Origin of the sequence: Mesorhizobium sp. M7A.F.Ca.US.008.03.1.1, from assembly GCF_003997495.1 — a bacterium.
Taxonomy (GTDB): Bacteria; Pseudomonadota; Alphaproteobacteria; order Rhizobiales; family Rhizobiaceae; genus Mesorhizobium.
The window spans coordinates 135,896-183,795 of record NZ_RZRU01000006.1; the positions used below are offsets into that span (position 1 = coordinate 135,896).

Sequence of the window (47,900 nt, forward strand, 5' to 3'; positions counted from 1 at the left end):
TGGAAAATCGCCGATTCTTCCGGATTGTCGATATGCGCCTCGACCTCGCTGCGGGATTTCGAGCGCAGCTCGCGCATCAGCGAGTGCAGCACGCCGAGCGTTTCGAGATAGTCCTGTTCCTTCGGCACCGCCTGCTTGAAGGCTTCGAGAATGGCCTTGCCGGTGTCCTTGACCGTCTTCATCGGATTGGCGACGAGGAAGGTGCCAAAAGCCGCGCCACAGATGATCACGGCCTCCCATGGCTGAATCAGCACGTGAAGATGGCCGCCCATGGCCATGAAGCCGCCAAGGACGCAGCCGAGCGTTACCACCAGTCCAATCAGAATGCCCACGACAGGTCCTTCCGCATTTCACATCAGGAGCAAGGGATAGCCCCCGTGCCTTGTGTGAGGCTTGAATCGAGGGCGTGGAAGCGATTCAGTTTCGCGCAAGGAAGTGTGGGTATTGTGCCGGCATAGCTTCGGCCGGAGGCACGTCTTTGCTCAATACCTTTACCAGCTACCAGCTCATCACCAAGGACATTTCAAAATCGATCGACAGGATCGAGCAGCAGCCCGTGGTTGATCGCGACACCAAATATTATCTCGCCAACATCACCAAGGTGAAATCGATCGACGATTTCGTCAAAAACGACCGTTTGTTCAAATATGCCATGAAGGCCTACGGGCTGGAGGACATGGACTATGCCAAGGCCTTCATGGTCAAGGCACTCAAGGAAGGCGTCTCCGATCCCGACAGCTTCGCCAACAAGCTGACCGACAAGCGCTACGCCGAATTCGTCAGTGCCTTCAACTTCGCCGCCAACGGCGCCGATGCGACCATCTACAACAAGACGCAGCAGATGGTGACCAAGAACTACGCCACGCAGGCGAAAATCGCCGGCCTTGATCCGGATTCGGCCTATGTGAAGGGCGAGACGACATACTATCTTGCCAACATCACCAAGGTGAAGTCGATCGACGATCTGATGTCGAACAACCGGCTCTACACATACGCGCTGGCGTCATTCGGCCTCGATTCGGCGACGGAGGACAAGGATCTCATCAAGCGGGTGCTGCAGGGCGGCGTCCGCGATCCCGACAGCGTCGCCAACAAGATGACGGACAAGACCTATGCCGCGCTTGCCTCCGCCTTCAACTTCGAAGCCTATGGCGAAAACACCACCACCATCAATCCGGCGCAGCAGCCGACCGTCGACAAATACATGCGCCAGACCCTCGAAGAGAATGCCGGTCAGACCAACCAGGGTGTGCGGCTGGCGCTTTATTTCGATCGCAAGGCCCCAACCATCACCAGCTGGTACGACGTGCTGGCCGACACCGCGCTTGCCAGTGTCGTGCGCACCGTGCTCGGCCTGCCCGATTCCTTCGCCACCGCCGATGTCGACAAGCAGGCGCAGCTGTTCGAGCAAAAACTCGACATCTCGGATTTCTCCGACCCCGAGAAACTCGGCAAATTCCTGACGCGCTTCACCAGCATGTACGAGATCAACAACCCGACTTCATCGGCCCTCACCTCGGTCAGCGTGCTGTTTGCCCAGCCACTCACCGTCGGCATCTCCACCGACCTGATGATGGCCATGCAGAAATTGAGGTTCTGAGACCATCATGCGGGACAGCCTGTACGTCGCCCTTTCGTCGCAGATCGCGCTCGAGCGGCGCCTCGACACCATCGCCGATAACGTCGCCAACGCCTCGACGATCGGCTTCCGCGCCACCGGCGTGAAGTTCGAGGACGTCGTCTCCGGCACCGGGCAGAAATCGGTATCCTTCGCCTCCCCGGGCAAGACCTACCTTTCCGGCGCCCACGGTGCCTTGAGCGAGACCGGAAATCCCTTCGATTTCGCCATCCAGGGCGATGCCTGGTTCGCGATAGAGACGCCGGTCGGCACGGTCATGACCCGCGACGGCCGCTTTTCAATGAACGAGAACGGCGAGCTGATGTCGCTCGAGGGCCACCCGGTGCTCGATGCCGGCGGCTCGCCGATCCAGCTTGACCCCCGCAACGGTCCGCCCAAGGCCGGGGCCGACGGTTCGTTGCGCCAGAACGATCAGCTTGTCGGCTCGATCGGTCTCTACAATTTCGATCCAGGCGCGAACTTCGTCCGCTACGGCAATTCCGGCATCGTTCCGGCACGCACCCCGGAGCCTGTTACCGATCGCTCGGATATCGGCGTTGCCCAGGGCTTTCTCGAAGAGTCCAATGTCAATCCGGTCCTGGAGATCACCAGGCTGATCATGGTCCAGCGCGCCTTCGAGAACACCGCCGCCCTGATGCGGCAGACCGACTCGTCCACCGACGAGGCGATCAAGACGCTCGGCTCGAAATAATCCATGTCGCTCGACCAGCCATCCCTGCGCGCACCCGAAAGACAACTCCAGCCGGCGCCGGAAGACCGGCTTGCCGCGCTGGAACGGGTCTGGCGGCGTTTCGCCGACGCCGAGGCGCTGCTCAAGCGCGGCGGCCGCGTCATCGAAGTCACGCCCACGCACTACAAGGTGCACGGCCTTTCCGGTTTCGCCAGGCTGGGCGACATCGTCGAGCAGCGCGGCCATGCCGGTGCGCGCCGCGGCGAGATCGTCAAGATCGGCCGCGACGAGGCCGTCGTGGCGCCCTTCGAACGCAGCGCCGATTCCGGCATCGGTGATGCCGTGTTCCGCCGCGGTCCGCTCGTGGTGGCGCCGCATGCCTCGTGGCGCGGCCGCACCATCGACGCGCTCACCAGGGCCATCGATGGCGGCCCGCCGCTCGCCCGGGGAGACGACACGACGCGCGGCGCCCAGACGACGCCGGGAGCCATGGCGCGGCAACGCGTCGGCACTGCCTTCATGACCGGCGTCAAGGTCATCGATATCTTCACGCCGCTCTGCTTCGGCCAGCGCCTCGGCATCTTTGCCGGCTCCGGCGTCGGCAAGTCGACGCTGCTCGCCATGCTCGCCGGCGCCGACGCATTCGATACCGTCGTGGTGGCCCTCGTCGGCGAACGCGGCCGCGAAGTCCGTGAATTCCTTGAGGACACGATCGGCGACAGCATGGCCAAGACCGTCGCCGTCGTCGCCACCAGCGACGAAAGCGCCATGATGCGCCGGCGTGCGCCGGACACCGCCATGCGCGTCGCCGAGCATTTTCGCGACCAGGGGCATCGCGTTTTGCTGGTGCTGGATTCGATCACCCGCTTCGCTCACGCCCTGCGTGAGGTGGCGACGGGAACCGGCGAGCCGCCGGTCGCGCGCGGTTATCCAGCCTCGGTGTTCACCGAACTGCCCAAGCTGCTCGAACGCGCCGGGCCAGGCGGGGAAGGCAAAGGATCCATCACCGCCATCATTTCCGTGCTGGTCGACGGCGACGATCACAATGACCCGGTCGCCGATTCCGTGCGCGGCATCCTCGACGGCCATGTCGTGCTCGATCGCACGATCGCCGAACAGGGTCGCTATCCCCCCGTCAACCCGTTGTCGTCCATATCGCGGTTGGCCGGAAAGGCCTGGAGCGTCGAACAGCGCGCGCTGGTGACAAGGCTGAAGTCGATGATCTCGCGCTTCGAGGACACGCGCGATATCCGGTTGCTCGGGGCCTATCAGGGCGGCGTCGATGCCGAACTCGATATCGCCGTGCGCCAGGTGCCGCTGATCTATGAGGCGCTGACGCAAGCGCCGAAGGATCGCCCGTCGGCCGACCCGTTCTCCGATCTCGCCCGCCACCTCAGGAGCAAGCTGAACGCCGATGCCGGAGACTGAACGCGAATATACCGAGCGCATCCTGCGCGACATGATCGCCGAGGCCAATGCCGCGGAGCAAGCCGAGGCTGACGAAGCGAGAACTGCCAAGGCAAAGGCCGCCCGTGCCATCGCAGCCAAAGCCGAGGCTGTTCTGGCCAGAGCCGTCAAGCCAATCCTGCCACGGGCTGGCAAAGCCGATCCTGATCTGGCCAGGCCCGTCGAACCCGCTCTGCCCCGGGCTCCCCAGGCAGTGGCTGCCGAGATGACGCAGGCCAGCCGCGACTCGCTGATCGACGGCCTGTTCCCGCGCACCGAATGGCCGCAGCCACCAAAGGCACCGTTTCCCCGACTGAAGAAGAAGTCCGGCCGACGCAGCGATGTCGTCATTGCCGCGCTCGGCATCGCGCTCGGCCTGATCTGCGCCCTGTTCCCCTGGTACATCTTCTTCAACCAGGACCAGTTTGGCGTCCAGGCGATGAAGTTCGGCGGCACAGGCTCCAATTCCGGGCGAGCGGGCGGCGGCGTGGTCGCCGAACGCAGCGCGCCGCTGACGGCAAAGGACGTTCCCGCGGCCAATCTCGATCTTCTCGCCACGGGGACGGTGCGGGATGATGCCAATCCCGCAGCCGCATCCGACGAGCAACCGTTTCCGGCCGATGCGACGAAATTCCGCATGGTTCATGTCGCCAACGGCCGCGCCATGATCCAGGACGATGCTGGCCTCTGGATCGTCCAGCGCGGCTCGATACTGCCTGACTCCAGCCAGGTATCCTCCATCGAGCAGCGCAATGGCAAATGGGTCATGGTCACCAGTGCCGACCAGGTGATCGAACTCTCCAAATAAACGGTCTCAGGCTTCCGGCCATCCGCAAGGCCCGCGCAAGACTGGCGGCCTAGTCTCTGGGTACCTGCTCGGAGATTCCCATGGAGCCCGTTTCCCTTTTCGACCTCGCCGCCAAGCAAGCGCAATGGCTGGCAGTGCGCCAGTCGGCAGTCGCCGGCAACATCGCCAATGCCAACACGCCAGGCTATACGGCAAACGACGTCGAGCCATTCGAAAAGGTGCTCGACCGCGCCGCCGTATCGCTGCAGGCCACCCAGGCCGGCCATCTCGGCAATGCAGCGACCAATGCCGGCTTCACCATCAAGCCGCAGGAGGATGACGGCGTCGTCATGCCGTCCAAGAACTCCGTCGTGCTGGAAGACCAGTTGCTGAAAGCCGGCGAGGTGCGCCGCTCCTTCGAACTCAACACGGCGATCGTCAAGGCGTTTCATACGATGATGATGATGGCGGTGAAGAGCTGACCATGGACGCACTGACCGCAGCCCTCAAAGTCGCAGCATCCGGCCTCGGCGCGCAGTCGGAGCGTCTGCGCGTGGTTTCCGAAAACCTGGCCAACGCCCAGTCGACTGGCACCGCGCCCGGCTCTGATCCTTATCGCCGCAAGACCATCAGCTTCGTTTCCGAGCTTGACCGGGCCTCCGGCAGCTCAACGGTTGCAGTGAATTCGATCGATCGAGACCCAAGTGACTTTCCAGTCGAGTTCCAGCCCGGCAATGAGGCCGCCGACGAGAAGGGCTACGTCAAGATGCCCAACGTCAACGTGCTGATCGAAATGGCCGACATGACCGAGGCCAACCGCTCCTACGAGGCCAACCTTCAGGTCGTCAAGCAGGCCCGCGACCTGATTTCCATGACCATCGACCTGATGAGGAACCAGTAATGATCAGCGGTATCGGAGCCCTTCAGTTCAAGCCGTCGATCGGCGGCGATGACACGGCGACAAGCCTGCTTCAGGGCGGCGCGACACCCTCGGCCGGCGGTAACATCGGCACCTCCTTCGCCGAGGCGCTGAGCCAGGCAGCCTCCAAGACCGTCAACACGCTGCAGAATGCCGAGCAGGTATCGTTGCAGGCGCTCAAGGGCGACGCCGACACCCGTCAGGTGGTCGACGCCGTGATGAGCGCGCAGCAGGCGCTTCAGACCGCCGTCGCCATCCGCGACAAGGTGGTTTCCGCCTATCTCGAAGTCAGTCGAATGGGCATCTGAGGATTTCCGCCATGAAAGCACTCGCCATCGCCGCCACCGGCATGAATGCCCAGCAGACAAATCTGGAAGTCATCGCCAACAACATCGCCAACATCAACACCACCGGCTACAAGCGCGCCCGTGCTGAATTCTCCGACCTGCTCTATCAGGTCGACCGCACGCAAGGCGTGCCCAACCGCTCCAACGCCTCGCTGGTGCCGGAGGGCGTCTCGATCGGCCTCGGCGTCAAGACGACGGCCGTGCGCAACGTGCACACCCAGGGCGAACTGACCAGCACCGGCAACAGTTTCGACCTGGCGCTGACCGGCAGGGGCTGGTTTCAGATCGAGGGTGCCGACGGCGGCACGCTCTACAGCCGCGCCGGCGCTCTCAACACCAGCGCCACCGGCCAGTTGGTGACGGTCGACGGCGCTGCCGTCATTCCCGCAATCAATGTTCCCGTGGATGCCGTCGAGGTCATCGTCAACAAGACCGGCCAGGTGTTCGCCCGCATCGACGGCCAGACCGACCTGCAGAACCTCGGTCAGCTTCAGATCGCCAATTTCGCCAACGAGGCCGGCCTGGCGCCGCTCGGCGACAATCTGTTCCAGGAAACCACGGCTTCGGGGCCGGCGAATGTCGGCGTGCCTGGCGATCCCGGCTTTGCCACCATCCAGCAGGGCTATCTCGAAGCCTCCAACGTTGACCCGGTCAAGGAAATCACCGAGCTGATCTCGGCGCAGCGCGCCTATGAGATGAACTCCAAGGTCATCCAGGCCGCCGACGACATGGCCTCCGTCGTCTCCAAGAACATCAGGTAACGCATGATGTCGACGCCCGGCCTCCTGTCCGCATTCCGCCGCACCGCGCTCGTCCTTGCGCTGGTGACCGGCACGATGCCGGCTTTTGCCCAGGAATCGGCCAACCAGTCGGCCACCCGGATCGCCAGCAATCAAGCTGTCGGCGAGGTGGTGCTTATTCCGAGCCGGGTTATCTACCCCGGCGAGACCATCAACTTGGCTGCCCTGAAACAGGTCACCCTTATCGTCGGCAAGCACAAGCCGGAGGCGGTCGCCACACGGGTCGAGGAACTGGATGGCAAGGTCGCCAAGCGCACGTTGCTGCCCGGCCGCTACATTCCCTCCACCGCCATCCGCGAGGCCTGGCTGGTCGAACAGGGTGCCTCCGTGCAGATCTTCTTCATCGCCGGCGGGCTGACGATCTCGGCCACCGCCGTGACGCTGCAGCCAGGAGCCGCGGGCGACCTCGTCAAGGTCCGCAACATCGACAGCGGCAAAGTGCTGTCCGGCACCGTGATGGCGGATGGAACCATCCAGGTCAGCGCTTCATGATACGCGGGCTTACTCTGATACTGGCAGCCGTGCTTGGCCTGCAGCCGGCGCTGGCCGACGGCCTGACGCCGAAGGCCAAGCGCGAGCTCGCCGCTAAGAATGGTGGCGTCTACAACGATCCCGAATATGATCCGGCCACCACCAGCCGCATGTTCCGGGTTTCGACCGGGCCGAGTTCGCTGCCGCCGGGCCAGGTCGCCTCGCGCATCAAGGACATCGCCCAGTTGCAGAGTTCGCGCGACAATCAGCTCGTCGGCTACGGCCTGGTCATCGGCCTTGCCGGATCGGGCGACAGCCTGCGCAACTCGCCATTCACCGAACAATCGATCCGCGCGATGCTCGAAAATCTCGGCATCGCCACCGAAGGCGGCAGTGCACGTGCCAAGAATGTCGCCGCCGTCATCGTCACCGCCAACATGCCGCCCTACGTGCAGTCGGGCGCCCGCATCGACATCGACGTCTCCTCGATGGGCGACGCGACCTCGCTTTCCGGTGGCACGCTGATCATGACGCCGCTGAAGGCGGCGGACGGCGAGATCTATGCCGTCGGCCAGGGCTCGGTCATCGTGTCCGGCTTTACCGCCCAGGGACAGGCCGAGCAGCTGACGCAAGGCGTGCCGACCTCCGGCCGCGTGCCGAACGGCGCCATCGTCGAGCGTGCTGTCCAGGCCGAGTTCGACGATCAGGCGATCCTGACGCTGCAACTGCGCAATCCCGATTTCTCGACCGCTATCCGCATCGCGGACGCCATCAACGATTACACCGGCCAGCGCTTCGGCATGCGGGTGGCGGCCGAGCGCGATTCGCGCACCGTTCAGATCAGAAGGCCGAAGGGTGTCTCGGCGGCGCGCTTCTATGCCGAAATCGAGAACCTGGTGGTCGAATCCGACACGCCGGCTCGTGTCGTCATCGACGAGCGCACCGGCACCATCGTCATCGGCAATGACGTCAAGATCTCGCGGGTCGCCATCAGCCACGGCACGCTCACCGTGCGCATCACCGAAGCGCCGCGCATCGTCCAGCCCGAACCCTTCTCCAAGGGCGAGACCGCCGTGGAACCGTTCACCGCCATCGACGCCAGCCGGCCCGACGCCCGCGTTGCGGTGCTGGACGGACCCGATCTCCAGACCCTCGTTTCCGGCCTCAACCGCCTCGGCGTCAAGCCGGACGGCATCATCGCCATTTTGCAGGGCATCAAGTCGGCCGGGGCCCTGCAGGCCGACCTGGTTCTGCAATAGGCGATGCCGATGACGCGCTCCTTCCCACGCCATGACGGCAGACACCGCAAAGCCGCGATCCTCCTCGCGACCGCCATTGTCGCGGCTCTGCCCTTTGCCGGCGACACCGCACGCGGCGAGGAGATGGTCCGCCAGGTCCTGCCGGGAGCACCGGTGGCAGCGGCGCCGCAGCAATTGAAACGGGAAAAGGCGCCGGACCAAAGCGAGATCGAGCGCTTCTGCTCAAACATCGCCGACGCCGCCCGCGACCGCCGCTATGTCCTGCAGGCGGAGGAACTGAAGCAGCTCCAGGCCGGCATTGACGAGCGCATGAAAGCTCTCGACGCAAAGAAAGCTGAATACGAGACCTGGCTGAAGCGGCGCGAGGTTTTCCTGGCCCGGGCCGAGGACGGCGTCGTCCAGATCTACGCCGGCATGAAACCCGACGCCGCCGCCGAGCGGCTGGCCATCGTCAACGCCGATCTGGCTGCGGCCATATTGATGAAGCTCGATTCACGCAAGGCGAGCGTCATCCTCAACGAAATGGACCAGAAGGCGGCGGCGACGCTCACCGGCATTATGGCCAGCGCAGCCCGAAGGGTAGATCCGTCATGATCCGGAAAATGCTTGTCCTGTGCGCGGTCACCATGCTGTCCGGTTGCGGAACCAACCTCAAGGAGGTCGGCAGGGAGCCGGCCCTCTCCCCGGTCGGCTCCGGCATCGATGGCGGCAGCACCGGCTCCCTCTATCGCTACCCGCAAACGCCGCCCGCGCCGGTCAAGAAATTCTCGTTGTGGGACGACCGCCAGAGCCGGCTGTTCACCGACCCGCGGGCGCTGTCCCAGGGCGACATCCTGACGGTCAAGATCAAGATCAACGATCGGGCCAACTTCAAGAACCAGAACGACAGGAGCCGCACCGCCAATCGCAAGCTCGGTTACGACCTCAGCGCGCAGTGGGACAAGTGGAGCACCGCCGGCAAGGGCGCTGGGGCTCTCAGCTCCACCACGGACACGACGGCTGACGGCGAGATCAAGCGCTCGGAAACGCTTGAGCTCAATGTCGCGGCGATCGTCACCGATGTGCTGCCCAACGGCAATCTGATGATCACCGGATCGCAGGAAGTGCGCGTCAACGCCGAGCTCAGGGTGCTGACGCTCGCCGGCATCGTGCGGCCGGCCGATATCGGCGCCGAAAACACCATCCCCTACGAACGCATCGCCGAGGCCCGCATCTCCTATGGCGGACGCGGTCGCATCACCGAGGTCCAGCAACCTGCCTACGGCCAGCAGATTCTCGACCAGGTTCTTCCGTTCTAGGATCGGGGCAGGGCGCCGTGGCAAATATCGAACAGGCTCAGCCGCGCAAGGGTCCCTCCCCTGCCATTCAGGCCGGCATGCTGCTGGTTGTGACGGCGGCGGCCATTGGCATGGGCTGGATGTCCGGCGGTTATCTCAAAGGCGTCGGCGCACCGGCGTCGGTACCGGTCGCGCCCGAGAACGAAGGCAAGATCGTGCAGCCCGCCGCGGCCGTTCAGCCAGGCCTGGGCCCGATGCTTGTCGTCCTGGCACCGATCACCACCAACATTGCCTCGCCTGCCGGCACCTGGATCAGGATGGAGGTATCGGTCGTCTATGACGTGCCACAGCCACAGGCAATGTCGGATGACATCCACCAGGACCTTCTGGCCCTGGTGCGCACGTTGAAGATGCATCAGATCGAGGGCGCCAGCGGCTACCAGCACCTGAAGGCCGACCTCGAAGAACGCGCCGCGATCCGCAGCCAGGGTCACGCCAAACAGGTACTCATCAGGACATTGCTGCTCGAATGAGAAAGTTCCTTCTCGCCACGGCCATGATCGCCGCCGCCACCTCCATCGCGGCGGCCCAGCAGCTCGATCTCGGCGGCATCGGCAAGGCTGACGGCACCACCGTCGGCTACATCATCCAGATGTTCGGCCTGCTGACCGTTCTGTCGGTGGCGCCAGGCCTGCTGATCATGGTGACCAGCTTCACCCGTTTCGTCATCGCCTTCTCGATCCTGCGCGCCGGCATCGGCCTGCAGTCGACACCGGCAAACCTCATCCTGATTTCGCTGTCGCTGTTCATGACCTTCTATGTCATGGCGCCGACTTTCGATCAGGCCTGGAACACCGGCGTGAAGCCGCTGATGGACAACCAGATCACCCAGACCGAAGCCTTCGACAAGATTTCGGACCCGTTCCGCACCTTCATGCTGCACAATGTGCGTGACAAGGATTTCGACCTCTTCGCCGACCTCGCCCGCGAGCGCGGCCAGACCGTTTCGCGTGACACCGTCGACCTGCGCATCCTGGTGCCAGCCTTCATGATCTCGGAGATCCGGCGCGGTTTCGAGATCGGCTTCCTGATCGTGCTGCCATTCCTGGTCATCGACCTAATCGTGGCCACCATCACCATGGCGATGGGCATGATGATGCTGCCGCCGACAGTGGTGTCGCTGCCGTTCAAGATCCTGTTCTTCGTCCTGATCGACGGCTGGAACCTGCTTGTCGGCAGCCTGGTGCGCTCCTTCAACTGACCCTGCCGCGCCGGCTCGAAATCCCAGCAATATATTTTCGATTAACCGTCCGGTTTAGCCCTTTGGTAGGGACTTGCCCGCATATTCGCTCGCAGATGGCGGGTGATCGATTTTGAGAGATCATGGGCATGATGCCGCACCGTCATACCGGTAGAGCCGGTATGTAAAAAATACCTGTAAAATCAAGGTACGAGTACCATGTCCAGCATCATGACGAACAGCGCCGCATTGACGGCCCTGCAGAGCCTCAACGCCACCAACAAATCCCTCACCGACACTCAGGCCCGCATTTCGACCGGCTACAAGGTCTCGCAGGCTTCGGACAACGCCGCCTATTGGTCGATCGCCACCACGATGCGCTCCGACAACAAGGCTCTGTCGACCGTGCAGGATTCGCTTGGCCTCGGCGCGTCGAAGGTCGACACCGCCTACACCGGCATGAACGCCGCGATCGCCACCATCGACTCGATCAAGCAGAAGCTGACCTCGTCCTATGGTCAGACGGATGCCGCCAAGGAAAAGACCCAGGTCGAAATCGCCGCCCTTCAGGCGCAGCTGAAGGGTTACGCCGACGGCGCGACTTTCTCCGGCACCAACATGCTGTCCGTCAACAGCGGCGCGACAGCCACGACGGCGGCCGATGTGAAGATCGTTTCGGCGTTCAACCGCAGCTCCGCCGGCGCGGCTTCGATCTCGACGATCGACGTCAACGTGGAAAGCATCAAGCTGTATGAATCCGGTGCCGCGGCGACCAGCAAGGGCATTTTGGACTCCAATCGTCTCGGCACCACCGGCGCTGAGGTTGCCGCGGCCTCGGCACCGACTTTGGGCGCTGCCGCAGCGGTCACCGACACCTATTCGGTCGCCACGCTGACGATCTTCTCGGGTGGCACGGCCGCCAGCGATAGCCAGATCGCCCAGCAGATGAACGTCGTCGACGCCGCGCTCAAGGACATGACCAACGCCGCCACCAAGCTCGGCGCCGCCAAGAGCAGTATCGACCTGCAGAAGACCTTCACGCAGGATCTGATGGACTCCATCGATCGCGGTGTCGGCCAGCTCGTCGATGCCGACATGAACAAGGAATCGACCCGTCTCCAGGCCCTGCAGGTCCAGCAGCAGCTCGGCATCCAGGCGCTGTCGATCGCCAACGGTTCGTCGCAGTCGATCCTGTCGCTCTTCCGCGGCTAATCGCCTTCGCCCAACCACAGTTCGCACTAAAAAATCGGGCCGCGCCAAAAGCGCGGCCCGATCTGCGTTTTGCTCCAGCCCCACGCAACCCTCGATCCTTAACTCTCAAAAGCCAGCTTTTAACAGGCTGTTAACCATGCCGCGCTAGTTATGGTTAACCAATAGCTTACGACAGTTGGCGAATCGGTCCGACCGGCACGATGCCACCCGTTGAACAGGCCCATCCGGCATGTCAGAGCATGCCGGCTTTAGAGAAGGAGCGACTTTCTTGGCGAGCATCATGACCAACGCTTCGGCGTTAACCGCACTTCAAAGCCTCAGCGCCACCAACAAGTCACTCGAGCAGACGCAGGCGCGCATCTCGACGGGCTACCGGGTCTCGCAGGCCTCCGACAACGCCGCCTACTGGTCGATCGCCACCACGATGCGCTCCGACAACGCGGCCCTGTCGACCGTGCAGGATGCACTCGGCCTCGGCGCCTCGAAAGTCGACGCCGCTTACACCGGCATGAACAATGTGCTGACAACGATCGGGCAGATCAAGACCAAGGTGCTGTCCATGGTCGGTCAGACGGATGCCGCCAAGGCAAAAACCCAGACCGAGATCAAGGCGCTTCAGACGCAGATGAAGTCGTTTGCCGATGCGGCGACGTTCTCCGGCTCGAATTTCCTGGCGGTGACCTCCAAGCAGACTGCCGCCCCTAACGATGGCGTCCAGCCCGACTCGCAGATCGTGTCCTCATTCAATCGCTCCTCATCCGGCGCAGTGTCGATCGGAACGATCAACATCGATGTCGAGGGCACCAAGCTTTTCGACTACGGCCTCGCCGCCGAGGTCAAGAATTCCGGAACCCTCGATCGCAAAACCTCCATCTATTCCACGGGCGCCGCCCAAACCCTGTACGACAACGCCTATGCTGGCGTGATCGCGGGCGGAGGAACGGATATCGCCGCAAACACAGCCGGCCAGACGGCGGCGGGAGCGGTCGCCAAGGTCGACAATATTTCCGCCTACAACCTCGACATCACGGCCCCAGGGGTGACCGACGACATCATCACGCAGATGGTGACCAGGATGGACAAGGTCATGGCCCAGTTGACCGACTCCGCCACCATCCTCGGCTCGGCCAAGAGCAGCATCGACCTGCAGAAGACCTTCACCCAGAGCTTGATGGACTCCATCGACCGCGGCGTCGGCCAGCTCGTCGATGCCGACATGAACAAGGAATCGACCCGTCTCCAAGCCCTGCAGGTGCAGCAGCAACTCGGCATCCAGGCGCTGTCGATCGCCAACAGCGCCTCGCAGTCGATCTTGTCTCTGTTCAAGAGCTGATCACGGGCGCCACCGGCGCCCACCTTCCCATCAGATAATCGGGCCGCGCCGCAAGCGCGGCCCGATTTCATTTTCGCACAAGCTTCGAAGACTAGAGTTCCGGCGGACAATCATGCTGGGAGTCGTTGAACCGTGCCGGAACAGATCCAGAGCATCATCTCTAATCTCCGCGGGTTTGGCGTGAAGCGCCTCGCCATGCTGGCGGGCATCGCCGTTCTGGTGATGGGCGTCATCGGCATCGCCTCGGTCTATCTCAACCGCCCCGCCTACGACACGCTCTATGTGGGACTCGACCGCGCCGACGTGAACCAGATCGGCCTGGTGCTGGGCGAAGCCGGTATCGGCTTCGATGTCGGCGCCGATGGAACCTCGGTTCTGGTGCCGGTCGGCACCACCGCTCAGGCCCGCATGCTGCTCGCCGAAAAGGGCCTGCCGACCAGCGCCAATGCCGGCTACGAATTGTTCGACAATGTCGGCTCGCTCGGCCTCACCTCCTTCATGCAGCAGATCACCCGTGTGCGCGCGCTGGAAGGCGAGATCGCCCGCACCATCCAGTCGATATCGGGCATCAAGGCTGCGCGGGTTCACATCGTCATGTCCGAACGCGCCAATTTCCGCCGCGACGAGCAACAGCCTTCCGCTTCCGTGGTCATCCGCTACGCCGGCATCGACGCCGAGAAGAGCGCCATGTCGATCCGCCATCTCGTCGCCGCCGCCGTTCCCGGCCTGTCGGCCGACAAGGTGACTGTTCTCGATTCCAGCGGCAATCTGCTGGCCGCTGGCGACGATCCGTCCAACACCAGCGCCGCCCGCACGCTCGGCGTCGAGCAGACCGTCGAGGCGCAGATAGGAGACAACATCCGCCGTGCGCTGACGGCCTATCTCGGCCCCGACAATTTCCGCGCCAGCGTCAAGGCCGAGGTCAACACCGACACCCGCCAGACGGAAGAGACCATCTTCGATCCGAATTCCCGCGTCGAACGCTCGGTACAGTCGGTGCGCGCCAACGAGAACAACAACCAGAAGCAGGCTTCCACTCCGGCCAGCGTCGAGCAGAACCTGCCCGAGACCCAGGCAACCGCCACCGATGGCCCGCAATCCTCCTCGCAGAACGACCGCAGGGAAGAGATCACCAACTACGAGATCAATTCCAAGAAGATCGCCACCGTCTCCAACGGCTACACCGTCACCAAGATGTCGATTGCCGTGGTCGTCAACCAGCAGCGGCTGACGACCATCCTCGGCAAGGACGCCACGCCGGAGCAGATCGCCAAGCGCGTCGCCGAGATCCAGAAGATGGTCACATCCGCTACGGGCCTGGACGAAAAGCGCGGCGACATCATCGACGTCTCGGCGGTCGAGTTCATCGATGGCCTGGATGGCGAGGCGATCCCGCAGGCGGGAATGCTCGATTCGATCGGCCAGCATGCCGGCACCATGATCAATGCGGGTGCCTTCATCGTCGTGGTGTTCCTGGTCGCCTTCTTCGGCCTGAGGCCGATGGCCGCGGCGCTGACGGCAAAGGCTACTCCGGCCCTGGCAGGTCCCAGCTTCGACGACGTCCAGCGCTCGCTGCCGACCCCGGAGGCAATGGCCGCCACCGACAATGCCGCGGTTGGCGCCTTGCCAGGCACACGCCCCGGCCCCACACCGCTCGACGATCTTCGCCAGAAGATCCGGCCGGCGCCGCAGGACCGGCTTGCCAGGATGGTCGACCTCAACGAGGAGCGCACCGCACAGATCCTGCGCAAATGGGCTTCCCAGGAAGTGGCGGTGTAAACCATGCCCTCCGTAGCCCTCTTCGACCTTCTGCCTGATTTCGGGACGCGCGCGCAACGTGCCGGCCAGCCCCGGGCAGCAGTCGATCCCGAACACAGGCCCGAGACGCCGGCGCCGCAAGCCGATATCGGCACGCTGATCGCCGAGGCGGTTGCCCAGGCGGAGGCAGTGCTGGAGGTCCGCCTGTCGGCTGCGCATGACGCCGCGCTCGAGGCCGAACGCCAGGCCAATGCCGAGGAAGCAAGGATATTTCACGAAAGCCTCGGCGACGATGTCGGCAAGGCGGTCTCTCTGCGCATCGATGCGATGGAGGCGCGCGTGACCGGACTTGTCGCCGCCACGGTCGCCCGCATCATCGGCGGCATCGTCAGCGACGATCTGCAGAAACGTTCGATCGATGCGTTGGCCGGCGCCGTTCGCGAAGCGGTTGGCGATGCCGAAGCGGTGCGCATCGTCGTGCACGGCCCGCTCTCGATGTTCGAAACACTGAAGGCGTCGCTCGGACCCCGCGCCGCCAATCTCGATTTTGTCGAGGCGCCAGGCTTCGACCTGACCGTCGCCATCGACGAGGCGGTGTTCGAGACGCGCATGGCCGAATGGTCGACGATCCTCTCAGAGGTCCTGGCATGAGCGTCGCCAACGCCGATCACGGCCGCAACGAGATCATCATCGTGCGGCGCAGTCATGACGACCATGACGAAGCCCACCATGGCGGCGTCTGGAAGATCGCCTTCGCCGACTTCATGACGGCCATGATGTGCTTCTTCCTGGTCATGTGGCTGATCAACGCCGCCAACGAGCAGACAAAGGCGGCCGTCGCCAGCTACTTCAACCCGGTCAAGCTGGTCGACCGCAATTCGAGCCGCAAGGGCCTGGAGGATCTCGGCGACGGCCCGCGCGCCATGGGGCTGACGGCCGACGATCCGCAAGAGGCCACCAGCAAAGCCGGACAGAACGGCAATGCCGGCGCAGGCGCATCGGACCGCAAGCAGGACAAGCAGGAGCCGCAGCAGGCGGAACGCTCCGACGACCATCTCTTCGCCGACCCCTACGCGGTGCTTTCGGAAATCGCCACCGACACCGGCGTCATGCAGAATGTCAGCCAGAAAGGCGACGGCGGCGTGCAGGCTGCCGGCCCGGCTACCGGCGCCTCCGGTGGCGCCTCCTACCGCGATCCCTTCGAGCCGGATTTCTGGTCGCAGCAGGTCGCGGCGCCCGGCGCCGAGGCCAGCGCCGAACGCACCAAGATCGAGGGCGATCCGGCCAAGCCCGGCGACAAGACCGCCGAAACGCAAGTGCTCAAAGTCAAAGCCGTGCCGCCTGTCGCGCCCGCACCGCTTGAGCCGCAGGCAAAGGACGTGACCGGCAAGCAGGCCGCGAACCCTGCCACCGCAATGGCCGGCGAGACCAAACCGGACGGCACCAAGGCCGCCGACGCAGCCAAGGCAGAGCCTGAGGCGCAAAAGGCGGCCAAGCCCGAAATCGGCGAGAAGGCACCAACCGCGGCTGCCGTGAAGGCAGCGGCCGACGTCAAGCGGCAGTTGGCCGATGCTTTCAAGCCTGGCGACAAGCTGCACGACGGCGTCTCGGTCGAAGCCACCGACAAGGGAGTCGTCATCTCGATCACCGATCAGCTCGACTTCGGCATGTTCGAGGTCGGCTCGGCATTGCCGAGACGCGAACTGGTGCTGGCGATGGAGAAGATCGGCCGCATCGTCAACAGCCAGAAGGGCACCATCAGCATCAACGGCCACACCGACGCTCGGCCATTCCGCAGCGGCAGCTACGACAATTGGCGGCTGTCGACGGCACGCGCGCATTCCGCCTATTACATGCTCGTGCGCGGCGGCGTCGACGAACGCCGCATCACCGAGGTCGCCGGCTATGCCGACCGCCAGCCGAAGGTAGCAGCCGATCCATTGGCGGCCGCGAACCGCCGCATCGAGATCCTGATGGCGACCGGCGGATGAAGCGAGCGGCCGTCACCCGCCGGTTGATTGGCCTGCTGCTGCTGGCCGGCGGACACCCGTCGGCCGGTTTCGCCCAGGACGCGCTGCAGCCGTATCAGCTGGTGCGCTCGCTGCAACTCATCCAGGACCGCATAGCCGCCGGCGATCATGCCGCCATGCCTATGCAGGCCAAGCTTCTGGAAATGGCGGATGCACGCCTGCGCGCGGCGAATGCCGAGGATTACAGGGATCCCAAGAACTTTCGCGCCCTGCTTGTCTACGGCATGAGTGGCGGCAACCCGGTGACCGTCGAAGCCGCCACGTCGCGCGCCACGACGGACCCGCAAAGCCTTGCCATAGCCAAAGGCGTGATCGACTACCTCAACGGCCGGCCCGGCGAGGCGATCGAGGCGTTGAAGCCGATCGATCCCATGGCGCTGCCTCCCGATCTCGGCGCTTTCCTTGCCCTGGTCAAAGGCTCGTTGCTTGCCGGCGACCAGCCGGCGGCCGCACTCGGTCTGCTCGACCAGGCAAGATTGCTCAGCCCCGGCACGCTGGTCGAGGAAGCGGCACTTCGCCGTTCGGTCGGCATTGCTGTCGCGCAAGGTGACGCGGCACGCTTCGCGCTTGCCTCCACCCAATATGTCGAGCGTTACCTCTATTCGCCCTATGCCAGCCAGTTCGCCGACTCCTTCGTCTCCGGCGTCATCGCGCTGCACATGTCGATCAGCCAGGACAAGCTGGGCGACATCACTTCGATGATGGATCCCGAACGCGAGAAGGTGATCTATCTGCGCATCGCCCGCCGCGCCGCGATCGACGGCCTGAACGATCTGTCGGCTTTTGCTTCGGCGCGGGCCGAGCAGGGCCGCGACGGCAACACCAACCAGGACGATCCACGCGCCCTGCTCTATGCCAGCCTTTCCACCGTCACCTCGGGCACCATCGAGGATGTCCGCGCCAAGCTTGGCAAGATCGACCGCTCCAGGCTCTCGGAAGGCGACCGCGCCTTGCTCGACGCCGCTCAGGCGATTGCCGGCGAGGTCGTCGCGCCGCCCGCCACCCTTCCCGAGGAAAAGCCTGCCCCTGTTGCGGCCGAGCAAACGCCGGCGCCCGAGATCGCCACGGCGCAAGGCGCCGATGACAGCGGACTGCCACCGGTCGAAGGCGCGATCTCGGAGAAACCTGCCGCCACCGCGGCCTCCGCCGGATCAGCGAAAGCGCCGGACACGGCGCCGGCTGCGGCCACATCCGCCGACGCAGCGACTGTCATGCCGGTCTCGGCACCGTCGCCTGCAGCCGGCTCCGAGACCACTGATCCGACCGACGCCGCCATGACCAGAACACGTCGACAGCTCGACCTGATCGACCAGATGCTTGGAGCCGCCCCCAAATGACCACCAGCCTCGGCTCGGCCTTGCCAGGATTTGCCTCCACGCGCGCGACGTCGGAGCAACCGGCTGCGAATGGCAGGAACGACGACGCCGGCTTCGGCAAGATGCTGCGCGGCGACACGAACCCTAACCGCCCGGAACGGCAGCCGGCGACCGAGGCGGGATCGCGCGACCAGCGCTGGGGCAAACTTGCCGCTGGCCTTGCCGGGCATGGCGGCAAGGCCGAACCGACGGCGGCCGGTCCCGGAAAGACCATTTCGACCAAAGTGCCAACCGTGAAAATCGGCAAGGACGATCTGGAAGCAAAGGCGCGCAAGGACGATGCCGACGCCGAAGAGACGGCGCCGGACGCCGATGCTGTGCCGCTTCAGGACGACTTGTCGCTGCTGATCGCGTTTCATGACCTGCGCCATTTCTCGACGTCGGCCAAGGCCGCCGGGCGCGACGCGGCAGCCGCCGAGAGCCCATCGAACCCGGCGCTCGACGGGCAAGCTCCCCTGCCGAAGACCTATCGATCAAAATCCACGGCCGGACGCGAGGCCCTCGAAACCATGTCGAAGCCGGAGCAAGTGTCGATCGTCGACGGGCCTTTGACGGAGCTTGACGCCCAGCCACCGAGCTCTGTCTCCAGCGCGCCGAAACGCGACAACACAGTGGCGGCCCTGAAGCTGCCGGACGCGCCGGCTGCCGATGTGCCCGGCGTGCAGTCGAAACACACCGCGTCGGCGATGAAGAGTATCGGGGATGTCCAGTCCTCGATGCGGCCCGAAGCGGGGAAACAGTCCCTGTCCGCCGCACGCATCGACGTGGTGTCCGAACAGAGCTTCCCCGCGCCGCCGCAGAGTCCCATCAGCCAGGCCGCCCTCAATGTGATCAACGCCATAGCCGCCGACAGCGGCCCGCAAAAGGCGCTTTCAGCCTCATCCGCGGCCGCTCAGCTGGCCAGCCCTGTTGCCGTTCCGACACATATGTTGAAGATCGAACTTCACCCCGCTGAACTCGGCATGGTGACGGCCCATCTTCGCCTCTCCGGAGAACAACTTTCGATTGAGCTCAAGCCTGAATCACACGACGCCTATCGTCGGCTGTCCGCCGACAGCGAGGCCATCGTCAAGTCACTGCGGGGGCTCGGCTTCGAGGTTGACAAGGTCACAATCCTGCAACCTTCGGTAGCGGTTCCCTCTACAACCCGCACCGATGCAACCGCCCCGTTGCCGGCGGCAACAGGCCGCGATCCATCATCCTTCCAGCCGGGGAATTCAGGCGGCGGCAGCTCCGGAGCCGGCGGCCAGCAACCGGGCCAGCAATCCTCAGGGAAACGCAACGATGACGCGCAGGACTACGGCCGCGGCACTTCGCCTTCTCGCGAGCGCGCTGGCGGCGATATCTTTATCTAGCGCGGCAAGCGCTGCCGCAGCCGCAACCAACCCTTGCGAGCCGGAAATCCTGCGCGCCGCCGATCGCTATGGCGTGCCCGCCGGCATCCTCTATGCCGTTGGCTTGACGGAGACCGGCAACAAGGGCAGCCTTCAACCCAACGCCTTGAATATAGAAGGAAAAGCGGTCTTTCCAAGAAGCCGTACCGAGGCCCTGGCCGCCTTCGCCAATGCCCGGCGCGAGGGCAAGACGCTGATCGATCTGGGCTGCATGCAGATCAACCACCACTACCACGCTTCGCATTTTCGCAGCGTCGAGGACATGCTCGACCCGCGCCAGAACGTCGACTATGCGGCGCGCTTCCTGGCCAGCCTCCATGCCCGCCACGAGACCTGGTCGATGGCCGTCGCCCGCTACCATGCCGGCCCCGACAACGATCCGGCGCAGAAGATCTATGTCTGCCGCGTCATTGCCAACATGGTCGCCACCGGCTTTGGAAAATGGACCGCGAACGCTCGCGGCTTCTGCAACCCGTAAGCGCATTTCACGCTTCTAATAGACAAACCTTGCAACTCGGAATTGTTGGTTTGACTTGGTCAGAACTTACCACCGAAAGCATATCTGGTCGCACGCTAATGCAACCGATACGATTCCAGACTCCCAAGAAACTAGCTACAAGAAATGACGGTTGTTCAGGATTCTCGCCAGCGGATACGCCTCTCTTCACGGGGCAAATGATTTGATTCGGAAGGCGGGGCCGATGATTGTGATCGTTGACGAGCGGGAGCTCGTAACAGAGGGATACAATTCACTTTTCGATCGTGAGGGCATCGCCTGTGCAGGCTTTGCGTCCGGCGAATTCGGCGAGTGGGTGAACTCCGCCGCCGACACCGATCTGCGCTCGGTCAGGGCCTTCCTTATCGGCGACTGCCGCGAAGGCTCCATCTCTCCCCGCCAGATCCGCGACCGCACCGGCGCTCCGGTCATTGCGCTGAGCGAACAGCATTCCCTGGAGAACACGCTGCGGTTGTTCGAGAGCGGCGTCGACGACGTCATTCGCAAGCCCGTCCATATCAGAGAGATTCTGGCCCGCATCACCGCCATCCGTCGCCGCGCCCAGGAAGACGTCGCCTACACCGAGATTGGCGCCATGCGCATCTTCATGGACGGCCGCGACCCCGAGATCGACGGACAGCCCCTCCCCTTGCCGCGCCGTGAGCGCCGAATCCTTGAATATCTGGCGAGCAATCGCGGACGCCGTGTCACCAAGACCCAGGTTTTCAACGCCATTTACGGCATCTTCGACGAAGAGGTCGAAGAAAACGTGGTGGAAAGCCACATCAGCAAACTGCGCAAGAAGCTGCGCGAAAAGCTGGGCACCGACCCGATCGATTCCAAGCGTTTCCTTGGCTACCGGCTCGTCTTCTGATGCAGCCCCGCGCCAGCCTCGCGCAAGAAAACACGCGTAGCCTCGTTGCCAGTGGCATGGACACAGCGGAGACGTTTCGATGAGCCTCTATGGAATGATGCGGACCGGCGTTTCCGGCATGAACGCGCAGGCAAACCGCCTGTCGACGGTCGCTGACAACATCGCCAATTCCGACACCACCGGCTACAAGCGGTCCTCCGCCGAATTCTCGACGCTGGTCATGCCGTCGACCGGCGGCGCCTACAATTCCGGCGGCGTCACCACGACGATCCGTCAGGCGGTCAGCGATCCGGGTGTGCTTCAATACACGACCTCGGTTTCCGACCTTGCCGTCAGCGGCGATGGCTTCTTTGTCGTTCAGGATCCGAGCGGCACCCCTTACCTGACCCGAGCCGGCGCCTTCGTTCCCGACGGTCAGGGCAGACTGGTCAACTCGGCCGGCTTCCAGCTGATGGCCTACAGCTACGACAACGGCGTACCGGCAGCGACGGTCAATGGCTTCGAGGGGTTGGTCCCGGTTGTCATCTCCGACCAGGGAATGACCGCGACACCGAGCACCGAGGGCAGCTATGCAGGCAACCTGCCGGCCGGCGCGACACCGGTCGCCGCCGGCAATCTGCCCACCACCAATGCTGTCGGCGCGCAGTACACTTCAAAATCCTCCATGGTTGCCTACGACAATCTCGGCAACAAGAAGCTGCTCGACGTCTATTTCACCAACACCGGCGCCGGCACCTGGCAGGTCTCGGTCTTCGATCAGTCTAAGGCCACCGCCGGAACAGCATTCCCTTATACCGGTGGCGCGCTGGGCTCGGCCAACCTGACGTTCGACACCACCACCGGCAAGCTCACCGGCGCCGTCGACAGCGTCTCCCTCACCGTGCCCAACGGCGCCGCCTTTTCGCTCGATCTGTCTGCGCTGACCCAGCTTGGCGCCGGCTTCACGGTTTCCGACGCCCAGGTCAACGGCAACGCGCCGAGCACCATCGACAAGGTCCAGATCAGCAAGGACGGCACCATCTACGCCCAGTACAAGGACGGCTCCACCAAGCCGCTCTACAAGATCCCGCTCGCCGACGTACAGAGTCCGGACCAGCTCAAGGCGCTGCCTGGCAACGTTTATTCGCAGGGCACCGAATCCGGCGCGGTTCGTGTCGGCTTTGCCAATGAAGGCAAGCTCGGCTCCATCATCTCCGGCGCGCTCGAGAATTCCAACGTCGATATCGCCGAAGAGCTGACCAACATGATCGCGGCGCAGCGCAGCTACACCGCCAATTCGAAAGTCTTCCAGACCGGTTCCGATCTGATGGACGTCCTTGTCAACCTGAAGCGATAAGACGGGCGCCGCCCGCGAAAGACCCGCATGTCACTGTCTACCGCATTGAGTATCGCCCAGTCGGCGCTTATGAACACCGCGCGACAGACCAGCGTCGTCTCGCGCAACGTCGCCGACGCCTCCAACCCGGACTATTCGCGCCGCCAGGCCATCGTCACCAGCACGGCGCCGGGCGCGCGTTCGGTCGATATCCAGCGCGCAGCCAACGAGCTTTTGTTTCGCCAGAATCTCGGCGCGCTGTCGGCCTGGAGCGGCCAGAGCGCGCTCTACAGCGGCATGGATCAGCTGGGCGTTGCGGTCAATGGCGTCGACAATGCGTCCTCGCCCTCGACCGCGATCGCCAACCTCCAGCAGGCGCTGCAGCTCTACGCCACCTCGCCGTCCAACCAGAATCTCGGTGCCTCCGTCATCGACGCGGCCAAGCAGGTCGTGCGCTCGCTCAACGAGGGCGCCAAGGCCGTCCAGGACTTCCGCACCCGGACCGACGGCCAGATTGCCACGGCCGTCGATGACCTGAACTCGCTCCTCAGCCAATTCCAGGATGCCAACACGGCCGTCATGTCCGGAACCCGTTCCGGCACCGACGTTTCCGATGCGCTCGACCAGCGCGACGCGCTTTTGAAGAAGATTTCGAACTATGTCCCGGTGTCGACCTTCACGCGAGGCGACAATGACATGGTCATCACCACCGGCGACGGCACGACTTTGTTCGAGACGATACCGCGCACGGTCACCTTCGCGGCGTCGGCAGGCTATACAGCCGGTGCCGCCGGCAATGCCGTTTACATCGACAACGTGCCGATCTCGGCGGGTGCCGGCGGCAACACCAGCGCCAGCGGCACGCTTGCCGGCCTGCTGCAATTGCGCGACGGCGTCGCCTCGACCATGCAGAGCCAGCTCGACGAGACGGCGCGTGGCCTGATCACCGCCTTTGCCGAGACCGCACCCTCGATGGCCAATGCCGCCGGCCTGTTCACCTGGTCGGGCGCGCCGGCCGTGCCGGCCGCCGGCACGCTTGTCAACGGCCTTGCCGCGTCCATCAGCGTCAATGCAGCGATGGATCCGAGCACCGGCGGCAACCCGACGCTGCTGCGCGACGGCGGTGCCAACGGTGCGGCTTATGTAGCCAACACCGGCGGTGGCGCGTCCTATTCCACCCTTCTGGTTGCCTATGGCGACCGGCTCGACCAGCCGATGGCTTTCGATCCCGCCGCCGGGGTTTCGGCAACCTCCAGCGTGTCCGACTACGCCGCCAATTCGATCGGCTGGTTCGAGGGCGTGCGCCAGCAGGCTTCGACCGCCTCCGACGCCAAGGAAGCACTGGCATCGCGCAGCGCCGAGGCGCTGTCCAACGCGACCGGAGTCAATGTCGACCAGGAAATGTCGCTGCTGCTCGACCTCGAACACACCTACCAGGCATCGGCGCGGATGATGAAAACCGTCGACGACATGATGGCGGCCTTGCTCAACGCGGTGGGATAATTCCATGACTTCAGTCTCCTCGGCCGCAATCTCCAATGCCATGCGCTCCCAGCAGATGCGCATGCAGGCCGAACTCGTCAAAGCCACCAAAGAATCCTCGACGGGCAGGGTCGCCGATATCGGCCTGGCTCTCGGCGGGCGCACCACCCAGGCCGTCACCTTCCAGCGCGATCTTGATCGGCTCAACGTCATCATCGATTCCAACGGCCTGGTCGGCGCCCGGCTTTCCTCGACGCAGACCTCGTTTGGTCAGCTCTCCACCGCCGCGCAGACCTTCCTGTCCGCCCTGACCACCGCTTCCTCAAGCGACTCGTCCAACAGCCTCACCCGGGACTCCGGCAAGGCGACCATCCAGCAGCTGACCTCGATCCTCAACACCAGCGTCAATGGGGAATATCTGTTTGCCGGCACCAACACAGACGTCAAGCCGATCAACAATTTCATGGCTGCCGGCTCTCCTGCCAAAGCTGCATTCGATACCGCTTTCCTCACCAATTTCGGTTTCACCCAGGACGACCCGGCAGCGGCCAACATCACGGCTGCCCAGATGGACGATTTCATCACCAATGATGTCGCGCCGCAGTTCACGGGCGCGGGTTGGCAGGGCAACTGGTCGAACGCCACCGACCAGCAGATCGTCAGCCGCATCGCACTCAACGAAACCACGCCGACTTCGACCAGCGCCAACAGCGATGGCATTCAGAAACTCGCCATGGCCGCAGCCATGGTCAGCAGCCTGATGTCCAGCAACATCAGCCAGGCGGCGAAGAATACGGTTGTCAGCCGCTCCACCACACTGGTTGGTGAGGCGCTGAGCGGCATTGGCCAGCTTCAATCCGAGACCGGCATCGTGCAGAAGCGGGTTTCCGATGCCAACGATCGGATGAAAACGCAGGTCGACCTTTTCGAACGGCACATTCTCGATCTGGAAGCCGTCGATCCGGCCGAAGCCGCGACACGGGTCGCGGATCTGACACAGCACATCGAAACGTCTTTCGCGTTGACCGCACGCCTGCAGCAGCTCAGCCTGTTGAATTACCTGACCTGACAACGCTTAACGGAACGGTAGAGCCCCAACGATGTACCAATTCTCTTACGCCGACATCCAGAGCACCTCCGTTGCCGACGCGAAGGACCGCGAGCGGGAACTCCTGACCCGCTCGATCGACATGTTGGCGGCGGCGGCCGCCGCCGGCCACGGTTCGATGGAGGCGATCGAAGCGCTTCATTTCACCAACCGCGTCTGGACGGCCTTCGTCGAGGATCTCGGCTCCAGCGACAACGCCCTGCCCAAGGAACTGCGCGCCAACCTCATTTCCATCGGCCTGTGGCTGCTGCGCGAGGCGGAGGACATCCGCCAGGGCCGCACCAACAATTTCGAAGGGCTGATCGAGGTGTCCCAGATCATCAGGGACGGCATTCAATGACCAACACGCTGAAGATATCGCTGAAGCCGAACGAGAAGATCTACATCAACGGTGCCGTCATCCGGGTCGACCGCAAGGTCACCGTCGAATTGATGAACGACGTCCAGTTCCTGCTCGAAAGCCATGTGATCCAGGCCGACGACGCCTCGACACCGCTCAAGCAGCTGTATTTCATCCTGCAGGTCATGCTGATGAATCCGGCCGGCGCGGCCGGGGCGCGCGACATGTTCCGGCGTTCGCTGCCGCTGCTGCTGGCAAGCTTCGAGGACACCCAGATCTGCGCTGCGCTGAAACAGATCGACCGCATGGTCGGCGAGGATCATATCTACGAGGCGCTGAAGGCAATCCGCGCGCTTTATCCGCTCGAACGCCGCGCGTTGGGTGGCAATGACGACGTTCCGGGTGCCGAGCGCCCGCTGGCTGTGGGAGCACGATACTGATGAACGTGGACATGACGACGACGATACCGCCCGGCGCCAACCAGGCCACCGCGTCGACTTCGAAGACAGCGGTCGACTACCAGTCCTTCCTGAAGCTTCTGATCGCCGAGATGAAGAACCAGGATCCGACCAAGCCGATGGACTCGACGCAATATGTCGCCCAGCTCGCGACCTTCTCGCAGGTAGAGCAATCGGTGCAGACCAACACCAAGCTCGACCAGATCATGCAGTCCTCGGCACTGTCACAGGCCGACGCACTGATCGGGCGCTCGATAACCTCCGCCGACGGCAAGACGACGGGCACGGTGGCGTCGGTGCGCCTCGCCAGCAACGGTCTCATCGCCGTGCTGCAGAACGGCACCGAAGTCGCGGTCGGTCCGGGAGTTTCGGTCAAGGCAGCTAGCTGACGCTTTCGGCAGAGAGCCAGTCCCATGAATGAGGCCGACGCTCTCGACATCGTCCAGTACGCGGTGTGGACGGTGCTGGTCGCGTCCGCTCCGGTGGTGCTGGTCGCCATGGTGGTCGGCATCGGCATCGCCCTCATCCAGGCGCTGACGCAGGTGCAGGAGATCACCTTGACCTTCGTGCCGAAGATCGTCGCCATCATGCTGGTGGTGGCGCTGACCGGCCCCTTCATCGGCAGCCAGATATCGGCCTTCACCAACGTCATCTTCGAGCGCATCCAGAACGGATTCTGAACCTGTTCCAGGATGGTGTGCCGCGGCATGCCCTGCGCAATTGTCGGAAGACAGACGCCGCCGATCCCCGCGGCACCTCCGGACCCACGGCGGACAAGGCCTGGACCGCCTCTATCCCATTGTTGGACCATGAGCTTTTTTGCCCTTTGCGGCGCCATGCCCTACTTTCGGCAAACGGTCTGCGCAAACGGATTGTCTGACGAGCAGGCACGACATGGCGGAAACCCCAAATGATTGACGAAAAGCCGGACAGCGAGAGCGTCTCGGCGCTGGCGCCCTTCCGTCACGGCATTTTCCGCGCCGTGTGGGGCGCAAGTCTCGTCTCGAATTTCGGCGGCTTGATCCAGGGTGTCGGCGCCGCCTGGATGATGACCACGATCGCCACCTCGCCCTATCAGGTGGCCCTGGTCCAGGCTTCGACCACCTTGCCGATCATGCTGTTTGCGCTCGTCGCCGGCGCCATCGCCGACAGTTTCGACCGGCGCAAGGTGATGCTGGTCGCCCAGACCTTCATGCTGGTGGTGTCGGTGCTTCTGACCCTGTTCACCTATTCAGGCCTGATCACGCCATGGACGCTGCTTGCCTTCACCTTCCTGATCGACAGCGGCACCGCGCTCAACAGCCCATCATGGCAAGCCTCGGTCGGCGATATCGTTCCCCGCAACAAGGTGCCGGCGGCCGTCGCCCTCAATTCGATGGGCTTTAACCTGACGCGCAGCGTCGGTCCGGCGATCGGCGGCATCATCGTCGCCGCGGCCGGTGCCGCGGCCGCCTTCGCGGCGAACGCGGTGAGCTATATCGGCCTGATCATCGTGCTGGCGCGCTGGAAGCCGGACGTGCCCATATCGACCTTGCCGCGCGAGTCGCTGGGGGCCGCCATGGGCGCCGGCCTGCGTTATGTCGCCATGTCGCCCAACATCGGCAAGGTGCTGGTCAGGGGTGCTGCGTTCGGCTTCAGTGCAGGCGCTGTGCTTGCGTTGCTGCCTCTGGTGGCGCGCGATGTCGTCAAGGGCGATGCGCTGACCTACGGCATCATGCTCGGCGCCTTCGGCATCGGCGCGGTCGGCGGCGCCTTGATCAGCGTCAGGCTGCGGCAGTTGCTCTCCAGCGAGACGATGGTGCGCTGTGCTTTCGCCGGCTTCGCCGTCTGCGCCTTCAATGCCGCCGTCAGCCAGCATGCCTGGCAGACGTCGCTCGGCCTGCTTGTCGGCGGCGCCTGCTGGGTGATCGCGCTTTCGCATTTCAACGTCACGGTGCAGATGGCGACGCCGCGCTGGGTGGTCGGCCGGGTGCTGTCGGTCTACCAGACCGCGACCTTCGGCGGCATCGCGCTTGGCAGCTGGATCTGGGGCGTCGTCGCCGACGCGCATGGCGCCGAAACCGCGCTGATCGCAGCCAGCGTCGCCATGCTGGCCGGCGGCGCCATCGGTCTTTTGCTCCCGCTGCCGCAACAGCAGGTGCTCAACCTCGACCCGCTCAATCGCTTCAAGGAACCGCATTTGGCGCTTGACCTGAAGCCGCGCAGTGGTCCCATCGCCATCATGATCGAGTATGTGATCCGGCACGAGGACGAACCGGAGTTCCTCTCCATCATGGCCGAACGCGGCCGCATCCGCCGCCGTGACGGCGCCCGCAACTGGACGCTGGCGCGCGATCTCGAAAATCCCACGGTATGGATCGAGCATTATCACACGCCGACCTGGATCGAATATATCAGGCACAATGGACGCATCACCCATGCCGACGCCGTCATCGGCGAACGCGTGCGAGCGCTGCACAGCGGCGACGAACCGCCCCGCGTGCGGCGCATGATCGAGCGCCCGACCACCGCCGGCACGGCGCTTGTGATGGCCAAGGGGCCGATCGAGCATTAGTGCCGTTCGATGGCGATCCGAAACGTTTTCTTCAGGGGCAAGTGAAACAATCTGTGACGCCATGCGTGATCGCCTCAGATCGACGCGGGCTCTAAATACAAGTATTCGAGACACGGAGGTTGAGGAATCGCAATGAGCGTCGTTTACACGATTGGATATGAAGGGACGGACATTGAAAGGTTTGTCGCAACCTTAAAAGCGGTGGGCATAGAGCGTCTGGCAGACGTCCGCGCGGTTGCCCTCTCACGCAAGAAGGGATTCTCCAAGAAGTCTTTATCGGCCCGGCTCGAAGCAGAGGGCATCGAATATTTGCACTTCATTGATCTCGGTGATCCAAAGCCCGGAAGAGACGCGGCCCGCGCGGGATTTTTCGACAAGTTCCGTGCTATATACTCAGCACACCTTGATTCTGACGATGCTCAATCGTCCCTCAAGGAGCTAGTGGTCGTGGCAGGGGAAAAGGCTACGTGCCTGCTATGCTTCGAACGCGATCCGGTAACCTGTCACAGGTCCATCGTCGCGGGGGCCATGACGGAGTCAGCGGAGTTCGAGGTTTGCGATCTTTACGGAGACAACCCAGAACGCTATGTCCGGAACGCCCCAAGAATGCCGCGTTACCATCCTCGTGAAGGCGTTGCCGCAGCCTAGCAAGCTATATGGTGAGACCGTTTGCTGCGCAGGTATAACGCCCGATGGAAAATGGAAGCGTCTTTACCCCATTCGGTTCCGACACCTTTCCGGCAAAACCAGTTTCAAACGATGGGACCAAGTTCGATTTCGTTATTCCAAACCTCGCCGAGACAAGCGGCAGGAAAGCTGTCACGTCCATGAGGACAGTATCGAGATCCTTGGCGAGCTTTCACGCAAAGAGCGATCCCGGGCATTAGACCCACTGATCCTACCCTCCGTCGCCGAAGCCGCGCGTCGCGGTCAATCTTTGGCACTGATCCGGCCAATCGAGCCGAAATTCCAATGGAAACGAAAATCCGACGCTGCGATGGCAGAGGAGCGTGAGGCCTACGCCAAAGCCGCACGTCAGGGATCGCTACTCGACAAAGAATTGGAAGCGTTAGAACCCACCCCGTACGAGTTCAAGTTCAGGTTCCGGGACGAGGAAGCCGAGCACACCTACGTAGATGGTGATTGGGAAGCACATGCAATGTTCTACAACGGTATCCGTAGCGGTAAGTCCGAGGCGGATGTACTCGATTGGATGAACCGGACATTCAACGTTGAGTACCCATCAAGGGGCATGGCGTTTGCCGTGGGAAACCAAGCGAAGCGTCCGCAAACATGGCAGCTTCTCGGAGTACTTCGGCTTGACGAGCTTTCGGAGTCCGAGAAAGCGCAAGGGAACTTGTTCTGATACCCCATCTCCAGTTTTCGCAAGTGTGCGGAAACCTTCAAGGACTCAGGATGACCAAACTTCCGCTACCACCGCTTCGTCGTGTTCCACAGGCCCTCAAAAAGGAATTGGAGGAATATCGGAAGGCTAACCCGACACCCAGGTCGCCATGCATAGACCAGACTGAAGCCGAAATCGAAGCCTACTACCGTACAGTTCCCTTGGGTATGAATGCCGTCGTCCGAAATACGCAAGGCCACGGTCTCGTTTATCACTTGGCTGAGGTCGAGGGGACCAATCCAGCGCGAGGGCGTGTCTATGTGAAAGGTCACGGAGCCTTCTACATGAAGCACGGCAAGAACTGTTATCACCCTACAGGACAAGTCAGCTTGGTAGTGCCAACCCAGGAGGTGCTTCAATGGACAAAGGAGCATCCCAGAGGAGAGATGGGATATACAATCTTCCGGTAGCGATTCATGCCAGCGCCCTTCACAGGGCAGTCGAGCCAGTTTCCCATGGAAGTCCATAAGTCCGCTGCCAAGCTACCCTATCCCTCGCCCGACAGGTCCCGGCGCGCCTTGTCGAGTTCCTCGGCATAGCGCCGCATCAAATGACCTTCGGTCAACAGCCCCAGCACGATATGGTCGGTGAAATCCTCGACCACGGCGAGCTCTTCGGCGCCCGCGCGCTGGAACGTTTCGGCCGCGGCCTGCACGTTCATGCTCGGCACCAGCACTGCGTCCTTGTACTTGGCAAGATCGCGCACCGGCACCTCGCCACCGGAAGGATCGCTGTGCAGTTCGGCCACGATCAGCACGCCGACATAGTGGTCGCCCGCGTCGACGGCGATGACGCGCTGGGCAGAGCCGAGCGGCACCTCTTTGCGGAAGGCTGCGAGTGTCGTCGAGGCATAGATGGTCTTGATGTCCTTGCGCATCATCGAGCCTACTGTGAGGCTGCGCATCCAGCCGACATCGTGGGCGCTGCGGATGGTCTCGCCGCGCAAATGGAAGCGCCAGGTCGAGAAGGAGTAGCCGAAGGTTTCGCGCACCAGGATGGCCGACATGATCGAGGCGGCCAGCACGACGCCGGTCAGCGTCAGGTCGCGGGTCGATTCCAGCGCCAGGAAGGTCATTGTCAGCGGACCGCCGACGACACCGACGGCGAGCGAAGTCATGCCGACGACGGCGGCGACGGCAGGGTCGATGCCGGTTGCCGGCGAGACGACGATCATCACATCCGCGAACGCCTTGCCGAGCAGCGCGCCGAGGAACAGCGAGGCGAAGAACAATCCGCCGCGAAAACCCGAGCCCAGCGAGACCGCCGACGCCGCCAGCTTGAGCACGAAGACGCTCGCCACCACGGCCAGCCCGTAATTCATCGAGAATTCGCGGTGCAGCGCGCCATGGCCGCTGGACAGCACCTGCGGCGTGATCAACCCCAGCAGCCCGACGATGACGCCGCCGATGACGGGGCGCAGCGACGCATCGATCGACAGCCTGGCGAAACCGCGCTCGATCAACGTCACCAGATGCATAATGGCGATCGAGGCGGCGCCGCCGAGCAGCCCGAGCAGCAGGAACGGCACATACTGGCTGGCAGTGAGCGCCGGCAGCCCCGAAAGCTCAAGCGGAAACGGCACGCCGCCAAACATTTCGGCGGTCAGCGAGGCTGAGATCGCGGCGGTCATGACAGGCGCGACATTGGCGACCGAGTAGATGCCGATGACCAGTTCGAAGCCGTAGAAGGCGCCGGTCAGCGGTGCATCGAAGGCAGCGGCGATGGCGCCGGCCGCACCACAGCCGACCAGGATGCGGACATCGTTGCGGCGCAGCCTGAAGATGCCCGCCAGCCGCGATGCCAGCCCGGAGCCAACCTGCGTATAGCCGGCTTCCAGCCCGACCGAGGCGCCAAAACCGCTGGAGATCATCGTCTGGCCGGCGATGATGAAGGTGTCGGTCAGCGACATGCGCCCGCCATAGAGCGCATTGGCTTCGATCGGGTCGATCGGTGTGCGGAATTTCCGTATCCTGAGCCAGACCACCGTCAGCCCCAGCAGCATGCCGCCGATCGCCGGCACCAGCGCCTGCATCGGACTGGCGAGCGAGAACATGCCGGAAAGCCGGCCGCCTGGCTGAACGCCGAACAACAGCCCATGCAGGTCCTGCACGATCTGGCTCATCGCCGTGACCAATATGCCAGCCATGACGCCTACGACACCGGCGAGAATGACCACCACGATGCCGCGTGCCTCGAGCAGGGGCAACGACCTGATCAGCACAGCGCGCAGCCGGCGGGCGTAAACTTCGCTGTGGTTTCTGGAAAGCACCGGGGCGGCTCGCCGATATCGAAAGGCAGTGGAAAGCCAGCCTGATACGCCCGGCGGCACGGCATGGCAACCACAATGCCGACAGACACCATACTGGCGACAGCGGGCGCGATACCGATCGGCCGATGGACCGTTCAGGTCGGCATGGGCTCGCCGGCTTCATAAAGCACGAGGTTGCGCTCGCCTATGCCAAGCGCCGGCCAGCTCGCACGCCAGGCCGCAAGGTGCGGCGAGGCGAAATGCGCGTCGAGCGCTGCCCTGTCACTCCAGACTTCCGTGACCCGGATGAGCCCGGCATCGAAGACATCCTGCGCGTAGGAATATTGGATGCAGCCGACCTCGGTGCGGCTGCCGGAAACCATGCGCTCCATTGCGGGCTTGGCTTCCTCCAATTTGTTTGGCGGCAAGCGGATGGTGCCGATGATCAGAAGCATGGATTTTCCCTTCTTTACGAGGCCGGCCGACACGGCGACCTGCGCGCATGACCGTTCGAACTAGCCAGTCTCCCACCCTCGCGCAAGCTTGGCGGGCTACCCTCACAGGGCTGTCGCGCGCTCGGCAGGTTTCGAATTTGGGGACGACATGGCGATCAGCGAAAGCATCCAGCCCGGCGCGGTGGCCAAGAACGGCCGCGACGTCTTCTTCGCCATCGGCATCGTCATCATCCTGGCCGTGCTGTTTCTGCCGATTCCGGCCTTTCTCATCGACATCGGCCTCGCCTTCTCGATCGCGCTTTCGGTGCTGATCCTGATGGTGGCGCTGTGGATCCAGCGGCCGCTCGATTTCTCGTCTTTTCCGACCGTTCTGCTCATCGCCACCATGCTGCGGCTGTCGCTCAACATCGCCACCACGCGCATGATCCTGTCGCATGGCAATGAGGGCACCCACGCCGCCGGCTATGTCATTGCCGGCTTCTCCAAGCTGGTGATGGCCAGCGACTTCGTCATCGGCCTCATCGTCTTCATGATCCTGATCGTGGTGAACTTCATCGTCATCACCAAGGGCGCCACGCGTATCGCCGAAGTCGGCGCACGCTTCACCCTCGACGCCATCCCCGGCAAGCAGATGTCGATCGACGCCGACCTGTCCGCCGGCATGATCGACGACAAGACCGCGCAACTGCGGCGCCGTGAGCTGGAAGAAGAAAGCTCCTTCTTCGGCTCGATGGACGGCGCCTCGAAATTCGTCCGCGGCGACGCCATCGCCGGCCTCATCATCACCGCCATCAACATCGTCGGCGGCATTGCCATCGGCTACATCAGGCACGGCATGGGCATGGGCGAAGCCGCCGACGTGTTCATCAAGCTGTCGGTCGGCGACGGGCTCGTCACCCAGATCCCGGCGCTCATCGTTTCACTCGCCGCCGGCCTGCTCGTCTCCAAGGGCGGCACCCGCGGTTCAACCAACCAGGCGGTGTTCGGCCAGCTCGGCGCCCACCCGCGCGCGCTCTACGTCGCGGCATCGCTGCTGGTGCTGCTCGGCCTGATGCCCGGGCTGCCGCTGTTCCCGTTCTTCGCGCTCGCCGCCGGCATGGCCGGTCTCGGCTACATCATCCCTATGCGCGCCAACCGGGTCCTCGCCGAAGCCGAGGCGATCAAGGACCAGGAAAAGGCGACCAAGGTCGAGGAGGAGAAGAACTCGGTCAAGGCCTCGCTCGCCACCGCCGAGATCGAGCTCTTGATAGGCAAGCAGCTGTCGACAAGGCTGCTGACGTCGCACCAGGAACTGGTTTTCCGCATGGGCAAGATGCGCAAGAAATTCGCCACCCAGTACGGCTTCGTCGTACCGGAAGTGCGTGTCGCCGACGATTTCGCCATCCCGCCGAAGAGTTACCAGATCAAGGTGCACGGCACCGTGGTGGCCGAATACCAGATGCGCGTCGGCGAGATCATGGTGCTGCTCGGCAATCGCGACATACCCGAGATACCGGGCGAGGAAATCCGCGAGCCGGCCTTCGGCATGCGCGCCTATTCAGTGGTCGAAGCCTTCGCCGAGGATCTGAAGCGCGAGAACTACACCTTCGCCGACAACATGTCGGTGCTGCTCACCCATCTCTCCGAGGTCATCCGCAACAACCTGCCGCAGCTTCTGTCCTACAAGGACATGAAGGCGCTGCTCGAACGCCAGGACCAGGAATACCGCAAGCTCGCCGACGAGATCTGCACCACGCACATCTCCTATCCCGGCCTGCAGGCGGTGCTGAAGCTGCTGCTCGCCGAGCGCGTCTCGATCCGCAACCTGCACCTGATCATCGAGGCGATCGCCGAGATCGCGCCGCATGTGCGCCGCACCGAGCAGATCGTCGAGCATGTCCGCATCCGCATGGCACAGCAGATCTGCGGCGACCTCTCGGAGGGCGGCGTGCTGAAGGTGCTTCGCCTCGGCAACCGCTGGGACCTCGCCTTCCACCAGAGCCTCAAGCGCGACGCCAAGGGTGAGGTGCGCGAGTTCGACATCGACCCGCGCCAGCTCGAGGAGTTCGGCCAGGACGCGACCAAGGCGATCAAGAAATATCTGGAAGCCGGCGAGCGTTTCGTCCTCGTCACCGCGCCCGACGCCCGCCCCTATGTGCGCATGATCATCGAGCGGCTGTTCACCACGCTGCCGGTGCTCAGCCACGTCGAAATCGCCAAGGGCGTCGAGATCAAGGTGCTCGGAACCATATCGTGAGCGTGCTGTCGCAAGGCGTCGTCATCGCGGCGTTCCTCGCCTTCTGCCGCATCGGCGCCTGTTTCATGCTGATGCCGGGCCTGTCCAGCGCCCGCGTCCCGGTCCAGGTCAGGCTGTTCGTGGCTGTCGCCGCCACCGGCGGCCTGCTTGCCTTCCTGTGGGACAAGATCTTTCCTTTCGTCGACCCGCGCCCGCAGATCCTGGTGCCGATGATCATCTCGGAACTTCTGGTCGGCGGCCTGATCGGCGCCATGACCAGGCTCTACATGGAAGCCTTGCGCTTCATGGGCTCGGCCATTGCCATGCTGGTCGGCTATGGCGGCACCGGCGGACCGGCGATCGAGGAGCCCGAACCTCAGGCAGCCCTTGCCGCCATCATCTCGTTCTCGGCACTTTTGATGCTGTTCGTCTTCGATTTCGACCACGAGATAATACGCGCGCTGGTTTCTTCCTACACGGTCGCGCCGGTCAACATCTTCTTCAACCCGCAGGCCGCCCTCGTCGATGTCACCGACACGGTGTCGGACACCTTCTTCCTGGTCATCCGCCTCGGCAGCCCGTTCGTCGCCTATGCCATTCTCGTCAATCTGACGATCGGCTTCGTCAACAAGCTGACGCCGCAGATCCCGATCTATTTCATCTCCCAGCCCTTCATCATCGCCGGCGGCATGATCATCTTCTATTTCGCCGTCGGCACCATGCTGTCGCTGTTCGTAGACGGCTTCGTCGACCTGACATTGGCGAGATAGAAATGAGCACGCGCAAGGACCGCCTCAAGAAGCTGGTGAAGGTTCAGGAACAGCTGAAGGCGCTGCACGAAACCCGCCACGCCTCCTTCCTCGCCGCGGCCAGTGCCGCCGAAACCGAAGCCAGGGAACTGGTCGGCCATTTCGACCAGGCCGATTCGCTGTCCGCCCTGTTTCCCGACCTCTACCACCGCCGCATCGCCCAGGCGGTCGTGCGCCAGGAGGCGAACCTGGCGAGCGCCAGGCAGGAAGCCAGCCTCATCGCCGCCGCGACCGCCCGCACCAACATGGTCGAGCGCGCTTACAAGGACGTGCGTAACCGCGACGAGCGCGAACGCTCCGACCGCGAGCGGCTGGATATCATCGCGCAGAAGCAGGGCGAGAAGTAGTTGGGGGAGTTCTGCTGCGGGGCTCGATCTCAACCTGACCGATGCCGCTTCCCTCAGCATCGCCTACCAGGGGCAGTTCGGCTCCGGCGTCCAGCAGAACGGCTTCAATGCAAAGCTTAATGTGAAATTCTAAGCGGGAAGGATCGTTACGGAATGACTGCCCTTGCGGAAAGGTGCCATTCGATCCGGATGTCACTGCGACCGCTTGAAGGCAGATCCAGATGACATTCCGATGCCCGCTTGCAGGAACCGAATCCGGCGAGCGCCAGGCAGGAAGCCAGCCTCATCGCCGCCGGACCGCCCGCACCGACATGGTCGGGCGCACCTGCAAGGACGTGCGCAACCGCGACGAACGCGAACGCTTCGACCGCAAGCGGCTGGACCTGATCGCGGGCGCAGGAGTAGCTGGGAGTATTGCGTGGCGCGAAGCGGACCCCCCAAGATTCGGGCCTTCCCGTAAACGCTTTACAGCCCGGTTTGGTAGCGCTACCGTTTCGGTCTAGCGTGAGCCTGGGAGGAGCTAAGGCTATCGCTGGCGGAAGCGTTGTTCCTTCGACGACGTCGCAGGAATTTGTTGGGAGGACCGATGGCGTCTGTCGCAATTGACGAAGTCTACAAATCATTCGGCGCTGTCGAGATCCTGCACGGAGTCAGCGTGAACATCGAGGACGGCGAGTTCGTCACTCTGGTCGGGCCGTCAGGCTGCGGAAAATCAACTCTTCTCAGAATGATCGCCGGCCTGGAAAAGATTTCACGCGGCCAGATCGCGATTGGCGAACGTGTCGTCAACAACGTTGCGCCCAAGGAGCGCGACGTCGCCATGGTCTTCCAGAACTATGCGCTTTACCCACACATGACCGTTGCCGAGAACATGGCGTTCTCGCTGATGCTCAAAGGAGTTTCCAAGCCAGAGAGCGATGCAGGCGTGCGCCGCGCGGCCGAAATCCTTGGGCTGGTGCCGTTGCTGGCGCGCTATCCTCGGCAGCTTTCCGGCGGCCAACGCCAGCGCGTCGCGATGGGCCGCGCGATCGTGCGTGATCCGGCGGTCTTTCTCTTCGACGAACCGCTGTCCAATCTCGACGCCAAACTCAGGGTGCAGATGCGCGCCGAGATCAAGGAACTGCACCAGCGCCTCAAGACCACGACAGTCTACGTCACCCACGATCAGATCGAAGCCATGACCATGGCTGACAAGATCGTGGTCATGCATGACGGTATCGTCGAGCAGATAGGGCCGCCGCTGGAACTCTATGACCGGCCGAACAATCTTTTTGTCGCCAGCTTTATCGGCTCGCCGGCCATGAATTTGCTGAGGGGCGAGATCGCTACCGGCGGCTCACCCTCGTTCCGCGGTGCCGGGGGGATTTCAGTCCCGTTGGCCTCGGCACTTTCCATCCCCAATGGCGAGCCTGTGGTGCTCGGAATAAGGCCCGAGCATTTGCGGCTGTCCGACGACCAGGGCATTCCGGTCATCGTCGCGGTGGTTGAACCAACCGGGTCCGAAGTGCAGCTCATCGGCCGGACAGCCGGCGGCGAAGAGATCGTCGCGAATTTCCGGGAACGACATTCCTTCACGCCGGGCGAAACCATCCGGCTTACGGCCGAGCCCAGCCTCATCCATCTCTTTCACGGAGAAACCGGACAGAGATTCCAAACACGTACCGATCAGTAGGACCACAAGGCAAGGACAACCACAGGAGGAACGAGCATGAAGTTCACCAGACGCGACGTGATCCGCACCACCGCCGGCGCGGCAGCGGGGGCCTTGGGAAGTCGGTTCATCAGCTCTCCGGCCCTTGCCCAGGACGGACTGAAATACAAACCCGAGGATGGCGCCAAGCTTAGACTGCTGCGCTGGTCGCCCTTCGTCCAGGGCGACGAGGACCAATGGCTGGCCAACACCAAGCGCTTCACCGAAGCGACCGGTGTCGCGGTCCGCGTCGACAAGGAAAGTTGGGAGGACATTCGCCCCAAGGCGGCAGTCGCGGCAAATGTCGGGTCCGGCCCCGACCTGATGTTCGTCTGGTTCGATGACCCGCACCAATATCCCGACAAGCTGCACGACGTGAGTGAACTGGGCGAGTATCTCGGCTCGAAATACGGCGGCTGGCATGATGGACCAAAGCAATATGCGACCCGGGAAGGCAAATTCATCGGCCTGCCACTGGCCACGATCGGAAATGCCATCGTCTATCGGGAAAGCTGGGTAAAAGAGGCCGGCTTTTCGGAGTTTCCCAAGGACACGAAAGGCTTCCTGGAACTCTGCAAGGCCTTGCAAGCGAAGGGACATCCGGCCGGCTTCACGCATGGCCATGGCGTCGGCGACGGCAACAACTATGCTCATTGGCTGCTGTGGAGCCATGGCGGCCAGATGGTCGACGAGAGTGGCAAGGTAACGATCAACAGCCCCGAGACCCTCAAGGCGATCGAATACGCGCAGGAACTCTACAAGACCTTCATTCCCGGCACCGAAAGCTGGCTCGACGTCAACAACAACCGCGCCTTCCTGGCCGGCGAACTGGCTGTCATCGCCAACGGCATCTCGGCCTACAACACCGCCAAAATCAATAAGGACAATGATCCGAAGCTGGCTGAAATCGCCAAGGACATACGCACGACCAACCTGCCCATAGGTCCTGTCGGCAAATCCGTCGAATTGTTCCAGGTGACCACGGCTGTCATCTTCAATTACACGCCTTACCCCAACGCGGCCAAGGCGTATTTGCAGTTCATGTTCGAGGAACCGCAAATGAAGGACTGGATCACCTCCTCGGCCGGATATTGCTGCCAGACACTGAAGGCGTTCGACAACAACCCGGTATGGACTGCCGATCCCAACAACGCCGCTTACGCCAAGGCCTCGGCGACTCTGCGGCCTAACGGCTATGCCGGGCCGCTCGGCTATGCTTCGGCGGCAACCATGGCCGACTACGTGCTGGTCGATATGTTCGCCAAAGCGGTGACCGGCCAGGCGACGCCGCAAGAGGCAATGGAAGAGGCCGAGAAGCGGGCAAATCGCTATTATCGCGTTTGAGCCGGCTCAGCCGGGCAGCGTGGCTGCCCGGCTGGCCTCGGATTGCGTCGCGGCCGATCCGGCCGATCAATGAGACCTCAGCAGGAGCCAACCCATGGCCGTGCCGTCAGCTGCTATCCAGCCGTGATCTTCGATCTTCTCACGGATTCTATCGCGCTGGGGCGAAAGCCGGAACGCACTTGGCTTCGGCTTCATGCTTCCGGCGGCTGCGCTGCTGCTTGTCTTCCTGACCTATCCGCTGGGGCTCGGCGTCTGGCTTGGCTTCACCGATGCCCGCATCGGCCGCCCCGGCATCTTCATCGGCATCGAAAACTATGAATATCTGTGGAGCGACGCCGTCTTCTGGCTCTCCGTCTTCAACACCTTGCTCTATACGATCAGCGCTTCGATCCTGAAATTCGCGCTCGGCCTCTGGCTAGCGCTCATCCTCAACCAGAACCTTCCCTTCAAATCGTTCTTCCGCGCGATTGTCCTGCTGCCCTGGGTGGTGCCGACGGTGCTCTCGGCCATCGCCTTCTGGTGGATCTACGATTCGCAGTTCTCCATTCTCTCCTGGGCGCTGCAGCAGATGGGACTGATCGACCACCGCATCAATTTCCTTGGCGATCCGGAGAATGCACGCGCCTCGGTGATCGCTGCCAATGTCTGGCGCGGCATTCCTTTCGTGGCCATCACGCTGCTGGCCGGCCTGCAGACGATTCCCCAGTCGCTTTACGAGGCCGCGACGCTCGACGGCGCCAGCCGCTGGCAGTTGTTCCGCTATGTGACGCTGCCGCTGCTGACGCCGATCATCGCCATCACCATGACCTTTTCGGTCCTGTTCACCTTCACCGATTTCCAGCTGATCTATGTGCTGACTCGCGGCGGGCCGGTGAATGCCACCCATCTGATGGCGACGCTCTCGTTCCAGCGCGGCATTTCCGGCGGCCAGCTTGGCGAGGGAGCCGCAATCGCGGTGGCAATGATCCCGTTCCTGCTCGCGGCGATCCTTTTCAGCTATTTCGGGCTGCAACGTCGTAAGTGGCAGCAGGGCGGTGGAGACTGACATGGCCGCGACCGAAACGAACAACCGTCCGAACACGGATGAAGGCGGCATGGGCTATCTCCAGAGCCTGCCCCGGCGCGTGGTGACCGTTTATCTGCCGCTGCTGATATTCGTCATCGTGCTGCTGTTCCCGTTCTACTGGATGACGATCACCGCGGTGAAACCCAATCTCGAGATGACGGATTATGCCAATTTCAACCCGTTCTGGGTCGTCCATCCGACGCTTGAGCATATCCGGTATCTACTCTTCGACACGTCCTATCCGGGTTGGCTTCTCAACACGATCATCATCTCGACCGCCGCAACTTTCCTGTCGCTGCTGGCGGCGGTGTTCGCTGCCTATGCGATCGAACGCTTGAGGTTTTCCGGAGCGCGGCAGGTCGGCTTGGCGATCTTCCTGGCCTATCTCGTGCCGCCCTCGATTCTGTTCATTCCACTGTCGGTAATGGTGTTCAACCTCGGCCTTTACGATACGCCGTTCGCACTGATCCTCACCTATCCGACGTTCCTCATTCCATTCTGCACGTGGCTCTTGATGGGCTACTTCCGCTCGATACCCTTCGAACTGGAAGAATGCGCGCTGATCGACGGAGCGAGCCGCTGGCAAATCCTGACCAAGATAGTTCTGCCGCTGTCGGTGCCCGGCCTGATCTCCGCCGGCATCTTCGCTTTCACCCTGTCATGGAACGAATTCATCTACGCCTTGACCTTTATCCAATCGTCCGAAAACAAGACCGTGCCGGTCGGCGTGCTTACCGAGCTCGTACGTTCGGACGTCTATGAATGGGGAGCCCTGATGGCAGGCGCGCTGATCGGCTCCCTGCCGGTGGTGGTGCTCTACTCATTCTTTGTCGAGCACTACGTCTCCTCGATGACGGGGGCGGTCAAGGAGTGAAGCCGAGGCGGAATCCCACCCTCGGCGGATAATCGAAGCAAGCTCGCGAGCCGGCGCCGGTGCCGATTTCGGACGGCCCTCTAGGTACTGCCACATAACGCTGCTTTTTCATGGGCCGGTGCCAAGCTGATCGTCAGCTTCCGGCCAAAGGCGACGATGGAAAAGTCTGCCCGACAATGCATGGCGCAAAGCCGTCGGCTTCGATCCGATCCTCGCACTCCGCTCCCTCTCCTACCCGCAAGCCTGCCACAAGCTTGTTGAGGCATGGTCTGGCTAAGGAAAACCGGTAAAAGGCGGACTTTCTTGGCGATTTCTCCACCCAGCGACATCGTTATGGATGTGGCCCGAGCCGTTGGCCCGGCGGATATCGAAACCGCCCGCGCCGCGCTGGCAAAGCGGGCCGGCGGCGTTGCGGGCACGTTTTCACTCGATACCGCCGCTTCGGTCGATGCCGGCTCGCTCCTGTCGCGCGCCACCGCCGACAAGGCCGCCGCTGCAACCGACCCGGCCAAGAAATTCAAGAAGTTCGAGGCGATGGTGCTGCAGACCTTCATCCAGAACATGCTGCCCAAGGACACCGAGGGCGTCTACGGCAAGGGCCTGGCCGGCGACATGTGGAAGTCGCAGCTTGCCGAGCGGGTGGCCGACGTGATGGCCGAACGCGGCGGCATCGGCATCGCCAAGTCGATGCTCGCCGACCACTATCTCGAAGGCAAGCGCGTGGTGCCGGTCGGTCCTGTTTCGGGCGGGTTGGAGAAGACCGAGATCGACCAGCAAAACAGCCTGTCGACCTCGCTGGTCCACCAATTGCAGCGCAAGGCTGCGGGGTCGATGACCGGTGACGAGACGACCATAAAAACAAATATCAAGATCTAAACTGGGAAACGCCATGGCCGACTTTTCGGAATCCACCCCCAACCTGCCAGCACGCACGACCGCGTCGGAAGCGCCGATCCCGTTCGCGCGGCCCGGCAACCTCGCCGCCATCATCGGCCGTATCGAGGAAGTGGTCGAGGAAGAGACGGCCGGCATCCGCAACGCGACCAACTATGATCTCAAGGCATCGAACGTCCGCAAGAGCCGCTACCTCTACGAGTTGACCCGCGCCATGAAGGGCGGCAGCGAAGCCGAATTCCTCGAACAGCACCGCGAGGGCCTGACCCGGCTGCGCCAGAAGCTGGCGAAGAACGAAGCCGCGATCCTGGCGCATCTCAGCGCGGTCAACGAAGTCGCCAGCCTGCTGCGGCACGCCATCCAGCGCGCCGAGACCGACGGCACCTACTCCGCCGGCGAGTTCGGCTGGATGAAGGCATGATGCCGAATACAAGCGACACATCGGAGATCCTGCCGAAGCAACGGCGCAGTGCCGCGTTGCCGTCGCAAGGAACTGGCCAAAGGACTGACAGGGCCCGATGATCAAGGTCATCGCCATCGCCGTCTGGATCTGCGCCGCAACCCTCGGCGCCGTGTTCTATTCTTTCCAGTCGGCCGGCGAGCGCGGTGTCGGCGAAACGCCGAAGCCGATGCTGGGCGGCCTCGACTACCTCAAGACCGACATCATTTCGGTGCCGCTGATCCGCGATTCTGAGATCGGCGGCTATTTCCTGACCAAGCTTGTCTACACTGTCGAACCCGAGCAGATTAAGAAACTGTCCATTCCGGCCGAAGCCCTGATCACCGACCAGGTCTATTCGTACCTCTATTCCAATCCGCAGATCGACTTCACCAACAAGGCGACGATCGATCTCGACGCCTTTCGCGCCGCGATCCGCGATACCGTCAACACGCGTGTCGGCGCGCCTTTGGTGCATGAGGTTCTGATCGACCAGGTCAATTTTCTGTCGAAGGACGAAATCCGCGACAACTGGCTGCGCCGCAAGAAAAGCGAGACGGCGAGCGAAATGACCAAGGCATTCAAGGAACACTGACTTGCCCGGCTCACAGTCCCGGCCTCATCGCGGCTCGGCTGCCGCAATGGCAGGAACCAACCGCCTGAATTCGCGTTGACGTAAACGTCAACCCAAAGCTATATGCGGCAGCGACCGTGATCGCGAAACCGCGGCATGGGCTTCGGCTGGATCGAAGCGCCGTTGCGAGACAGATGCAACCAGACAAGGAGAACAGCGTGAGCGTTCAGGAGATTGCCGAAAAGATCAAGTCGCGCGTGGCCAGCAGCGGGTTCGATCGTTCCGTGAAATTCGACACCGGCAGCGACGGCGTCATCGTCATCGACGGCGCAACCGTCTCGAACACCGACGCACCCACCGACTGTACCATCAAGCTCTCGCTCGACGATCTGGATTCTCTGATCGCTGGCGACCTGAACCCGACAATGGCGTTCATGACCGGCAAGATAAAGGTCGAAGGCGACATGACCGTTGCCATGGCGCTCAGCCAGCTGATCGGCTGAAGACATTCAGCCGCCCAAGGCGGCGCCCACCAATCGCGAAAAAACGCCGCCTCTTTCGGGCGGCGTTTTTGCATGAAATGCTGGCGGCTTCGTGTCTCAGGCCGCCGATATCAATTGCTGCGCCTTCAGCTTGCGGCCGGCAGCCTTCAGCGTGCCGTGCACGCCGTCAAGCGCGCCTTCCACCAGTTCCAGCGCCAGCAGGCGGTGCCGCTCATAGGGTCCCGGCATGGCAAGTGAACCAGTCTTCCCAGCCGAGAAACCGAAGCGCGCGTAATAGGGCGCATCGCCGACCAAAAGGATAGCGGAATGGCCGAGACGCGCCGCCTCGGCGATGGCATGGCGCATCAGCGCCGAGCCGATGCCGGCATTCTTGAGCGACGGGTCGACGGCAAGCGGGCCAAGCAGCAGCGCGGCCGCACCGCCCTCGCCCAGCCTGACATCCCACAGCCGCACGGTGCCGGCCACGCCGCCCGAAGCATCACGTGCGACAAAGGCCAGGCCTTCCGAGGGCCGCCGGCCACGCCGCAACTTCTCCGACGACTTTTTCCTGCGCTTCGGCCCCATGGCCCGATCGAGCAACGCCTCACGCGCCGCAACATCGGCTGCGGTTTCGGCGACCATCACAAAGGCCGGTGCGTGGCCCACGATTTCAACTGACATTTCCATTTCCGCAATCCCTGGCGAGCGGAGATCTGTTCCACAGGCGAGCCCGGGTGGACGACAGTCGCCCACCTGGGATGATCTGATCGGCTCTCTCAGCGCATTTTCAGGCGAAGTTGTGTCCGGCTCGCCGTCCGAAAATGCGCTGAGGAAGCGCCGTCAGATCACGTAGGATCGGAGAGGCTCGAAGCCGTTGAAGGCGACCGCCGAGTAGGTGGTCGTGTAGGCGCCGGTGCCTTCGATCAGCACCTCGTCGCCGATGGTCAGCGACAAAGGCAGCGGATAGGGCGTCTTCTCGTACATCACGTCGGCCGAATCGCAGGTCGGGCCGGCGAGCACGCAAGGTGCTGTCTCCGTGCCGTCATGCGCGGTGACGATCGGGTAGCGGATCGCCTCGTCCATCGTCTCGGCCAGGCCGCCGAACTTGCCGATGTCGAGGAATACCCAGCGCACATTGTCGTTGACCGCCTTCTTCGAGATCAGAACGACTTCCGACTTGATGACGCCGGCATTGCCGACCATGCCACGGCCCGGCTCGATGATGGTCTCCGGAATGGCATTGCCGAAATGCTTACGCAGCGCCGAGAAGATCGCCTGGCCATAGGCCTGGGCGGCCGGCACGTCACGCAGATAGCGCGTCGGGAAACCACCGCCCATATTGACCATCTTCAAGACGATGCCTTCCTCGGCGAGCGTCGCGAACACCACCTTGGCGTCGGCCAGCGCACGGTCCCAGGCGGTCAGGTCGGTCTGCTGCGAGCCGACATGGAACGACACGCCATAGGCATCGAGGCCGAGCCCCTTGGCATGGCGCAGCACGTCGACGGCCATCGCCGGCACGCAGCCGAACTTGCGCGACAGCGGCCACTCGGCGCCCTCGCCATCGGTCAGCACGCGGCAGAACACGCGCGCGCCTGGAGCGACGCGAGCGATCTTCTCGACCTCTTCGACGCAATCCACGGCGAACAGACGGATGCCGAGCTGGTAGGCGCGTGCGATGTCACGCTCCTTCTTGATGGTGTTGCCGAAGGAGATGCGGTCCGCCGGCGCACCAGCGTCCATCGCCATCTCGACTTCGGCAACGGAAGCGGTGTCGAAGGACGAGCCCATCGCAGCAAGCAGGCGCAGGATTTCCGGCGCCGGGTTTGCTTTCACCGCATAGTAGATCTTGGAATCGGGCAGCGCCTTCTCGAAGGCGCGGAAATTGTCACGCACGACATCGAGGTCGACGACGAGGCAGGGGCCGGTCGGACGTCGGGTGGCGAGGAAGTCAAGGATGCGCTGGGTGGCCATCGGGGTCTCTCCATCAGCGCCTTTCGGCGCGCAATAAGGCTGCGGGACGCGGGCTGTCGGCCTCGCGAACTCGCGGTGGACAAAGGCGGGACGGAAATCCATGGAACCAGCCGGTGGAGACCCCGGAACCATGAAGCGCCGTCTCGCGGCGGTGAACCTTGGCCTTGCCCGGCCTCGATTCGCTTTGTCTGCCTTGGCTTGGATGGGAGACCCGTCCGCACTGCCGGCAATGAAGGTGTGCCTCTTCAGTAACCCCGGTTTTTGGACAACCGGCAGAACACCAGAAAGGCCCGCACCGTCGTTGCTTCAAGGTGTCCTCGGGCTGGCGGTTGGCCGCTAGACCGACTGGAGGGGTTGGCTCCAGTTACCTTACCGATTTCCCTCACCATTCGAGGATCGGCGGACACCCACAGGCACGTGCGACTTTGGGCAAGCGCGATATAAGGGCGAAGACTTTCACAATCAATAAAAATCGTACCGCAGGTTGTAAAATTTCTGGCGTCGAACAATGTTGCGGCAACCGTATCCGGATATTGAACGATGACAGGCACGCACGGCCCTCTCAACGCCTTTCTCGATCTTCGCCAGATGCCGGTGGCACATGCCCAGCTCGGCCCGCTGGCCGGGCTGCGGCTGGCCGTCAAGGACATCTACGACGTCGCCGGCTACCGCACCGGTTGCGGCAATTTGCAAAAATTCGCCGAAAGCCACGCGGCCTCGCGCACCGCACCCGCCGTACAGATGATCCTCGATGCCGGCGCACGCTTCGTCGGCAAGACGCAGACCGACGAGCTCGCCTTCGCGCTGTTCGGCCAGAATGCGCATTTCTCGTTTCCGGTGAACCCGGCGGCACCCGACCGCGTCACTGGCGGCTCCTCATCGGGGTCGGCCGCGGCGGTGGCGGGCAGGCTGGCCGATATCGCCACGGGCTCTGACACCGGCGGCTCTATCCGCGCGCCGGCGAGCTTCTGCGGACTGATCGGACTGCGCACCACGCATGGCCGCATTTCGCTCGACGGCACGATGAAGCTGGCGCCAAGCCTCGACACGTTCGGCTGGTTCGCCGACGACATCGAGACCTACGAGACCGTCGGCAAGCTGCTGCTCGGCCGCGATCCGCACCAGCACGTGTTGGACCGGCCGCTGGCGCTGGATTGGCTGGATGGATTGGTCGCCCGGCCGGCGCTGGCCGAATATGCCGGAATGAAGGGGCTGGCGGGCGCGGTCTTCGGCGCGCCGGCGACGCCGGCAATCCGCTTCTCCTCATCTCCCGATGAACTCTACTGGTGTTTTCGCCGGCTGCAGGCCAGGGAGGCCTGGGCTGTGCATGGCGAGTGGATCACCAGCGGTGAGCGCGACCTTGGCCCCGGCGTCGAAGCGCGTTTCGGCTTTGGCCGCGCCGTCGACGACAAGACAGTCCAGGCCGAGAAAGTGCGCCGGCTGACCTTTCGCGGCGAACTGAGCGCCCTGCTCGGCAAGGACGGCTTCCTTGTCCTGCCGACGGTGCCTGGTCCGGCGCCTTACGTGGACAGCACGCCGGAGCAATTCCAGGCCTATCGCGAACGGGCGCTCCAACTTCTGTGCCTGGCCGGCCTGTCCGGTTTTCCACAGATCACACTGCCCGTCGGCTCGGTCGCCGGCGCCCCATTCGGCCTGTCGCTGCTTGGCCCTTCCGGCAGCGACATTGCCCTGATACGGCTCGGCCGGAAACTTCTCGACGCGGCACGAAAGGCCTGACCATGGACACACTGACGCGCATGCGTGCCTTCATCGACGTGGTCGAGGCCGAGGGCTTTTCGGCGGCGGCGCGCAAGATCGGCCGTTCCAAGGCCTTGCTGTCGAAATATGTGCGCGAGCTGGAGGACGAACTCGGCGCTTTGCTGCTCAACCGCACCACGCGCCAGTTCTCGATGACAGAGGCCGGCCACACCTATTACCGGCGCGCCTCGGAGATCGTGCGCGAGGTCGACAGCCTGGCCGACGCGGTGCGTGAATCCTCCGGCGACGTGCGCGGCCGGATCAAGCTTTCGGCGCCGCGTACCTTCGCCGATGCGCCGATCGGCCAGTCGCTGATCGACTTCGCCAAGCAGCATCCCGACATCGTGCTCGACATCCAGCTCGACGACCGCTTCGTCGATCTGGTCGAGGAAGGCTTCGACCTTGCGGTGCGCATCTCGCGGCTGGAGAACTCGTCGCTGATCGCCAGGCGGCTGGCGCCGTTTTCGATAAAGCTCTGCGCCTCCCCCGAACTGATCGCCAAGCATGGCATGCCGACACGGCCGCAGGATCTCAGCCGCATGCCTTGCATCGTCGACACCAATGGCCGCGGACTGAACAACTGGCCGTTCAAGGGCGACAATGGCGATCCGGTGAGCGTTTCGGTGTCCGGTCCGATCGAGGTCAACAGCCCGATGACGGCGAGAGCCGCGGCCGTGGCGGGGCTCGGATTTACCGTCCTGCCGGATTTCATCGCCGCCACCAGCCGGCCGCTCGCGAGGT

51 protein-coding genes (1 of these 51 cut by a window edge) are annotated in these 47,900 nt (G+C 63.2%); 46 read left to right on the forward strand and 5 right to left on the reverse strand.

The genetic code is table 11. The features are described from left to right. Positions 1 to 332, reverse strand: the 5' end (the start) of a protein-coding gene (gene motA, locus EOA16_RS10895; RefSeq protein ID WP_127257823.1) for a flagellar motor stator protein MotA. Its footprint begins 544 nt before the window's first position; only the first 332 of its 876 coding nucleotides appear in the window; the start codon lies at positions 330 to 332; its stop codon lies beyond the left edge, outside the window. A gap of 146 nt (positions 333 to 478) precedes the next feature. Here motA and EOA16_RS10900 point away from each other — a divergent pair, with 146 nt between their 5' ends. From EOA16_RS10900 to EOA16_RS11060, 33 genes are all read left to right on the forward strand, one after another. Beyond that, positions 479 to 1,600: a DUF1217 domain-containing protein gene (locus EOA16_RS10900; RefSeq protein WP_127257825.1), complete on the forward strand. Its 1,122-nt coding sequence runs from the start codon at positions 479 to 481 to the stop codon at positions 1,598 to 1,600. A 7-nt stretch (positions 1,601 to 1,607) separates the two neighbouring features. Further along, a complete protein-coding gene (gene flgF / locus EOA16_RS10905) occupies positions 1,608 to 2,330 on the forward strand; it encodes a flagellar basal-body rod protein FlgF (RefSeq protein ID WP_127257827.1) in 723 nt (240 codons plus the stop codon). A gap of 3 nt (positions 2,331 to 2,333) precedes the next feature. Further along, positions 2,334 to 3,737 (forward strand): flagellar protein export ATPase FliI, encoded by a 1,404-nt coding sequence (fliI, locus tag EOA16_RS10910; RefSeq protein WP_127257829.1) that lies wholly within the window; start codon positions 2,334 to 2,336, stop codon positions 3,735 to 3,737. Next, on the forward strand, positions 3,724 to 4,563 hold the full coding sequence (locus EOA16_RS10915; protein WP_127257831.1) for a hypothetical protein: 840 nt from the start codon (positions 3,724 to 3,726) through the stop codon (positions 4,561 to 4,563). The genes fliI and EOA16_RS10915 overlap by 14 nt, the downstream gene beginning before the upstream one ends. Before the next feature lie 80 nt (positions 4,564 to 4,643). Next, positions 4,644 to 5,024, forward strand: coding sequence for a flagellar basal body rod protein FlgB (gene flgB / locus EOA16_RS10920; protein WP_127257833.1), 381 nt, complete (start codon positions 4,644 to 4,646; stop codon positions 5,022 to 5,024). Between the two features lie 2 nt (positions 5,025 to 5,026). Continuing rightward, positions 5,027 to 5,443, forward strand: a complete 417-nt coding sequence (gene flgC / locus EOA16_RS10925) for a flagellar basal body rod protein FlgC (protein WP_013529797.1) — start codon at positions 5,027 to 5,029, stop codon at positions 5,441 to 5,443. Then, positions 5,443 to 5,769: a flagellar hook-basal body complex protein FliE gene (locus EOA16_RS10930; protein ID WP_127257835.1), complete on the forward strand. Its 327-nt coding sequence runs from the start codon at positions 5,443 to 5,445 to the stop codon at positions 5,767 to 5,769. The genes flgC and EOA16_RS10930 overlap by 1 nt, the downstream gene beginning before the upstream one ends. A gap of 11 nt (positions 5,770 to 5,780) precedes the next feature. Then, on the forward strand, positions 5,781 to 6,569 hold the full coding sequence (flgG, locus tag EOA16_RS10935; RefSeq protein WP_127257837.1) for a flagellar basal-body rod protein FlgG: 789 nt from the start codon (positions 5,781 to 5,783) through the stop codon (positions 6,567 to 6,569). Positions 6,570 to 6,572: 3 nt separating this feature from the next. Then, positions 6,573 to 7,100 carry a flagellar basal body P-ring formation chaperone FlgA gene (flgA, locus tag EOA16_RS10940; RefSeq protein WP_127257839.1) on the forward strand — a complete coding sequence of 176 codons (528 nt, stop codon included), beginning with the start codon at positions 6,573 to 6,575 and terminating at the stop codon, positions 7,098 to 7,100. Continuing rightward, positions 7,097 to 8,338: a flagellar basal body P-ring protein FlgI gene (locus tag EOA16_RS10945; protein ID WP_127257841.1), complete on the forward strand. Its 1,242-nt coding sequence runs from the start codon at positions 7,097 to 7,099 to the stop codon at positions 8,336 to 8,338. Before flgA ends, EOA16_RS10945 begins: the two co-directional genes overlap by 4 nt. Positions 8,339 to 8,341: 3 nt before the next feature. Next, positions 8,342 to 8,932 carry a MotE family protein gene (locus EOA16_RS10950; protein WP_164754214.1) on the forward strand — a complete coding sequence of 197 codons (591 nt, stop codon included), beginning with the start codon at positions 8,342 to 8,344 and terminating at the stop codon, positions 8,930 to 8,932. Then, positions 8,929 to 9,636, forward strand: coding sequence for a flagellar basal body L-ring protein FlgH (gene flgH / locus EOA16_RS10955; RefSeq protein ID WP_127257844.1), 708 nt, complete (start codon positions 8,929 to 8,931; stop codon positions 9,634 to 9,636). Before EOA16_RS10950 ends, flgH begins: the two co-directional genes overlap by 4 nt. 17 nt (positions 9,637 to 9,653) lie before the next feature. Next, positions 9,654 to 10,148, forward strand: coding sequence for a flagellar basal body-associated FliL family protein (locus EOA16_RS10960; protein ID WP_127257846.1), 495 nt, complete (start codon positions 9,654 to 9,656; stop codon positions 10,146 to 10,148). Continuing rightward, positions 10,145 to 10,876 carry a flagellar type III secretion system pore protein FliP gene (fliP, locus tag EOA16_RS10965; protein ID WP_013529789.1) on the forward strand — a complete coding sequence of 244 codons (732 nt, stop codon included), beginning with the start codon at positions 10,145 to 10,147 and terminating at the stop codon, positions 10,874 to 10,876. The genes EOA16_RS10960 and fliP overlap by 4 nt, the downstream gene beginning before the upstream one ends. A 198-nt stretch (positions 10,877 to 11,074) precedes the next feature. Then, the gene (locus EOA16_RS10970) at positions 11,075 to 12,067 is read left to right on the forward strand and encodes a flagellin (protein WP_127257848.1); all 993 of its coding nucleotides are present in this window, start codon (positions 11,075 to 11,077) and stop codon (positions 12,065 to 12,067) included. Between the two features lie 268 nt (positions 12,068 to 12,335). Continuing rightward, complete coding sequence (locus EOA16_RS10975) at positions 12,336 to 13,400, forward strand: flagellin (RefSeq protein WP_127257850.1); 1,065 nt, start codon at positions 12,336 to 12,338, stop codon at positions 13,398 to 13,400. Between the two features lie 132 nt (positions 13,401 to 13,532). Then, positions 13,533 to 15,179, forward strand: coding sequence for a flagellar basal-body MS-ring/collar protein FliF (gene fliF / locus EOA16_RS10980; protein WP_127257852.1), 1,647 nt, complete (start codon positions 13,533 to 13,535; stop codon positions 15,177 to 15,179). Between the two features lie 3 nt (positions 15,180 to 15,182). Continuing rightward, on the forward strand, positions 15,183 to 15,809 hold the full coding sequence (locus EOA16_RS10985; RefSeq protein WP_127257854.1) for a hypothetical protein: 627 nt from the start codon (positions 15,183 to 15,185) through the stop codon (positions 15,807 to 15,809). Beyond that, positions 15,806 to 17,149 carry a MotB family protein gene (locus EOA16_RS10990; RefSeq protein ID WP_127257856.1) on the forward strand — a complete coding sequence of 448 codons (1,344 nt, stop codon included), beginning with the start codon at positions 15,806 to 15,808 and terminating at the stop codon, positions 17,147 to 17,149. Before EOA16_RS10985 ends, EOA16_RS10990 begins: the two co-directional genes overlap by 4 nt. Then, entirely contained in the window at positions 17,146 to 18,525 is a 1,380-nt protein-coding gene (locus tag EOA16_RS10995; RefSeq protein ID WP_127257857.1) for a chemotaxis protein MotC, read from the forward strand. Before EOA16_RS10990 ends, EOA16_RS10995 begins: the two co-directional genes overlap by 4 nt. Next, the gene (locus tag EOA16_RS11000) at positions 18,522 to 19,919 is read left to right on the forward strand and encodes a flagellar hook-length control protein FliK (protein ID WP_127257859.1); all 1,398 of its coding nucleotides are present in this window, start codon (positions 18,522 to 18,524) and stop codon (positions 19,917 to 19,919) included. Before EOA16_RS10995 ends, EOA16_RS11000 begins: the two co-directional genes overlap by 4 nt. Next, positions 19,849 to 20,436 carry a transglycosylase SLT domain-containing protein gene (locus tag EOA16_RS11005; RefSeq protein WP_164754215.1) on the forward strand — a complete coding sequence of 196 codons (588 nt, stop codon included), beginning with the start codon at positions 19,849 to 19,851 and terminating at the stop codon, positions 20,434 to 20,436. The genes EOA16_RS11000 and EOA16_RS11005 overlap by 71 nt, the downstream gene beginning before the upstream one ends. A gap of 223 nt (positions 20,437 to 20,659) precedes the next feature. Beyond that, positions 20,660 to 21,328 carry a response regulator transcription factor gene (locus EOA16_RS11010; RefSeq protein ID WP_013529780.1) on the forward strand — a complete coding sequence of 223 codons (669 nt, stop codon included), beginning with the start codon at positions 20,660 to 20,662 and terminating at the stop codon, positions 21,326 to 21,328. 79 nt (positions 21,329 to 21,407) lie between these two features. After that, the gene (locus tag EOA16_RS11015; protein WP_127257861.1) at positions 21,408 to 22,664 is read left to right on the forward strand and encodes a flagellar hook protein FlgE; all 1,257 of its coding nucleotides are present in this window, start codon (positions 21,408 to 21,410) and stop codon (positions 22,662 to 22,664) included. 27 nt (positions 22,665 to 22,691) lie between these two features. Next, complete coding sequence (gene flgK / locus EOA16_RS11020) at positions 22,692 to 24,146, forward strand: flagellar hook-associated protein FlgK (protein WP_127257863.1); 1,455 nt, start codon at positions 22,692 to 22,694, stop codon at positions 24,144 to 24,146. 4 nt (positions 24,147 to 24,150) lie between these two features. After that, entirely contained in the window at positions 24,151 to 25,194 is a 1,044-nt protein-coding gene (locus tag EOA16_RS11025; protein WP_127257865.1) for a flagellar hook-associated family protein, read from the forward strand. A 31-nt stretch (positions 25,195 to 25,225) separates the two neighbouring features. Continuing rightward, entirely contained in the window at positions 25,226 to 25,573 is a 348-nt protein-coding gene (gene flaF / locus EOA16_RS11030) for a flagellar biosynthesis regulator FlaF (protein ID WP_109659362.1), read from the forward strand. Then, positions 25,570 to 26,013, forward strand: coding sequence for a flagellar biosynthesis repressor FlbT (gene flbT, locus EOA16_RS11035; protein ID WP_109659360.1), 444 nt, complete (start codon positions 25,570 to 25,572; stop codon positions 26,011 to 26,013). Before flaF ends, flbT begins: the two co-directional genes overlap by 4 nt. Then, positions 26,013 to 26,420, forward strand: a complete 408-nt coding sequence (gene flgD / locus EOA16_RS11040) for a flagellar hook assembly protein FlgD (protein WP_127257867.1) — start codon at positions 26,013 to 26,015, stop codon at positions 26,418 to 26,420. The genes flbT and flgD overlap by 1 nt, the downstream gene beginning before the upstream one ends. Positions 26,421 to 26,444: 24 nt before the next feature. Next, positions 26,445 to 26,711, forward strand: a complete 267-nt coding sequence (gene fliQ, locus EOA16_RS11045) for a flagellar biosynthesis protein FliQ (protein WP_013529773.1) — start codon at positions 26,445 to 26,447, stop codon at positions 26,709 to 26,711. 230 nt (positions 26,712 to 26,941) lie between these two features. Then, positions 26,942 to 28,585 carry an MFS transporter gene (locus EOA16_RS11050; protein WP_127257869.1) on the forward strand — a complete coding sequence of 548 codons (1,644 nt, stop codon included), beginning with the start codon at positions 26,942 to 26,944 and terminating at the stop codon, positions 28,583 to 28,585. A gap of 132 nt (positions 28,586 to 28,717) precedes the next feature. Next, positions 28,718 to 29,233, forward strand: coding sequence for a DUF488 domain-containing protein (locus tag EOA16_RS11055; protein ID WP_127257871.1), 516 nt, complete (start codon positions 28,718 to 28,720; stop codon positions 29,231 to 29,233). After that, positions 29,172 to 29,951: a hypothetical protein gene (locus EOA16_RS11060; RefSeq protein ID WP_245455905.1), complete on the forward strand. Its 780-nt coding sequence runs from the start codon at positions 29,172 to 29,174 to the stop codon at positions 29,949 to 29,951. Before EOA16_RS11055 ends, EOA16_RS11060 begins: the two co-directional genes overlap by 62 nt. Positions 29,952 to 30,477: 526 nt before the next feature. Here EOA16_RS11060 and EOA16_RS11070 read toward each other — a convergent pair. Together EOA16_RS11070 and EOA16_RS11075 are read right to left on the reverse strand one after the other, a co-directional pair. Continuing rightward, positions 30,478 to 32,259 (reverse strand): chloride channel protein, encoded by a 1,782-nt coding sequence (locus EOA16_RS11070; protein ID WP_127257873.1) that lies wholly within the window; start codon positions 32,257 to 32,259, stop codon positions 30,478 to 30,480. 134 nt (positions 32,260 to 32,393) lie between these two features. Beyond that, positions 32,394 to 32,693: a putative quinol monooxygenase gene (locus EOA16_RS11075; RefSeq protein ID WP_127257875.1), complete on the reverse strand. Its 300-nt coding sequence runs from the start codon at positions 32,691 to 32,693 to the stop codon at positions 32,394 to 32,396. Between the two features lie 148 nt (positions 32,694 to 32,841). On the opposite strand from EOA16_RS11075, the gene flhA reads away from it, so the two are divergent. The 11 genes from flhA to EOA16_RS11130 all read left to right on the forward strand — a co-directional run bounded on the left by flhA (position 32,842) and on the right by EOA16_RS11130 (position 43,448). Then, complete coding sequence (gene flhA / locus EOA16_RS11080; protein ID WP_127257877.1) at positions 32,842 to 34,929, forward strand: flagellar biosynthesis protein FlhA; 2,088 nt, start codon at positions 32,842 to 32,844, stop codon at positions 34,927 to 34,929. Beyond that, complete coding sequence (fliR, locus tag EOA16_RS11085; protein ID WP_013529768.1) at positions 34,926 to 35,678, forward strand: flagellar biosynthetic protein FliR; 753 nt, start codon at positions 34,926 to 34,928, stop codon at positions 35,676 to 35,678. Before flhA ends, fliR begins: the two co-directional genes overlap by 4 nt. A gap of 2 nt (positions 35,679 to 35,680) precedes the next feature. Continuing rightward, positions 35,681 to 36,064, forward strand: coding sequence for a hypothetical protein (locus tag EOA16_RS11090; RefSeq protein WP_164754216.1), 384 nt, complete (start codon positions 35,681 to 35,683; stop codon positions 36,062 to 36,064). Positions 36,065 to 36,650: 586 nt separating this feature from the next. Next, positions 36,651 to 37,736, forward strand: a complete 1,086-nt coding sequence (ugpC, locus tag EOA16_RS11095) for a sn-glycerol-3-phosphate ABC transporter ATP-binding protein UgpC (RefSeq protein WP_127257881.1) — start codon at positions 36,651 to 36,653, stop codon at positions 37,734 to 37,736. A 36-nt stretch (positions 37,737 to 37,772) separates the two neighbouring features. Next, a complete protein-coding gene (locus EOA16_RS11100) occupies positions 37,773 to 39,098 on the forward strand; it encodes an ABC transporter substrate-binding protein (protein WP_127257883.1) in 1,326 nt (441 codons plus the stop codon). A 133-nt stretch (positions 39,099 to 39,231) separates the two neighbouring features. Next, positions 39,232 to 40,143 carry a sugar ABC transporter permease gene (locus EOA16_RS11105; RefSeq protein WP_127257885.1) on the forward strand — a complete coding sequence of 304 codons (912 nt, stop codon included), beginning with the start codon at positions 39,232 to 39,234 and terminating at the stop codon, positions 40,141 to 40,143. A 1-nt stretch (position 40,144) separates the two neighbouring features. Continuing rightward, the gene (locus EOA16_RS11110; RefSeq protein WP_127257887.1) at positions 40,145 to 41,038 is read left to right on the forward strand and encodes a carbohydrate ABC transporter permease; all 894 of its coding nucleotides are present in this window, start codon (positions 40,145 to 40,147) and stop codon (positions 41,036 to 41,038) included. 264 nt (positions 41,039 to 41,302) lie between these two features. Further along, a complete protein-coding gene (locus EOA16_RS11115; protein ID WP_164754217.1) occupies positions 41,303 to 41,914 on the forward strand; it encodes a rod-binding protein in 612 nt (203 codons plus the stop codon). 13 nt (positions 41,915 to 41,927) lie between these two features. After that, the gene (locus EOA16_RS11120; protein ID WP_127257888.1) at positions 41,928 to 42,353 is read left to right on the forward strand and encodes a hypothetical protein; all 426 of its coding nucleotides are present in this window, start codon (positions 41,928 to 41,930) and stop codon (positions 42,351 to 42,353) included. Positions 42,354 to 42,450: 97 nt separating this feature from the next. Further along, a complete protein-coding gene (locus tag EOA16_RS11125; protein WP_127257890.1) occupies positions 42,451 to 42,966 on the forward strand; it encodes a hypothetical protein in 516 nt (171 codons plus the stop codon). Between the two features lie 197 nt (positions 42,967 to 43,163). Next, positions 43,164 to 43,448, forward strand: a complete 285-nt coding sequence (locus EOA16_RS11130; protein WP_013529756.1) for an SCP2 sterol-binding domain-containing protein — start codon at positions 43,164 to 43,166, stop codon at positions 43,446 to 43,448. A gap of 96 nt (positions 43,449 to 43,544) precedes the next feature. Here EOA16_RS11130 and EOA16_RS11135 read toward each other — a convergent pair whose 3' ends face one another. Together EOA16_RS11135 and odc2 are read right to left on the reverse strand one after the other, a co-directional pair. Then, positions 43,545 to 44,114, reverse strand: a complete 570-nt coding sequence (locus EOA16_RS11135) for an N-acetyltransferase (protein WP_127257892.1) — start codon at positions 44,112 to 44,114, stop codon at positions 43,545 to 43,547. A 153-nt stretch (positions 44,115 to 44,267) separates the two neighbouring features. After that, a complete protein-coding gene (gene odc2 / locus EOA16_RS11140; RefSeq protein WP_127257894.1) occupies positions 44,268 to 45,401 on the reverse strand; it encodes an ornithine/lysine decarboxylase in 1,134 nt (377 codons plus the stop codon). A 540-nt stretch (positions 45,402 to 45,941) separates the two neighbouring features. On the opposite strand from odc2, the gene EOA16_RS11145 reads away from it, so the two are divergent. Further along, the gene (locus tag EOA16_RS11145) at positions 45,942 to 47,138 is read left to right on the forward strand and encodes an amidase (RefSeq protein ID WP_127257896.1); all 1,197 of its coding nucleotides are present in this window, start codon (positions 45,942 to 45,944) and stop codon (positions 47,136 to 47,138) included. Positions 47,139 to 47,140: 2 nt separating this feature from the next. Further along, positions 47,141 to 47,900, forward strand: a 760-nt coding sequence (locus EOA16_RS11150) for a LysR family transcriptional regulator (protein ID WP_164754218.1), incomplete at its 3' end; no start/stop codon positions are given.

What these genes read in the sequence shown, in the direction of transcription:
- odc2 (WP_127257894.1), bottom strand. Translation starts at nt 45,401, where the DNA reads ATGGCCACCCAGCGCATCCTTGACTTCCTCGCCACCCGACGTCCGACC.
- EOA16_RS11100 (WP_127257883.1), top strand. Translation starts at nt 37,773, where the DNA reads ATGAAGTTCACCAGACGCGACGTGATCCGCACCACCGCCGGCGCGGCA.
- flgA (WP_127257839.1), top strand. Translation starts at nt 6,573, where the DNA reads ATGATGTCGACGCCCGGCCTCCTGTCCGCATTCCGCCGCACCGCGCTC.
- flgH (WP_127257844.1), top strand. Translation starts at nt 8,929, where the DNA reads ATGATCCGGAAAATGCTTGTCCTGTGCGCGGTCACCATGCTGTCCGGT.
- flgB (WP_127257833.1), top strand. Translation starts at nt 4,644, where the DNA reads ATGGAGCCCGTTTCCCTTTTCGACCTCGCCGCCAAGCAAGCGCAATGG.
- EOA16_RS11075 (WP_127257875.1), bottom strand. Translation starts at nt 32,693, where the DNA reads ATGCTTCTGATCATCGGCACCATCCGCTTGCCGCCAAACAAATTGGAG.
- fliQ (WP_013529773.1), top strand. Translation starts at nt 26,445, where the DNA reads ATGAATGAGGCCGACGCTCTCGACATCGTCCAGTACGCGGTGTGGACG.
- EOA16_RS10930 (WP_127257835.1), top strand. Translation starts at nt 5,443, where the DNA reads ATGATCAGCGGTATCGGAGCCCTTCAGTTCAAGCCGTCGATCGGCGGC.
- EOA16_RS10990 (WP_127257856.1), top strand. Translation starts at nt 15,806, where the DNA reads ATGAGCGTCGCCAACGCCGATCACGGCCGCAACGAGATCATCATCGTG.
- EOA16_RS11120 (WP_127257888.1), top strand. Translation starts at nt 41,928, where the DNA reads ATGGCCGACTTTTCGGAATCCACCCCCAACCTGCCAGCACGCACGACC.
- EOA16_RS11145 (WP_127257896.1), top strand. Translation starts at nt 45,942, where the DNA reads ATGACAGGCACGCACGGCCCTCTCAACGCCTTTCTCGATCTTCGCCAG.
- EOA16_RS11005 (WP_164754215.1), top strand. Translation starts at nt 19,849, where the DNA reads ATGACGCGCAGGACTACGGCCGCGGCACTTCGCCTTCTCGCGAGCGCG.
- EOA16_RS11090 (WP_164754216.1), top strand. Translation starts at nt 35,681, where the DNA reads ATGAGCACGCGCAAGGACCGCCTCAAGAAGCTGGTGAAGGTTCAGGAA.
- flhA (WP_127257877.1), top strand. Translation starts at nt 32,842, where the DNA reads ATGGCGATCAGCGAAAGCATCCAGCCCGGCGCGGTGGCCAAGAACGGC.
- flgF (WP_127257827.1), top strand. Translation starts at nt 1,608, where the DNA reads ATGCGGGACAGCCTGTACGTCGCCCTTTCGTCGCAGATCGCGCTCGAG.
- flgD (WP_127257867.1), top strand. Translation starts at nt 26,013, where the DNA reads ATGAACGTGGACATGACGACGACGATACCGCCCGGCGCCAACCAGGCC.
- EOA16_RS11050 (WP_127257869.1), top strand. Translation starts at nt 26,942, where the DNA reads ATGATTGACGAAAAGCCGGACAGCGAGAGCGTCTCGGCGCTGGCGCCC.
- flgG (WP_127257837.1), top strand. Translation starts at nt 5,781, where the DNA reads ATGAAAGCACTCGCCATCGCCGCCACCGGCATGAATGCCCAGCAGACA.
- EOA16_RS11060 (WP_245455905.1), top strand. Translation starts at nt 29,172, where the DNA reads ATGTCCGGAACGCCCCAAGAATGCCGCGTTACCATCCTCGTGAAGGCG.
- flbT (WP_109659360.1), top strand. Translation starts at nt 25,570, where the DNA reads ATGACCAACACGCTGAAGATATCGCTGAAGCCGAACGAGAAGATCTAC.
- EOA16_RS11125 (WP_127257890.1), top strand. Translation starts at nt 42,451, where the DNA reads ATGATCAAGGTCATCGCCATCGCCGTCTGGATCTGCGCCGCAACCCTC.
- EOA16_RS11135 (WP_127257892.1), bottom strand. Translation starts at nt 44,114, where the DNA reads ATGGAAATGTCAGTTGAAATCGTGGGCCACGCACCGGCCTTTGTGATG.
- flgC (WP_013529797.1), top strand. Translation starts at nt 5,027, where the DNA reads ATGGACGCACTGACCGCAGCCCTCAAAGTCGCAGCATCCGGCCTCGGC.
- EOA16_RS11025 (WP_127257865.1), top strand. Translation starts at nt 24,151, where the DNA reads ATGACTTCAGTCTCCTCGGCCGCAATCTCCAATGCCATGCGCTCCCAG.
- EOA16_RS10970 (WP_127257848.1), top strand. Translation starts at nt 11,075, where the DNA reads ATGTCCAGCATCATGACGAACAGCGCCGCATTGACGGCCCTGCAGAGC.
- EOA16_RS11000 (WP_127257859.1), top strand. Translation starts at nt 18,522, where the DNA reads ATGACCACCAGCCTCGGCTCGGCCTTGCCAGGATTTGCCTCCACGCGC.
- EOA16_RS10950 (WP_164754214.1), top strand. Translation starts at nt 8,342, where the DNA reads ATGCCGATGACGCGCTCCTTCCCACGCCATGACGGCAGACACCGCAAA.
- EOA16_RS11110 (WP_127257887.1), top strand. Translation starts at nt 40,145, where the DNA reads ATGGCCGCGACCGAAACGAACAACCGTCCGAACACGGATGAAGGCGGC.
- fliI (WP_127257829.1), top strand. Translation starts at nt 2,334, where the DNA reads ATGTCGCTCGACCAGCCATCCCTGCGCGCACCCGAAAGACAACTCCAG.
- flaF (WP_109659362.1), top strand. Translation starts at nt 25,226, where the DNA reads ATGTACCAATTCTCTTACGCCGACATCCAGAGCACCTCCGTTGCCGAC.
- EOA16_RS11010 (WP_013529780.1), top strand. Translation starts at nt 20,660, where the DNA reads ATGATTGTGATCGTTGACGAGCGGGAGCTCGTAACAGAGGGATACAAT.
- EOA16_RS11115 (WP_164754217.1), top strand. Translation starts at nt 41,303, where the DNA reads ATGGTCTGGCTAAGGAAAACCGGTAAAAGGCGGACTTTCTTGGCGATT.
- EOA16_RS10995 (WP_127257857.1), top strand. Translation starts at nt 17,146, where the DNA reads ATGAAGCGAGCGGCCGTCACCCGCCGGTTGATTGGCCTGCTGCTGCTG.
- flgK (WP_127257863.1), top strand. Translation starts at nt 22,692, where the DNA reads ATGTCACTGTCTACCGCATTGAGTATCGCCCAGTCGGCGCTTATGAAC.
- EOA16_RS11015 (WP_127257861.1), top strand. Translation starts at nt 21,408, where the DNA reads ATGAGCCTCTATGGAATGATGCGGACCGGCGTTTCCGGCATGAACGCG.
- EOA16_RS11055 (WP_127257871.1), top strand. Translation starts at nt 28,718, where the DNA reads ATGAGCGTCGTTTACACGATTGGATATGAAGGGACGGACATTGAAAGG.
- EOA16_RS10915 (WP_127257831.1), top strand. Translation starts at nt 3,724, where the DNA reads ATGCCGGAGACTGAACGCGAATATACCGAGCGCATCCTGCGCGACATG.
- ugpC (WP_127257881.1), top strand. Translation starts at nt 36,651, where the DNA reads ATGGCGTCTGTCGCAATTGACGAAGTCTACAAATCATTCGGCGCTGTC.
- fliP (WP_013529789.1), top strand. Translation starts at nt 10,145, where the DNA reads ATGAGAAAGTTCCTTCTCGCCACGGCCATGATCGCCGCCGCCACCTCC.
- EOA16_RS10945 (WP_127257841.1), top strand. Translation starts at nt 7,097, where the DNA reads ATGATACGCGGGCTTACTCTGATACTGGCAGCCGTGCTTGGCCTGCAG.
- EOA16_RS10985 (WP_127257854.1), top strand. Translation starts at nt 15,183, where the DNA reads ATGCCCTCCGTAGCCCTCTTCGACCTTCTGCCTGATTTCGGGACGCGC.